This window comes from Leptospira alstonii serovar Sichuan str. 79601 (assembly GCF_000347175.1).
In the GTDB taxonomy this organism is placed as follows: domain Bacteria; phylum Spirochaetota; class Leptospiria; order Leptospirales; family Leptospiraceae; genus Leptospira; species Leptospira alstonii.
In genome coordinates this window covers 115343-173013 of record NZ_ANIK01000028.1, presented here as the reverse complement: position 1 = coordinate 173013, position 57671 = coordinate 115343, and the positions used below count along the sequence as shown (strand labels likewise).

The 57671-nt window shown below is 43.6% G+C and carries 56 protein-coding genes, 2 tRNA genes and 3 pseudogenes (2 of these 61 running past the window's edge); 29 read left to right on the top strand and 32 right to left on the bottom strand.

What is annotated here, in order from left to right:
- Positions 1-892, top strand: partial view of a hypothetical protein gene (locus LEP1GSC194_RS06600; RefSeq protein ID WP_020772778.1) — the 3' portion only. The gene continues 404 nt to the left of window position 1, outside the view; the window shows 892 of its 1296 coding nt (coding positions 405-1296); the start codon falls outside the window, past its left edge; it ends in the stop codon at positions 890-892.
- Here the strand turns inward: LEP1GSC194_RS06600 and glpK are convergent.
- Positions 886-2376, bottom strand: coding sequence for a glycerol kinase GlpK (gene glpK, locus LEP1GSC194_RS06595; protein ID WP_020772753.1), 1491 nt, complete (start codon positions 2374-2376; stop codon positions 886-888). The genes LEP1GSC194_RS06600 and glpK overlap by 7 nt on opposite strands.
- A 65-nt stretch (positions 2377-2441) precedes the next feature.
- Positions 2442-3398 carry an MBL fold metallo-hydrolase gene (locus LEP1GSC194_RS06590; protein WP_020772843.1) on the bottom strand — a complete coding sequence of 319 codons (957 nt, stop codon included), beginning with the start codon at positions 3396-3398 and terminating at the stop codon, positions 2442-2444.
- Between the two features lie 196 nt (positions 3399-3594).
- Between LEP1GSC194_RS06590 and LEP1GSC194_RS06585 the strand changes: the two genes are divergently transcribed.
- The 9 genes from LEP1GSC194_RS06585 to LEP1GSC194_RS06545 all read left to right on the top strand — a co-directional run bounded on the left by LEP1GSC194_RS06585 (position 3595) and on the right by LEP1GSC194_RS06545 (position 9103).
- A complete protein-coding gene (locus LEP1GSC194_RS06585) occupies positions 3595-3909 on the top strand; it encodes an STAS domain-containing protein (RefSeq protein WP_020772776.1) in 315 nt (104 codons plus the stop codon).
- Positions 3910-3918: 9 nt separating this feature from the next.
- On the top strand, positions 3919-4728 hold the full coding sequence (locus tag LEP1GSC194_RS21160; protein ID WP_332306699.1) for a hydroxyacylglutathione hydrolase family protein: 810 nt from the start codon (positions 3919-3921) through the stop codon (positions 4726-4728).
- 67 nt (positions 4729-4795) lie between these two features.
- Entirely contained in the window at positions 4796-6178 is a 1383-nt protein-coding gene (locus tag LEP1GSC194_RS06575) for a dihydrolipoyl dehydrogenase (RefSeq protein ID WP_020772830.1), read from the top strand.
- Positions 6179-6196: 18 nt separating this feature from the next.
- Positions 6197-7114, top strand: a complete 918-nt coding sequence (locus LEP1GSC194_RS06570; protein WP_017808979.1) for an ABC transporter ATP-binding protein — start codon at positions 6197-6199, stop codon at positions 7112-7114.
- Entirely contained in the window at positions 7111-7884 is a 774-nt protein-coding gene (locus tag LEP1GSC194_RS06565) for an ABC transporter permease (RefSeq protein WP_020772917.1), read from the top strand. Before LEP1GSC194_RS06570 ends, LEP1GSC194_RS06565 begins: the two co-directional genes overlap by 4 nt.
- 12 nt (positions 7885-7896) lie before the next feature.
- Positions 7897-8184, top strand: a complete 288-nt coding sequence (locus LEP1GSC194_RS06560; protein WP_017808977.1) for a BolA family protein — start codon at positions 7897-7899, stop codon at positions 8182-8184.
- 132 nt (positions 8185-8316) lie between these two features.
- Positions 8317-8544, top strand: coding sequence for a BolA/IbaG family iron-sulfur metabolism protein (locus tag LEP1GSC194_RS06555; RefSeq protein ID WP_017808976.1), 228 nt, complete (start codon positions 8317-8319; stop codon positions 8542-8544).
- A complete protein-coding gene (gene grxD / locus LEP1GSC194_RS06550) occupies positions 8541-8861 on the top strand; it encodes a Grx4 family monothiol glutaredoxin (protein ID WP_020772782.1) in 321 nt (106 codons plus the stop codon). The genes LEP1GSC194_RS06555 and grxD overlap by 4 nt, the downstream gene beginning before the upstream one ends.
- Positions 8861-9103 carry a glutathione S-transferase N-terminal domain-containing protein gene (locus LEP1GSC194_RS06545; RefSeq protein ID WP_036041601.1) on the top strand — a complete coding sequence of 81 codons (243 nt, stop codon included), beginning with the start codon at positions 8861-8863 and terminating at the stop codon, positions 9101-9103. Before grxD ends, LEP1GSC194_RS06545 begins: the two co-directional genes overlap by 1 nt.
- On the opposite strand, the gene gshAB is transcribed toward LEP1GSC194_RS06545, so the two are convergent.
- The 7 genes and pseudogenes from gshAB to LEP1GSC194_RS06510 form a co-directional block, all read right to left on the bottom strand.
- Positions 9100-10131 carry a bifunctional glutamate--cysteine ligase GshA/glutathione synthetase GshB gene (gshAB, locus tag LEP1GSC194_RS06540; protein WP_020772758.1) on the bottom strand — a complete coding sequence of 344 codons (1032 nt, stop codon included), beginning with the start codon at positions 10129-10131 and terminating at the stop codon, positions 9100-9102. The two genes, LEP1GSC194_RS06545 and gshAB, sit on opposite strands and share 4 nt — an antisense overlap.
- Positions 10119-11675, bottom strand: coding sequence for a glutamate--cysteine ligase (gene gshA, locus LEP1GSC194_RS06535; RefSeq protein WP_020772916.1), 1557 nt, complete (start codon positions 11673-11675; stop codon positions 10119-10121). The genes gshAB and gshA overlap by 13 nt, the downstream gene beginning before the upstream one ends.
- On the bottom strand, positions 11672-13405 hold the full coding sequence (ggt, locus tag LEP1GSC194_RS06530) for a gamma-glutamyltransferase (RefSeq protein ID WP_020772789.1): 1734 nt from the start codon (positions 13403-13405) through the stop codon (positions 11672-11674). The genes gshA and ggt overlap by 4 nt, the downstream gene beginning before the upstream one ends.
- Positions 13406-13424: 19 nt before the next feature.
- On the bottom strand, positions 13425-15662 hold the full coding sequence (clpA, locus tag LEP1GSC194_RS06525) for an ATP-dependent Clp protease ATP-binding subunit ClpA (RefSeq protein WP_020772930.1): 2238 nt from the start codon (positions 15660-15662) through the stop codon (positions 13425-13427).
- Entirely contained in the window at positions 15659-15994 is a 336-nt protein-coding gene (gene clpS, locus LEP1GSC194_RS06520; RefSeq protein ID WP_003003296.1) for an ATP-dependent Clp protease adapter ClpS, read from the bottom strand. The genes clpA and clpS overlap by 4 nt, the downstream gene beginning before the upstream one ends.
- Positions 15991-17219: pseudogene (locus LEP1GSC194_RS06515) on the bottom strand (GNAT family N-acetyltransferase). Before LEP1GSC194_RS06515 ends, clpS begins: the two are co-directional and overlap by 4 nt.
- A 33-nt stretch (positions 17220-17252) precedes the next feature.
- The gene (locus tag LEP1GSC194_RS06510) at positions 17253-17810 is read right to left on the bottom strand and encodes a sigma-70 family RNA polymerase sigma factor (RefSeq protein ID WP_020772755.1); all 558 of its coding nucleotides are present in this window, start codon (positions 17808-17810) and stop codon (positions 17253-17255) included.
- 237 nt (positions 17811-18047) lie between these two features.
- Between LEP1GSC194_RS06510 and LEP1GSC194_RS06505 the strand changes: the two genes are divergently transcribed.
- Entirely contained in the window at positions 18048-18680 is a 633-nt protein-coding gene (locus LEP1GSC194_RS06505) for an NrsF family protein (RefSeq protein ID WP_020772820.1), read from the top strand.
- A gap of 442 nt (positions 18681-19122) precedes the next feature.
- Here the strand turns inward: LEP1GSC194_RS06505 and LEP1GSC194_RS06500 are convergent, their stop codons facing one another.
- The 9 genes from LEP1GSC194_RS06500 to LEP1GSC194_RS06460 form a co-directional block, all read right to left on the bottom strand.
- Complete coding sequence (locus tag LEP1GSC194_RS06500; RefSeq protein ID WP_020772886.1) at positions 19123-21027, bottom strand: AAA domain-containing protein; 1905 nt, start codon at positions 21025-21027, stop codon at positions 19123-19125.
- Complete coding sequence (locus LEP1GSC194_RS06495) at positions 21024-22025, bottom strand: PLP-dependent cysteine synthase family protein (RefSeq protein WP_020772922.1); 1002 nt, start codon at positions 22023-22025, stop codon at positions 21024-21026. The genes LEP1GSC194_RS06500 and LEP1GSC194_RS06495 overlap by 4 nt, the downstream gene beginning before the upstream one ends.
- A gap of 15 nt (positions 22026-22040) precedes the next feature.
- Positions 22041-22661 (bottom strand): 3-isopropylmalate dehydratase small subunit, encoded by a 621-nt coding sequence (gene leuD / locus LEP1GSC194_RS06490; RefSeq protein WP_020772737.1) that lies wholly within the window; start codon positions 22659-22661, stop codon positions 22041-22043.
- A 22-nt stretch (positions 22662-22683) separates the two neighbouring features.
- Positions 22684-24081, bottom strand: coding sequence for a 3-isopropylmalate dehydratase large subunit (gene leuC, locus LEP1GSC194_RS06485; RefSeq protein ID WP_020772763.1), 1398 nt, complete (start codon positions 24079-24081; stop codon positions 22684-22686).
- 309 nt (positions 24082-24390) lie between these two features.
- Complete coding sequence (locus tag LEP1GSC194_RS06480; RefSeq protein WP_036041597.1) at positions 24391-25845, bottom strand: FHA domain-containing protein; 1455 nt, start codon at positions 25843-25845, stop codon at positions 24391-24393.
- A gap of 21 nt (positions 25846-25866) precedes the next feature.
- Positions 25867-26634: an ATP-binding cassette domain-containing protein gene (locus LEP1GSC194_RS06475; protein WP_020772814.1), complete on the bottom strand. Its 768-nt coding sequence runs from the start codon at positions 26632-26634 to the stop codon at positions 25867-25869.
- Between the two features lie 10 nt (positions 26635-26644).
- Positions 26645-27232, bottom strand: a complete 588-nt coding sequence (gene gmhA, locus LEP1GSC194_RS06470) for a D-sedoheptulose 7-phosphate isomerase (protein ID WP_020772754.1) — start codon at positions 27230-27232, stop codon at positions 26645-26647.
- A gap of 1 nt (position 27233) precedes the next feature.
- Positions 27234-28007 (bottom strand): LBBP_01157 family protein, encoded by a 774-nt coding sequence (locus LEP1GSC194_RS06465; RefSeq protein ID WP_020772907.1) that lies wholly within the window; start codon positions 28005-28007, stop codon positions 27234-27236.
- Positions 27997-28872, bottom strand: coding sequence for a glycosyltransferase family 2 protein (locus LEP1GSC194_RS06460; protein ID WP_020772735.1), 876 nt, complete (start codon positions 28870-28872; stop codon positions 27997-27999). The genes LEP1GSC194_RS06465 and LEP1GSC194_RS06460 overlap by 11 nt, the downstream gene beginning before the upstream one ends.
- 90 nt (positions 28873-28962) lie before the next feature.
- Here LEP1GSC194_RS06460 and LEP1GSC194_RS06455 point away from each other — a divergent pair, with 90 nt between their 5' ends.
- Positions 28963-31236 carry an O-antigen ligase family protein gene (locus tag LEP1GSC194_RS06455; protein WP_020772795.1) on the top strand — a complete coding sequence of 758 codons (2274 nt, stop codon included), beginning with the start codon at positions 28963-28965 and terminating at the stop codon, positions 31234-31236.
- Between the two features lie 18 nt (positions 31237-31254).
- On the opposite strand, the gene LEP1GSC194_RS06450 is transcribed toward LEP1GSC194_RS06455, so the two are convergent.
- Both LEP1GSC194_RS06450 and LEP1GSC194_RS06445 read right to left on the bottom strand, forming a co-directional pair.
- A tRNA-Leu gene (locus tag LEP1GSC194_RS06450) sits at positions 31255-31340 on the bottom strand.
- Positions 31341-31460: 120 nt separating this feature from the next.
- Positions 31461-31531 (bottom strand) — tRNA-Cys (locus LEP1GSC194_RS06445).
- A 51-nt stretch (positions 31532-31582) separates the two neighbouring features.
- On the opposite strand from LEP1GSC194_RS06445, the gene LEP1GSC194_RS06440 reads away from it, so the two are divergent.
- Both LEP1GSC194_RS06440 and LEP1GSC194_RS21155 read left to right on the top strand, forming a co-directional pair.
- Entirely contained in the window at positions 31583-32023 is a 441-nt protein-coding gene (locus LEP1GSC194_RS06440) for a DUF4505 family protein (protein ID WP_017808948.1), read from the top strand.
- Positions 32008-32301 (top strand): annotated as a pseudogene (locus tag LEP1GSC194_RS21155) (adenylate/guanylate cyclase domain-containing protein); the annotation flags it as partial. The gene LEP1GSC194_RS06440 and the pseudogene LEP1GSC194_RS21155, both read left to right, overlap by 16 nt.
- A gap of 98 nt (positions 32302-32399) precedes the next feature.
- On the opposite strand, the gene LEP1GSC194_RS06430 reads toward LEP1GSC194_RS21155, so the two are convergent.
- Entirely contained in the window at positions 32400-32723 is a 324-nt protein-coding gene (locus LEP1GSC194_RS06430; RefSeq protein WP_017808950.1) for a hypothetical protein, read from the bottom strand.
- Positions 32724-33050: 327 nt separating this feature from the next.
- Positions 33051-34862 carry a glutamine-hydrolyzing GMP synthase gene (gene guaA, locus LEP1GSC194_RS06425; protein WP_036041594.1) on the bottom strand — a complete coding sequence of 604 codons (1812 nt, stop codon included), beginning with the start codon at positions 34860-34862 and terminating at the stop codon, positions 33051-33053.
- Between guaA and queF the strand changes: the two genes are divergently transcribed.
- Positions 34851-35360, top strand: coding sequence for a preQ(1) synthase (gene queF / locus LEP1GSC194_RS06420; RefSeq protein ID WP_408605328.1), 510 nt, complete (start codon positions 34851-34853; stop codon positions 35358-35360). The genes guaA and queF overlap by 12 nt on opposite strands.
- Before the next feature lie 12 nt (positions 35361-35372).
- Positions 35373-35639, top strand: a complete 267-nt coding sequence (locus LEP1GSC194_RS06415; protein WP_036041590.1) for a SemiSWEET transporter — start codon at positions 35373-35375, stop codon at positions 35637-35639.
- A gap of 338 nt (positions 35640-35977) precedes the next feature.
- Here the strand turns inward: LEP1GSC194_RS06415 and lsa33 are convergent, their stop codons facing one another.
- On the bottom strand, positions 35978-36907 hold the full coding sequence (gene lsa33, locus LEP1GSC194_RS06410; RefSeq protein WP_020772891.1) for a surface adhesin Lsa33: 930 nt from the start codon (positions 36905-36907) through the stop codon (positions 35978-35980).
- 245 nt (positions 36908-37152) lie between these two features.
- On the opposite strand from lsa33, the gene LEP1GSC194_RS06405 reads away from it, so the two are divergent.
- Entirely contained in the window at positions 37153-37374 is a 222-nt protein-coding gene (locus tag LEP1GSC194_RS06405) for a ferredoxin (protein ID WP_020772952.1), read from the top strand.
- An 81-nt stretch (positions 37375-37455) separates the two neighbouring features.
- On the opposite strand, the gene fliM is transcribed toward LEP1GSC194_RS06405, so the two are convergent.
- Genes fliM through LEP1GSC194_RS06375 form a run of 6 tightly spaced genes read right to left on the bottom strand, consistent with a single transcriptional unit; the run spans position 37456 to position 42883 of the window.
- Positions 37456-38481, bottom strand: a complete 1026-nt coding sequence (fliM, locus tag LEP1GSC194_RS06400; protein WP_003003570.1) for a flagellar motor switch protein FliM — start codon at positions 38479-38481, stop codon at positions 37456-37458.
- Positions 38478-39452: a hypothetical protein gene (locus LEP1GSC194_RS06395; protein ID WP_020772935.1), complete on the bottom strand. Its 975-nt coding sequence runs from the start codon at positions 39450-39452 to the stop codon at positions 38478-38480. Before LEP1GSC194_RS06395 ends, fliM begins: the two co-directional genes overlap by 4 nt.
- Positions 39453-39508: 56 nt before the next feature.
- Entirely contained in the window at positions 39509-40138 is a 630-nt protein-coding gene (locus tag LEP1GSC194_RS06390; RefSeq protein WP_017807944.1) for a hypothetical protein, read from the bottom strand.
- Positions 40135-41010 (bottom strand): peptidylprolyl isomerase, encoded by an 876-nt coding sequence (locus LEP1GSC194_RS06385; protein ID WP_020772939.1) that lies wholly within the window; start codon positions 41008-41010, stop codon positions 40135-40137. The genes LEP1GSC194_RS06390 and LEP1GSC194_RS06385 overlap by 4 nt, the downstream gene beginning before the upstream one ends.
- Positions 41007-42419, bottom strand: coding sequence for an argininosuccinate lyase (gene argH, locus LEP1GSC194_RS06380; protein WP_020772769.1), 1413 nt, complete (start codon positions 42417-42419; stop codon positions 41007-41009). Before argH ends, LEP1GSC194_RS06385 begins: the two co-directional genes overlap by 4 nt.
- Before the next feature lie 23 nt (positions 42420-42442).
- The gene (locus LEP1GSC194_RS06375; protein WP_020772834.1) at positions 42443-42883 is read right to left on the bottom strand and encodes a heme-binding domain-containing protein; all 441 of its coding nucleotides are present in this window, start codon (positions 42881-42883) and stop codon (positions 42443-42445) included.
- Positions 42884-42994: 111 nt separating this feature from the next.
- On the opposite strand from LEP1GSC194_RS06375, the gene LEP1GSC194_RS06370 reads away from it, so the two are divergent.
- Genes LEP1GSC194_RS06370 through LEP1GSC194_RS06360 form a run of 3 tightly spaced genes read left to right on the top strand, consistent with a single transcriptional unit; the run spans position 42995 to position 45372 of the window.
- On the top strand, positions 42995-43459 hold the full coding sequence (locus tag LEP1GSC194_RS06370; RefSeq protein ID WP_020772887.1) for an NfeD family protein: 465 nt from the start codon (positions 42995-42997) through the stop codon (positions 43457-43459).
- 31 nt (positions 43460-43490) lie between these two features.
- Positions 43491-44438, top strand: coding sequence for an SPFH domain-containing protein (locus tag LEP1GSC194_RS06365; protein WP_020772947.1), 948 nt, complete (start codon positions 43491-43493; stop codon positions 44436-44438).
- A 1-nt stretch (position 44439) separates the two neighbouring features.
- Positions 44440-45372 (top strand): SPFH domain-containing protein, encoded by a 933-nt coding sequence (locus LEP1GSC194_RS06360; RefSeq protein ID WP_020772791.1) that lies wholly within the window; start codon positions 44440-44442, stop codon positions 45370-45372.
- 375 nt (positions 45373-45747) lie between these two features.
- Here LEP1GSC194_RS06360 and fliN read toward each other — a convergent pair whose 3' ends face one another.
- Positions 45748-46284 (bottom strand): flagellar motor switch protein FliN, encoded by a 537-nt coding sequence (fliN, locus tag LEP1GSC194_RS06355; protein WP_017808815.1) that lies wholly within the window; start codon positions 46282-46284, stop codon positions 45748-45750.
- Positions 46285-46380: 96 nt separating this feature from the next.
- On the opposite strand from fliN, the gene LEP1GSC194_RS06350 reads away from it, so the two are divergent.
- From LEP1GSC194_RS06350 to LEP1GSC194_RS06335, 4 genes and pseudogenes are all read left to right on the top strand, one after another.
- Complete coding sequence (locus LEP1GSC194_RS06350; protein WP_020772858.1) at positions 46381-47679, top strand: AAA family ATPase; 1299 nt, start codon at positions 46381-46383, stop codon at positions 47677-47679.
- Between the two features lie 137 nt (positions 47680-47816).
- A pseudogene (gene fcpB, locus LEP1GSC194_RS06345) lies at positions 47817-48648 on the top strand (flagellar-coiling protein FcpB).
- Between the two features lie 61 nt (positions 48649-48709).
- Positions 48710-49123, top strand: coding sequence for a hypothetical protein (locus LEP1GSC194_RS06340; protein WP_020772779.1), 414 nt, complete (start codon positions 48710-48712; stop codon positions 49121-49123).
- Positions 49124-49138: 15 nt separating this feature from the next.
- Positions 49139-49918, top strand: coding sequence for a 16S rRNA (uracil(1498)-N(3))-methyltransferase (locus LEP1GSC194_RS06335; protein ID WP_017808582.1), 780 nt, complete (start codon positions 49139-49141; stop codon positions 49916-49918).
- Here LEP1GSC194_RS06335 and impL63 read toward each other — a convergent pair.
- Complete coding sequence (gene impL63 / locus LEP1GSC194_RS06330; protein ID WP_036041586.1) at positions 49907-51550, bottom strand: cytoplasmic membrane protein ImpL63; 1644 nt, start codon at positions 51548-51550, stop codon at positions 49907-49909. The genes LEP1GSC194_RS06335 and impL63 overlap by 12 nt on opposite strands.
- Positions 51551-51834: 284 nt before the next feature.
- On the opposite strand from impL63, the gene LEP1GSC194_RS06325 reads away from it, so the two are divergent.
- From LEP1GSC194_RS06325 to metW, 3 genes are all read left to right on the top strand, one after another.
- Entirely contained in the window at positions 51835-53139 is a 1305-nt protein-coding gene (locus LEP1GSC194_RS06325) for an O-acetylhomoserine aminocarboxypropyltransferase/cysteine synthase family protein (RefSeq protein WP_020772915.1), read from the top strand.
- Between the two features lie 117 nt (positions 53140-53256).
- Entirely contained in the window at positions 53257-54357 is a 1101-nt protein-coding gene (metX, locus tag LEP1GSC194_RS06320) for a homoserine O-acetyltransferase MetX (protein WP_020772815.1), read from the top strand.
- 3 nt (positions 54358-54360) lie between these two features.
- Positions 54361-54978 (top strand): methionine biosynthesis protein MetW, encoded by a 618-nt coding sequence (gene metW / locus LEP1GSC194_RS06315; RefSeq protein ID WP_020772882.1) that lies wholly within the window; start codon positions 54361-54363, stop codon positions 54976-54978.
- Between the two features lie 4 nt (positions 54979-54982).
- Here the strand turns inward: metW and LEP1GSC194_RS06310 are convergent, their stop codons facing one another.
- On the bottom strand, positions 54983-56038 hold the full coding sequence (locus tag LEP1GSC194_RS06310; RefSeq protein WP_020772809.1) for a D-alanine--D-alanine ligase: 1056 nt from the start codon (positions 56036-56038) through the stop codon (positions 54983-54985).
- On the opposite strand from LEP1GSC194_RS06310, the gene LEP1GSC194_RS06305 reads away from it, so the two are divergent.
- Both LEP1GSC194_RS06305 and LEP1GSC194_RS06300 read left to right on the top strand, forming a co-directional pair.
- Positions 55994-57478, top strand: coding sequence for a hypothetical protein (locus tag LEP1GSC194_RS06305; RefSeq protein ID WP_020772861.1), 1485 nt, complete (start codon positions 55994-55996; stop codon positions 57476-57478). The genes LEP1GSC194_RS06310 and LEP1GSC194_RS06305 overlap by 45 nt on opposite strands.
- Positions 57475-57671: the 5' portion of an MlaE family ABC transporter permease gene (locus tag LEP1GSC194_RS06300; protein WP_020772852.1), read on the top strand. The gene runs 583 nt beyond the window's last position; the window shows 197 of its 780 coding nt (coding positions 1-197); its start codon is at positions 57475-57477; the stop codon falls past the right edge of the window. The genes LEP1GSC194_RS06305 and LEP1GSC194_RS06300 overlap by 4 nt, the downstream gene beginning before the upstream one ends.

Sequence of the window (57671 nt, the reverse complement as noted above, 5' to 3'; positions counted from 1 at the left end):
AAGTTTCAATTTGTATCGACAAAGAAGAAATAAGATGATTTCGACGCGTTATTTGTCCTTGAAAGACATCGTAAATCCCGAGTTGTCCGAATCGGAAGTTACAAAAAAGATAGAATCCCTCTACTTCGACGCCCGACAAAAATCTTATCTTTTTCGTTTGATCAAAATTCTTTTTGCGGGAACTCCTTCGGAGGAGCAAACAGTCGTATCCAACCTATTCAGTCACGAACCCGAGTTCGCGGTATTCTTAAGAGATCAAATTTTTCAAATCGAAATTCTACCTCTCATACACGGTCCTTTTCTGGGTAGAATTCTAATTGCGATGGATGAAAGGATCGTTCGATTCTCCTATCACCGACTTTCTCCCCCAGTAAAATCGATGATCGAAAGGAATATATCCAAGAATAAACTCAAATCCATCCTGGATTCTCCTCCCAAAAAACCGGAAACGGGAGAATCTCTTGAGGAAACGATCGAAAAGGAAATTTTCAAAAATTTTTCAAGGAATATATATTATGAAAGTGGCATATTCCCGATTTATCAAGAAGGTATGAACGATTCCAAAACCGATCCGAATCAAAAAATAGAAGCGCAATTTCAAAACCTTCCCGGAACTTCAAAATTTAATTTTCAAATTTCCGGCGTAGGAGCAATCGAACTCTACGCCGTTACTGAAAAAACGATTCTTTTTAGGATTTTAGAATGGGTGGAAATTGTCCGAATGGATACCCTCGTTTCCAAACGGGAAAGAGACGAACAATTCTTTTTAAAAATTCCGCCGGAAAGAATTCTCGAAATCCCTTTCTTTCCTGAATTCCGAATCCTTTGCGGAGCCGGAATCACCTCGGAAAGAAAGACATTCGAATTTTGTTTATTAGGATTTGATTATTGATCGGTTCGGATTCTTCGAACGGAATCCTTCCAGATCCGAATTTCCCTTTCCCTTTGCGCCGTTTTCATTTGGGGAGAAAACTCCTTGTTTGCCTTGAGTTTCTTTTTTAGATCCGCGACGGATGGAAAAAATCCCCTTTCCAGTCCGGCCAAAAACGCGGCACCCAAGACGGTCGTGTCCACGTTTGAAGGACGAATTACACGTTTTCCTAATATATCCGATTGATATTGCATCAACCAGGAGTTTTCGGTAGCCCCTCCGTCCACCTTCAAAACCTTTAACTTGGAACCGGTATCGTTCTCCATCGCTTCCACAAGCTCGTAGGATTGAAGCGCGATCGATTTCAAAGCGGCTCTTGTAATTTGTTCGGCTGTCGTATCCCTCGTCAAACCTAAGATCGCCCCCCTTGCGTTCATATCCCAATACGGAGCGCCTAACCCTGCAAATGCGGGAACAAAGACGACCTCGTCCTCTTTTTTTACGGAAGAAGCGAGTTTTTCGGAAACCTTGGATTCTTTGAAGAACTTCAGATTATCTCTTAAAAATTGAACGACCGCCCCTCCGATAAAAACGGAACCTTCCAGACAATAGACCGTTTTTCCTTCCGGTCCGCATCCAAGCGTGGTAAGCAGATTGTTCTTTGAAATCTGAAAATTATTTCCTGTGTTAAACAGAAGAAAACATCCGGTTCCATAAGTGTTCTTAGCTTCCCCCGGTTCCGTACAAAGTTGACCGAACAAAGCGCCTTGTTGATCTCCTATGAGAGAAGAAATCGGGATTCCGTCCGGCAGCCCTTTGACCTTCTCCGTTCTTCCAAAAAGGGAACTCGAGTTATGCGTTTCGGGAAGAATGGATTCCGGAATTCCCAAAATTTGAGTCAATTCCTTATCCCATTCTTTTTTTTCGATATTATAGATTAAAGTTCTGCTCGCATTCGTATGATCGGTCTTATGCGATTTTCCGTTGGTCAATCGATAGAGCAGATACGTATCGACGGTTCCAAAAAGTACCTTTCCCTTTTCGGCCCTTGTTCTCACACCTTTTACGTTTTCCAGAATCCATTGAATTTTTGTTCCGCTGAAGTAGGCGTCCAAAACAAGTCCCGTCTTTTTACGAAAAAGCGGTTCCAAACCTTTCGATTTGAGATCCATACAAATTTCGGAGGTTCTTCTACATTGCCATACGATCGCGTTGTAAACCGGTTTGCCCGTATCCTTGTCAAACAATACGGTCGTTTCTCTTTGATTTGTAATTCCGATCGCAACCGCTTTGGAAGGATGCAACTTTCCGTTACGAATCGCTTTTACGATGAGTTTTTCCGTTTTCACCCAGATCTCTTCCGCGTCGTGTTCTACCCAACCCGATTTCGGATAGTGTTGTTTGAACTCCGAGTAAGCGCTGGAAATCACGTTTCCGGATTTGTTAAAACAAAAGATTCGAATCCCGGTGGTTCCCGCGTCGATTCCGATGATATAATCACTCATGAAAGATTCTCCCAAAAGTTTAGAATGAAAGATGAAAAGATTTTTAATATTAGAAAAACTGCAAGTTATACTTCCAGTTCCAAACCTTCGTAGGCCATGACGATCTGAAGCTGATTGTGAGGATCGAACATCTCTTTGTATTTTAACGCTCTTAAGAAAACCGCGTCCAACTTTTCGTCGTCATAGGAAGGATCGTGATGAAACATCACGAGTTTTTTCACGTTTGCGCGTAAGGCGATATCCGTCGCCATAGAGGCGGAACTATGACCCCAGTCAATTTTTTGAAGGGATTCTTCGAACGTATATTGAGTGTCAAAAACGAGTATGTCCGCGCCTCGGAAGTAGTTCAGATAATCCTGAATATTTTCCATCTCATCCAGATTAAACTCCGCATCCGAAGCGAAGATGAGCGACTTCCCTTCCTCCTCGAAACGATAGGAAAAACTACCGCCGGGATGACGAACCGACTTGGAAATCGCGGAAATGGAATCGGTTACGGGAAACGCTTTTCCTTCCGGAATGAATTTAAAATTCTTGGTGGCTCTAAATCCCTCATAAGGAACCGGAAAGTGCGTGAAACTATGCTGATACTTAAGCCGTTCTTCCAAGTTGTCTACGGAACTTAAAAACTCGAATACGTTCCCCGGAGAATACAGAGGAACAAAAAAAGGAACTCCTTGAATATGATCCCAATGTGTGTGCGTGAAAATCCACTTCGCCTTTCCCTTTCCTTCCAAAAATCCTTCGTGTAAAATGGAATTTCCCAATTCTCTGATACCGGTACCACCGTCTATGATGACCAAATTGTCTTTCTTATCACGGATTTCGATACAAGTCGTATTACCTCCGTAAGTACTCCAACTGGAAAGAGAAAGTGAATCTAGAAAGGTATCGATCGCGTCCGGACTTTGTATATCCGCGGGAGTCGCGAGTCCGAGAATTTTCTGCACCTTGTTTCGAATCGATTCTCCGCGAACGGAAGAGGAAATCGAACCGCGTACACCCCAAAATTTTATGCGCATAATTTAAAAAACTGTTCCGATCAGAGGAGGATTTTTCAGGAAAATGTTGTCTAAGATTATCGATTCGATCAGGATTTCCAGCGAATTCTTTTTTATTTATGAAAAATTTCCGATAGGACACTTGGTTTAGTAAAAATTTTGTTTACCAAGTATATCGTTCGAATAGGATTCATAACGGATTCAGAGCAAAACAAACGTGGAAAACTTCAACACAGAGATTCTAACAGAGGGTACGACGTGTACGATCAGAATTCAAGGGAGCATCAGTCTTAAAAACGCATTTGCCCTCAAGGAACTCATTATCAAAAAACACGGCGAAGGTTTTACGGAGATCATCCTCGATTTTTCGGGAGACGCATACCTGGATTCTTCCGGAATCGGAGCCATTTTCAACTCCCAAAAATACGTGACGGAACGCAACGGTTCCCTCAAACTCAAGAATATCAGCCGAGACGTGATGACAATTTTGAAAATCGCAAATCTCGACAAACACCTGGATATCATCCGTTAGGTCGTTTTTCTGGAAGTCTTTCGGATCTACACGAACAGTCCTCTTCGAAACTTTACCTACATTCTCAGAAACACAGAAACCTTCGAAACTCTTTCCATCGATCCGTATGATGGAGAGCAAATCGAAAAATTCTTAGACCTTAAGGGATGGAAGCTCGATTTCGTATTAAACACACACGAACATTCGGATCACACATCGGGTAACGTTAGGCTTGTTCAAAGATACGGTTGTAGAGTTTATTCTCATCCCCGAGGAATCGGAAAAATTCCGTACGCGACCCATCCCGTCCAAAAAGGAGATCGGATTCTTTCTTCCTTCCGGGAATATTTAGAAATCCTTGATACACCCGGTCATACTTTCTGTCATGTTTGTATTCTTCTAATGGAAGATCAAAAACCGAAGGCGATCTTTACGGGTGATACCCTTTTCAACGCGGGTGTGGGAAATTGTCATCGAGGCGGTGATCCGGAAGTTCTTGCCAAAACGATTCTGGAACAATTTTATCCTCTCGAAGAAGAAATTCTTCTTTATCCCGGTCATGATTATCTCGAAACGAATTTAAAATTCACCCTTTCTCTCGATCCGTCCAATGCGGATGCGATCCGTACTTTGGAAGAATATTCCCGTTTGCCTAAGAATGTGGAATTTCTCACGACCCATCTCGGAATAGAAAAAAAAATCAATACGTTTCTTCAGTGCGATAAACCTTCTCCCGAACTTTTGAGAAACGTTTCGAAAAAGATTTCTCCCCAACCTCACTTCGATCAGGATCCGACCGGCCTTTTTATTTCTCTTCGTTCTTTACGAGATCGTTGGTAATCGTCCCGGAAATCGTTTGCCCTCTAAGACCCCGACTTAGAATCTGTAACCAAGGCGGTTCTTTTTTGTGAAAGAATATGACATCATCGTAATCGGTACGGGTGGAGGCACCAAACTCGTGACTCCTCCCTCCAAAATCGGTTATAAGGTTGCGGTGATCGAAATGGAAAATCCGGGTGGAACCTGTCTCAATCGCGGATGTATTCCTTCCAAAATGTTGATCTATCCGGCCGAGATCCTTTCCCTTGTTAAAAATTCGAAAAAGTTTCAAATTTCATTTCCCGATAAACCGACGGTGGACTTTAAAACTCTCATAGAAAGAATTTCCAACACGGTGGACGAAGAATCCGCGTCCATCCTTCCCGCCTATGAAAAAAATCCGAACGTCACCTACCTTCCAGGAACCGCCAGTTTTGTTTCCGATAAAGTGATCGTCGTAAACGGAGAACAACTGACCGCGGAAAAAATTTTTATCGCATCCGGCGCAAGACCGAAGATTCCTAATATTCCGGGACTTGTCGGAACGCCTTATATGACCAGCCGAGAAGCTCTTCGAAGAACCGATCTTCCGAAATCCTTGATCGTAATCGGCGGAGGTTTTATTGCGTTGGAATTGGGTTTCGCCTATTCCGCGTTCGGAAGCGCGGTGACCTTTCTTGTTCGAAACAGAATGCTAAAAGACGAGGACGGGGAAATCGTAGACGAATTCGAACGGGTTTTTACGAAAGAACACAAGGTTTTTCTTTGCAGCAACGTTCAAAAAGTGGAATATAAAGAAAACATGTTTTATATCGACGTTTTGACGGACGGAAAACCGATCCGGCTTACCTCCGAGGCGCTCTTGGTCGCGACCGGAATCCGACCTAACACGGATCTCTTGAATTTATCCAATACGAAAATCAAAACCGATAACCACGGATACATAATAGTAAACGAATATATGGAAACTTCCGCACCCGGCGTTTATGCGTTAGGCGACATTACCGGAAAACACTTTTACAGACACGCCGTAAACTTCGAGGGAGAATTTTTATTCCGCACTTTATACAGGGAGCGAAAAAGAACACCGATCGATTATCCGCCGGTTCCCCACGCGGTTTTTACACATCCTCAGGTAGCCAAAGTGGGAAAAACGGAGGAACAACTAATCCGAGAAGGTGTGGATTATATCGCGGCTAAAAATCCGTACAGCGCCAGTGCGACCGGAATGGCTCGGTTGTCCGATTCCGGATTTATAAAGATTCTCGTGGATAAAAAATCGAGAAAGATACTGGGAGCGCACGCGATCGGAGACGAAGCTTCCAACGTGATTCATCTTTTTATCCTTCTCATGACGATGGACGGAAACCTGGACGATCTTTTAAGAATGATTTATATACACCCTGCGTTACCCGAAATTGCGAGAAACGCGGCCAGAAAAGCGAACGAACTTTTACAAACAAATGAATAATAGGAATATTCGAAAATTATGAAATTTGCACTGCAAATTGAGAATTTAGTCAAAACGTACAGCGGCGGAGTTACGGCTCTCAAAGGGATCAGCCTGAATGTGGAGAACGGAGATTTTTTTGCGCTCTTAGGTCCGAATGGCGCAGGAAAATCCACGACGATCGGGATCTTAAGCTCGCTCGTGAACAAAACATCGGGAAAGGTTCAGATTTTAGATGCGGATATCGATACGGATCTTGCGAAAGCGAAATCCTATATCGGAGTCGTTCCTCAGGAATTCAATTTCAATATCTTTGAAAGAGTCGATCAGATCGTAGTCAATCAGGGCGGTTATTACGGAATGAATCGTAAGATCGCGACCGAAAACGCCCTCGGTTATCTGCAACAACTCGGCCTCTACGAAAAACGCAAAGAAACGGCGGGAAGACTTTCCGGTGGAATGAAACGAAGATTGATGATCGCAAGAGCCCTCGTTCACAATCCGAAAATCCTGATCTTGGACGAGCCGACCGCAGGTGTGGACATTGAGATGAGAAGATCCCTCTGGGAATTTCTTCAAAAACTGAACGCATCCGGAATCACCGTCATTCTTACGACCCACTATTTGGAAGAAGCCGAAAGTCTTTGTAGAAACATCGCGATCATTGACGAAGGAAAAATCGTGGAAAATACTTCCATGAAGGATCTTCTTCAAAAGCTGGATCACGAAACTTTTATCTTGGATTTTACGGGTCCTCTGAACTCGTATCCATCCGCTCCGGGAATCGAAATCAAACAGACCGATAACTCGACTCTCGAAGCCTCCATCTACGGAGAAGCTTCTCTCAACGATTTATTCAGGATTCTGGATCAGGGCGGGATCCAAATCAGCAGCATGAGAAACAAATCCAACCGTTTGGAAGAACTTTTTCTCAAATTGGTGGAGAAAAAACTATGAACATCATCGAAAAATACAATGCATTCAAGACCATAGTCATCAAAGAGACGATTCGGATTCTACGTATCTGGGTTCAAACGATCATTCCTCCCGGAATCACGATTACCCTTTACTTCATCATTTTCGGAAAACTCGTCGGTTCGCAGATCGGAAACATCGGAAATCACACGTATATCCAATTTATCGTTCCCGGTCTCGTGATGATGTCGGTTATCATCAATTCGTATAACAACGTTGTTTCCTCCTTTTTCGGAGCGAAGTTTCAAAAGAACATAGAAGAACTTTTGGTTTCTCCCACTCCCCCGTCTTTGATCGTGTTAGGTTACACGATCGGCGGAGTGATTCGAGGAATGTCGGTGGGAGTTCTCGTGATTGCGATTTCTCTTTTTTTCACGGAGTTGGAAGTCTATCATTTTCCGATGCTCGTCGCCACCGTGTTTTTAAGTTCACTCCTCTTTTCTCTCGGAGGATTTTTAAACGCGCTCTACGCGAGAAAGTTCGACGACGTGACGATCATCCCGACTTTTATCTTAACTCCTTTGACCTATTTAGGCGGCGTGTTTTATTCGATACAGATGCTTCCTCCGTTTTGGCAGAACGTTTCCAAACTCAATCCGATTTTGTATATGGTAAACGCGTTTCGTTACGGATTTTTAGGCGTAAGCGATATCGAACCTTGGTTTGCGCTTTCTATGATTGCAATCGCGACGTTGTCGCTCTATATACTTTCCGTATATTTATTAAAAAAAGGAATCGGAATTCGACACTGATTTTAGAATTCTATGAGTGTACAAGAAGAAATTCGTTCCTTATTAAATTCTTCCTTGAGTCCTTCCCGTTTGGAAGTGGAAGACTTTAGCGCCGAGCACTCGGGTCACTCCGGAAACCCGGAAAGTAAACCGGAAGGAACTCATATCAAAATCATATTGGTTTCTTCCAATTTTTTAGGAAAATCCAAAGTGGAACAACATAGAATGGTGTATTCGCTTCTCAAGCCATGGATCGATCGGGGATTACACGCAATTACCCTGGAAACGAGGGAAGAGGATTTCCCAAAGAGATCAAAATGAAAAGTCAGCGAGTAAAAAGAAGGTTTGGAGATGGACTTTCCAATTTGGGATTGTAACAAAAACGGGATTCAAAATTCTAAAACTAAGATCTCCTGAAGAGGACCCCCGAAATTTAAGTCTAAAGAAAAAACGATGACAATCGATGAAATTAAAAATAAGATAGAATCCGGCCTTCCCGATTCGAAAGTAACGATCTTAGATCCTTATCGGGACGGAGTGCATATCAAGGCAGTCGTGATTTATAAAGGATTCGAAGGTAAGACCGTTTTGGAACAGCATAGAATGGTCTATGAAACTCTAAAAGAAGAACTAAAACAAGAAGTGCACGCGCTTGCACTGGAAACGAGGATACAAGAATGAACGAAACAGTAAAACAAAAGATAGACGAGCTTGTGGGAGCGAACAAGGTCTTTCTTTTTATGAAAGGAACGCCGGAAGCTCCGATGTGCGGCTTTTCTGCCGGTGTGTCTAACGTGCTCCGAAGTTTAGGAATTTCCTTCGGCTCCTTTAACGTTCTTTCGGACGAAACTATGCGCCAAGGGATCAAGGACTACGCGAACTGGCCTACCATTCCGCAACTTTACATCAACGGAGAATTCATAGGAGGTCACGATATCGTCGTGGAAATGGCAAAGTCCGGAGATCTCCAGAAAAAAGCGGGGATCCTGAGCGCATGATGCAGTTGTATCACTTTCAATCCTGTCCTTACTGCGCCTATGTTCGAGATGAGTTTGAGAATATGGGTTTGATTTTAGGAAAGGACTACGAACTCGTGGAAGCCAGTCGGGGTACCGTCGGCAGGGAGGAAGTGATTCGACTCGGTCTCAAAAGCCAGGTTCCGTTTTTAGTCGACGGGGATATAAGAATGTACGAATCGAGAGACATCGTAAAATACGTGAGCCTAAAAAAGGTTTCTTAAAAACCGAGTAAGTCTAAAATTTTATTTCCGACATCCCTGTTTTTACCTTCATACGGATAATCGTGAATGTACAAAACGGGGTTGAAGTTTAACTCTAAAATTCGATAATCCCCTTTGTTTTCCAAATCCTTTAAGATAATATCCACGCCGCAAATTTTCGCTCCTACCGCCGCCGCCGCTTTCACCGCAAGCCCCTTATAATAAGGATGGGCGAGATCGGTGACGTCCATCGAATCACCGCCGGTGCTGATGTTGGAATTCTTTCTTAAAAAAACTTTTTGACCCTTGGGCGGAATCGAATCTTTCGTAAAACCGGATTGTTGTAAAACGTCGAGTTCGGTGTCGCCTAACTGAATTTTCTCCAAGGGTGTTACGTGTCCGACTCCCCTTCTTTTATCCTCGTTTTTTAAAGCGACAAGGTCTTCCACCGTATGAACCCCGTCTCCGGTCACGTTAGCCGGAATCCGATTGCAAACCGCCACCGTTTCCTCGCCGATTACGAGAAAACGATACTCGTTTCCTTCGGCAAATTCTTCCACAATCACGGATTCGGAATGATTGAAAGCGATTTTAATCGCCTTTTTTGCGTCTTCTTCGGACGCACGGGGGGCCAAAATCGTAATCCCGATTCCGAAGTTGGTCGTCACCGGTTTTACTACCATTTTTCGATCGGAATTTTTTTGCCAAAAAACAAGGGCGGACTGAGGATCTCCGAAACTGTCTCCCGCCGGAACTTCCAAGCCGGATTCGTACATTATAATTTTCGAAATCGTTTTGTTTTCCATCACGAGGAAGGACATATAGGAATCCAATGCGGTTTTGGAAGCTTCCTTTACGTATTGAACGAAACCAACGGAATTTTTAAGTCTCAGAAAATGGTTCTTACGATCCAAAACTTCCACTTCCAGTCCCCGATTGAGAGCGTCTCGGATTACGATTTGAGTGGAAATTTCCAGATCTTCAAATCCTTCCAAAGCGAACACTTCCGGGGAAAGAAATTCTCCCGGTTTTAATTTCAATGATTGCATAACTTAACGGTGGGATATTGGGTTTGAATTTCTTCCTTTTCCAGTTGTTCCTTTTCTTGGAAGGAACGAGCAGCCTCTTTTTCCATCTTCGCCAAAGTTCCGGGAGAATATTCCAGATAAGAAAGAGCGCGTCGATTTTCCCGTGCGAGTTCCATCCCCTTGTCTCTAAACTCGATATTACGTTTTAGAATTTCTGCAAGTAATTTTCCGGAAGGAGTTTTATCCGGATTCTTCCATTTTTTGATTTGAAAGTCGATCGCTTCCTGATAAGTGCGCCTTCCGGTATGAAGATCCAAAATTTTCGCGTAGTGCCTGAGCGATTCGGAATATTCAGCGCCGTTAGTCTGAAAATTTTTCGCAGATCCGTTCGTTTGAATTTTAAGTTCGGGATTTCTTCCTTCCCAAATTACCGAGTTCAAATTTTCCTTTAATATCCGATTTTCTTCCTCTGAAACGGAAGGAGAAGGACTCAGCAAAGAATCCAGAAGAATCAACTGAGTGAACGCGAGATTGAGCCTGCAAACTCCCACCGGAGAATAAGGATCGATATCCAAGGAACGAATTTCTATGTATTCGATTCCCCTTTGAAGAAGAGCGTCTAACGGTCGTTCGTCTCCCTTAGGAACCTGTTTCGGACGAATCGGGGAATAAAATTCGTTTTCGATCTGAAGATAATTCGGATTGAGTTGCGCGTCCGCATTTTGAGAAAAAGAAACATAACTAGGATACGGGGTATGCACCGCGTAACACATACGGTCGGCGTATTCTTCCAGAGAATTATAATGAATTCCTAATGTATCCTGAACCTTACTCGTATATCCGATCTCGCTCATCCTGAGCGAAGTGGCATAAGGAGAGTATAACGTAAAATCCTTATGTTTTTCGAATTTGAGATTTCCCGGATTCGGCAAAAAAGTGGAATCAAAAACGGCGGAAGATCCGGTGAGATACGTTAAATAATGAACCCTTCTCATAAAATTTCGAATCACGTGCAGATAAAGAGACGAGATTTCCTCCTTCGTGAAGTTCGAAACTTCTTTTCCTAAAAATTGACGAAGGAAAATTTTCGAGAAAGAAAAGTTATAGTGAACTCCGGAAATCGTTTGCATCCTTCTTCCGTAACGAAGCCCCAACCCGTGACGATAAATCGTTTTCCACCTGCCCGAATGAGAAGTCCCGTATTGTCCGAGAGGAATTTCGTTTTCGTTTTCGGGTAGAATCGGAGGCATACTGAAAGGCCAGATGAGTTCGTTGTCCAATTTGCGGATCGTAAATATATGCAAATCTTGTAATTCTCGAATGTTTGCCTCGATCTTGGGACGGGGATGAGTCGCGTATTCGAGTTGAGGTTCCGCAAAATCCGTCTTGATGGAATGATTGGTCAAACTCGAACCCAAATGCGCGGGATGCGGGGTTCCCGCGAGGGTCCCGTTCGGATTCACTCTCATACTTTCTTTTTCCAAACCGTGTTTGGCTTTAACGGCGTGTCTTAACAGAATTTCGAGAGAAACTTCTTGGGTCTTGGACAGTTCTTCCGTTTTCAAAGTCCGCCTGTGGCTCCTTCTCCACGTGGATCGGACGCACCGTAGAGCGTTCCGTTCTCTCTTTTGACCGAAAATAGTTTCGCAAAGTTCGGAGCAATTCGTATATCGTGTTTTCTTGCCGAAAGACCGTCGAACACGTTTCTTTCGTTCACTGACTTTTCAATAAATACCGCGTCCGGAAAAAATTGATGATGAACTCTTCCTCTTGCGACGGATTCATACAATGTAAGATTCAAATCCAAATTGTAGATGAGCGATTGCAGGACCGCGTTAACGATGTAAGAACCGCCCGGCGCACCCGTAACTAAAAAAGGTTCCTTTCCTTTGAATACGATCGTAGGAGACATACTGCTAAGCGGCGTTTTTTTGGGGAGAATGGAATTCGCTTCGGCACCGATCAAACCGTACACGTTCGGTTCTCCGGGAGCCCTGCTAAAATCATCCATCGTATCGTTTAACACGATTCCGGTTCCGGGAGCCATAACCGAAGCGCCAAATCGAAAGTTGATGGACTGAGTCGTAGACACAGAGTTTCCTTCCCGATCCATCACGGAAATATGAGTCGTTTGCGGGGATTCCACTCCGAAGTTTAACTTTTTAAGGAACGAAGAACTGCTCGATGCGATCTTCGGATCAAAATCGGAAATTTTTTCTTCCGCGTATTTTTTGGAAAGAAGACGGTTCAAAGGAATTTTTGTAAACGCGGGATCTCCGCCTAAGATCGCACGATCGGCGTAACCTCTTCTCATCACTTCCGTAATAAAATGATAATATCCGGCCGGATCTTTTTCGTAGGTTTCTCGTAGAGGTTTCGTTTCCGCCATAGACAACATCGTAAGAAGATGAACTCCGGAAGAAGGAGGTGGCATCGTATAAATCGTATAATTGCGGTATTTTGTCTGAACGGTTTTCTTTTCGATCACCTTAAAATCGTTCAGATCCTGGGAAGTGACCAGACCCCCGTTTTTTTTCATCGCGGCTACAATCGCGTTTCCGATCTTGCCTTGATAAAATTCTTTTTCACCCGTTTCGGAGATGAGTTTTAAGGAATTTGCCAAATCCTTTTGGACCAAAACACTCTCCAACTCCGGAACCTTTCCTTCCGGAAGGAAGATCGTTTTCATTTGCTCGTCCATGTCTTTGGAAGATTTTTGAATTGCGGATTGCAGATCCGGATATACGGGAAATCCTTTTTCCGCCAAAAGAATCGCGGGAGCGATTACGACTTTTAAGGGAAGTTTTCCGTAACGTTTTTGGATCTGGACCAAACCCGCCACGTTACCCGGCACACCGACCGCTCTAAATCCGAGCAGCGAATCCTCCTTCGGTTTTCTCTGATACATAGTTCGAGAGGACGCGTTAGGCGCTCTTTCTCGAAAATCGAATGCTATCGGCTCCGGAAATTCCTTGAGATAAAGGACCAGAAAACCCCCTCCACCGAGTCCGGTCGAGTGAGGTCTTGTGACTGAAATCGCAAACGAGGTTGCGACCGCGACGTCCACTACGTTTCCACCTAACAAACCCACTTCGATCCCCGCCCGAGTGGCTTCGGGAGAATCGGACGCGATCATCAAATTCTTACTTTCGCCGAAATAATCGGAGTGTTTTTTTTGATGGGAAGGGGTTACGAGTAAATCCGTGGAGACGTTTTTTCCTTCGATCGTAAGGGAACTTTCCCTACACGAGAAAAGTAAAAGTATCAGAACGATACGAATTGTAATTTGTTTCATCGGGGTTCCGGTGTGGATTTCAGGATTTTTTTCCGGGAAAGAATTCCATTTCAATTCCCTCTTTGCCGGAAATCAATTTCGCCTTACCTCCGGATTTCAACGCGCCGAAAAGAATTTCTTCGGAGATCCGTTTCGAGATGTGAGTATCGATCCATCTTTGTACGGGTCTTGCGCCGAACTCGGGAGTGTAGGCCTTGTCCGCGATGTAAACGAGTACATCTTCCTGAAACTCCAGTTCAATTTGTTTAGAATTCAATCTTTCCTGTAAGAGGGCAAGCTGTTTTGCAACCACTTTGGTTACATTTTCCGGATTCAAGGAAGAGAACTCAATAACCGCTGTTAGTCGGTTTCTGAATTCGGGAGAAAACTGTTTTTCGATCGCCTTTAGACTTCGGTCTTCTAAAAGATCGTTTCCAAATCCCACCGGATTTGTAGAACGTTCGCGGGCTCCCGTGTTCGTAGTCATCACGAGAATCACCTGGCGAAAGTCGGACTTTCTTCCGTTATTGTCCGTAAGAGTCGCATGATCCATGATCTGCAGTAGAATATTATAAATATCCTCGTGAGCCTTTTCGATCTCGTCGAGTAAAAGCACACAATGAGGATTTCTATAGATCGCATCCGTAAGTTGTCCGCCTTGTTCAAAACCCACATAACCAGGAGGAGATCCGATCAAACGAGACACGGTATGTTTTTCCATATATTCGCTCATATCAAAACGAACGAGTTCCACTCCTAGAATTTCCGCGAGTTTGCGAGTGAGTTCCGTTTTACCGACGCCGGTCGGTCCCGCAAAAAGAAAAGAGCCGACGGGTCTTCCCGGTTCGGAAAGTCCGCTTCTGGAAAGTCGAATCGACTGAACCAATTGATCGATCGCGGAATCTTGTCCGTAGATCTTGGCCTTCAATTCTTCGGCTAAGTTTTTTAGTTTTTCTCGATCGTCCGCTTTGACAGTCACCGACGGAACCTTTGCGATTTTAGAAACCAAGTCTTCGATCTCTCGGACGGTTACCGTTTTTTTGCCGCCTTCCCTGAGTCTGACTCTAGCTCCTGCCTCGTCCAAAAGATCGATCGCCTTATCGGGAAGTTTTCGATCCAGAATGTACCGGGCCGACAACTCGGCCGCTTGTTCCACCGCGGATGCGGAATACTTGACCTTGTGAAAGGATTCGTATTTTTCCAAAAGTCCTTTTAGGATTTCTATCGTTTCGGAGACGGAAGGTTCCCCCACTTCTACCTTTTGGAATCTTCTGGAAAGTGCATGATCTTTTTCGAATATAGATTTGAACTCCTTGTAAGTCGTAGTTCCGATACAACGAAGTTCCCCGCTGGAAAGCGCGGGTTTTAAAAGATTGGACGCGTCCAAAGAGCCGCCCGAAACCGCACCCGCACCGATGATCGTATGAATCTCGTCGATAAAAAGTACGTGATCGTCCTGAGCTGTGATTCGAGTGACTACGTTTTTCAATCTCTCTTCAAATTCTCCCCGAAACTTTGTGCCCGCGAGCAATAACCCCATATCCAAAGAATATACTTTCAAATTTCTTAATGGTTCCGGAACTTTTCCATCCACAACTCTTTGTGCGAGACCTTCCACGATGGAAGTTTTTCCGACTCCTGCCTCGCCTACAAAGATGGGATTGTTCTTTCTTCTTCTACAGAGAATGTGAATGGTTCGATCAAGTTCGTCTTCCCTTCCGACCATCGGATCGAGTTTTCCTTCTTTGGCTCTTGCGGTCAAATCCACGCAGAACGTCTGCAAAGGATCGGATACTTTTTCGCCGTCTTCGCCCAGGATTTCCTTGTTGGAATTTTTGGAATCTTTACGAATTCCGTGAGAGATATAACGAACGATGTCGAGTCTGGAAATATCCTGCGAACCCAAAAAATACACGGCGTTGGATTGATCTTCCCGGAAAAGCGCTGCCAGAACGTCCCCTCCGTCCATTTTTTTGTTTCTTGTAGACTGAACGTGGAACTCGGCGAGTTGCAGGACGTGTTGCACTCCGATCGTATAAATCGGATCCACGTCACCGGAAGATTCGGGAAACGATTCCAGTTCCCTTTCCAGATATCCGATCAAATCTTTTCGAAGAAGTTCAAGATCCGCTCCGCAGGCTTCCAACACTTCCTTTGCAACGGAATCGTAAGTCAGAGCAAGAAGAATGTGTTCGAGAGTGATAAATTCATTTCTTCTTTTTTTGGCTTCTTCCCAAGCCATCTTTAAAGTGCGTTCCATTTCTTCCGTGAGAATCATGATTCCTCCTCTCCTTCCTCCACTTCCATGGTACAGTGAAGCGGATATCCGTGTTGTTCCGCCAATTGTTGAACTTGTATAACCTTGGTTCTTGCTACGTCGTGCGAATAAACGCCGCATAACGCTTTCCCCGTTATGTGTGCTTTTAACATGATCTGTTGACTTTCTGCTCTGCTTCTGTGAAAGACGACTTGTAAAATCCAAACGACGAATTCCATCGGAGTAAAATCGTCGTTAAGTATGATGACTCTGTATTTGGAAGGACGTTTGAGTTTGACCCTCTCTTTGACGAGAGTTTGTTCTTCCGTATCAAATCGAAAGATATCGCTCACGATTCGTAACTCCCTAAATCCGACACCGTTCCGTTCCTATTCGTTCCGTTTTGAAAAAAGGGCGCCGATTGAACTTCTTTCAACGGAGAATGTTCGTTTGTCTCCCGGATCATTTCCCGCATGTGCAATCTTTCTTCCCGTAGAAAACGTTCAATCGCATTTCTAGCTTGCGCGTGAAAAATCAGATGAGAACTGTACGTGGGAACCGCCGGAAATCCTCTTAAGAATTTATGTTCCCCTTGAGCGCCCGCTTCGAAGACCTTGATCTTTTCCCGAATCGCATATTCGATCAATTGATAAAAACAACATTCAAAGTGAAGATGCGGATGGAACTCCTCGCAACCCCAATATCTTCCGTAGAGAAAATCGCCTTTGCGTAGATTGAAAGTTCCAGCAATCGCCTTTCCGTTCCGATACGCGAGAACGAGAACGATTCGATCCAAAAAGTTTTCAAAGGAAGAATCAAAAAATTTGCGATTCAAATACGCGGAACCCCATTTTCTGGAATGAGTATCCGAATAAAAACCCCAAATCGCGTCTATGTCCGATTGGGTGATTTGATTTCTTTCTAAAACTCGGATCTCGAGCCCGTATCCTCGGACGATTTCCCTTTCTCTTTTAATCTGCATTCTCTTTTTTGATTTCATAGCTCCGAGATAATCATCAAAGTTCGAATAACCTCCGTTGATCCAATGATACTGGTGAGAAAGCCTTGTTGCAAATCCGTATTCGGATAGGACTTCGGATTCTTCCTTTTCCAGAAATAAAAAATGAATTCCGGAAAGCCCTCCTTTTCGCAAAAAAGAAGCAGCTCCGGGATGAGATAAGCACAGACCTCTTTTAAACCGAGGTTCGTATCATAAAGAATTCTTTTTCCGTTGGCAGGAGTAAACGGAACGGCAACGAGTCCTTTGGGATAGTATTTAAGTCCGACTTGGGCAAAAAATTGAGCCCACTCAAAATCAAAGATGTATTCTCCGTAAGAATCGAATTTCAGAAAAAGAGGAATCACTGCGGAAAAACGGCCTTCTTTCCAAAAAGCGCAATATTTGGGAATCCAAGAAGTGGAAGGCCCGATACAACGGGAAACTTCCAAGGATCTAAGAAAATCGTATTCTAAAAAAGGACTTTTGGGATCGGAAATACGATTCCATTCTTCCTTGGAAATCGAAGAGATAGAATCTAAGAATTCTACTCGGATGCCGCTCGGAGAATGGGAAGTCATGTTAATCCTTGGACGATTTTGGCGATTACTTTGTCAGAGATCGAGTGAAAAATGCTTTCGAATCTTTTGAACCGCTCTATGTGTAATGACTTTGATATTGGATTCGGAAAGGCCCGTTCGTTCGGAGACTTCTCGAACGCTCATACCGTCTAGTTTGAGATGAGTGAGAATCTGCTTTTGTCGTTCGTCCAAAATGTTCAGCCATTCCTTTAAAATCTCCCTTGCCTTTTCGGGTTCTTCTTCGCGGATCGGTTCTGGTGACGCGAAAAAATCGAGATTGTCCGTGTTGAAAGTCCGATCTCCTACCTTCTTCTTTCTCAGATAATCGATCGTCTTGTATCGAGCAACGGCAAAAATCCAAGGCGCGGGATGACGATCTTGGCGGTAAGAATCCCTGGCCCTGTGAAGTCCGATTAAAATTTCCTGGATTAAATCTTCCCTGTCCTCTTGATTGCTGATCCGGGGGATGAGATACGATCTGAGAATTCCGGTAACTAATCTGAGGAATTTTTCATACGAGTTTTGATCCCCTTCCCGAGCCTTGGCGATTAAGGCCGAACATTCTTCCCAGATTTCTTTTTTAGCTGACATGTAACTAACTGCTTGGAACCTTCGAAAAGATAAGAAACCGTCCTTATGTGATGCTACTCATTGAACGCAAGCACGATACAAAAAATTTGAGTTTTGAGACGATAAGAAACGGTCCTTCGATTTGGGACGCGTTGAAAACAAGCTAAAACCGATTCCTTCCAATTTAGATTGGGAAGAAACTACTGTCCAACCATTCTTTAAAATTGGAAAATTTCCACTTAGATAATATTTAAACGGATGCCTCGTAAAGAACAAACAACCGAATCTTTGATCCGAAAAATAGCCGAAGAACCTCCGATTGGAAAAAACGATTGGAATTGGTTCGTGATTTTAGCGCTGATTTTTGCGATCGTGATCGTGTTCTATTTCCTCTCCTTATATCCGGTTACAAGTCGTTTCATTCATATCCCGACCTTATTCCCAGACTTTCTTTGGATTTCCCTCATCGGACTTTATTCGTTTTGGATTTTATATCAATTGCGATTTCCGGAGGAATCTTTTACAAAGTCCGCACGTTTCCCTCTGTTACTCGCTTTCTTTTGGATTTTATATTCCGTCGGTTTATTTGCTTGGGATTTAATAGCGGACAACGAAATTCACACGCATATCGGAAAATGTTGGATCATCCTATTTCTCACAAGTATTCCATTTGCTGGATTTGGAATTTTCATTTTGAAAAAAGGAAAACCGGGTAATCCTGTTTTGACGGCGGCAATCCTTTTTGTTTTTAGTTTGGCGCTTGCAAATTTCTGCCTCAAGTTTGTCTGCGTAGATCAATCCTCCTTTCACATTCTCGTCTCTCACGTTTCCGCAAGTCTGGGCTTATTTTTACTCGGCTTTTCCGTATTTAATAATATTCTGAAATGGTAATATATATCAAAGAGTCACAGGAGTTCCGACAATTTTCCGTGAAACTTACTTCCCACCCTTATTTTTGTGGGCGGGGGAGGAGGCGGAAAGGTTCGGGAGATTTTTCTCTATCGGAAAATCATACTTTTTGCAAGTAAAAAGCTCGATTCTTGTCGGAACACTTGCGTTTTATTGTATGTATGTAAAGTCCTAACCTCTAAAGCCTATTCACTAACCCCTTGAAAAGTGCGTTTTTGATCCTTCTTCTTCCAAAATCCCTTTCAACTTGTGGGGTTGGTTATGATCGAGATCGAGGCGCTGAGTTTCAAAGGCGGGAAAACTCGGGAAATTTTTACATATCAGAAAATTCTGATATTGGCAAGCTGAATTTGACTTCAAATCTTGTAGGAGTTTCCTACTTTTCAATGAAAACCTCAAATTTTGTGGGAACTCCCACAGATCCCTAAAACTCCCAGGCGGTGCGAAACACTTCCTTCTCTTCCGCAAAACGAATGAGCTTGGATAAAAACGGATCTTCGGAAAGAGTCGAACTGTCTCCGATACAAAGAAGTAAATCGCGAGCGCGGGTCATGCCTACGTTGATCCTTCTGGATTCTTTTAAAAATCCGGATCTGCCTTCCGCGTTGGAACGCACAAATCCAAGAAGAATACAACGGTTTTCCCTGCCTTGAAACGAATCAATCGTGGAAACGTTGATCTTTGTAAATTCGGCTTCTTTTAATTTTTCGGAAAGCAATCGAACCTGAGCCCGATACGGAGAAAGAATCGTAATCTCTTCTTCCTTCCAGCCGTTTTCTTTAAGCAAAACGCAAAGACGAATCTGAAGATCCGCTTCGAACGGATTGGTAAGGCTGTCGTCTACGCTCACCTCTTCGCTGTCCGTGCCTGCGGTATCGATCCACTGAAACGCATTCAAAAAAGGGAATGTTTCCGGAAAATCAAAAACTCTTTCTTCCGGAGGACGTCCCGATTTGAGTCGATCTTCGTAAAATTCTTTCGAAGGAAAAGCCGCAATCTCGTCCTTCATTCTATATTGGGTATCCAGAAGAAATACGCGTTCGGAGGATTCGAGTCGCTCGGCGGCTTTTTCAAAGAGAGTGACTTCGAGAGAATTTTTATCCGAAAATAACGTAGGGGGCAATTGTTTGTGATCCCCCGCGAGAATCACACGATCCGATTTCAAAATCGGAATCCAAGAAGCGGGTTCGAGAGCCTGAGAAGATTCGTCTAACACGCAAAAGTCGAACTGTCTTCCTTCTAATATGGAACGGGCCGATGCGACGGGCGTGGAAACGATCACGTTATGGGAAGAAACCAAACTGTCGATCAGTCCTTTTTCCATGGAACGAATCGTTTTTTTAAGTTCTTTTACTTCCTGAAAAAGATTCTTTCTTTCCTCCCTTTCCTTTGCACCGAAATTTCTTTTATACTTTTTAGCCTGTTGGGATATTTCAATCACGTCCCTTCTGTATTCGCTTAACAATTTTCCGTCGGGATGATGAAAGAGTTTATAATCCAAAGTCGAGTGAAGGGCGGCGTCGCTGATACGGGCCGGATGTCCGAGCCTCAAAACGGGAATTCCTTTTGCGGAAATCGATTCAACGAGTAAATCACAAGCGGAATGTGTGGGCGCGGATACCAGAATTCTTTTTTCGTCCGCTACGAGCTGGCTCACAATTTCGGTTAACGTGGTTGTTTTACCGGTGCCGGGCGGTCCGTGAATGACTACCACGTCCTCGGAAAGAACGGAATGGAGCACGGCATTCTTCTGGGATTCGTTTAAGGAAGGATTCATTCTTCCTAAAACACGAGATCGATCGGATTCTCGAATGGAAATCGAATCCGGTTTTCCGTATCCCAATAGAAGCTCACGGTTTACATACAGTCTTGTTCCCTTGGTTGCATCCACAACCGCGTATAACGCGTGAAACATTCCCTTATAGGAAGTTTCATCCGGGAGAAGATCCAGAAAACATTTTCCGTCTTCGGTCCATTCCGGAACCTCGTCGATCGCAATCCGAATTTTTTCTTTATGCAAAGAAACTAAAATCGCTCGAACACGATCTTCGTTCTTTCCGATTTGAACCGGGGCTCCGGATTGAAATTTTGCGGGATATTCTTCCTGATCCGGAAAATGAAAGGTAAGAAGCCAACTTCCTTCCCGACCCAGAGTTTGCTCTTCGTAGACAAGAGGGTATAACGTGATTCCGAGTTTGATTCTATCTTGAAGAGGACGGGAAAGCCAGTCCTTGGAAAAAAGAGAATCTTCTTCTTTTTTTTCTCTCTCGAGTTCGGTTTTTACTGACTCTAACTCTTCGAGTGAACTGGAGAATTTTTGTTCCTTCAAAACCGATCGGGGGAAAGGACTACGATTCTGTAGACCTGAGATTTTTGGTCGTCTCTTGTGGGGAGTCCTTCCGCAAATCGAATCGCACTCGCAAGAGTGGTCCCGGTTGTCTGTCCCGCAAAGATTCCTTCTTTTTGATAGAGATCGGATTGATATAAAAGCGCTTGTTCCCGATCAACTCCGACGTACTCGTCTACGATCTTCGGGTCAAAGGATTCGGGAAGATGGATCGAAGTTTCCTTTTGAATCATCTTGCGGATGAATCTGGATTTTTGACTGACTCCCATGATCACTCGAACAGAAGCCTTTTTCGATTTCAAAAATCTTCCCACTCCGGAAAGGGTTCCACCGGAACCGCCTCCCGCCACGAATGCGTCTACGTTTCCGCCAAGATCTCTCCAGATCTCGGGGCCGGTAAAAAGATAGTGCGCGTTTGTGTTCGCCATATCCTTGTATTCGTTTAAGATAACGGTGTTCTTTTCTTTTTCCTTAATTTCCTTCGCCTTCTTTAAAAGTGCGTCGTCCCAGTTTCCCTTTGCTTCCGGAATGATTTCAATATGGGCACCGAAGGTTTGAAGATCTTTGATCTTCTGTGGATCCGTATCTCCCGCAACTAAACAACGAAACTTATACTGACGGATCGTGCTGATCCACGCGAGACTCAGTGCGGTCGTGTTGTAACCGGGTTGAACGACTTGTCCGCCCGGTTTTAATTCTCCTCTTCTTTCGGAAGAAAGGAGCATCGATAAGGCGGTTCTATCTTTTACGGAACCGGTAGGATTGCAGAACTCCGCTTTGAGATAGAATTCCACATTCGGAATGTGAGAACCGATTTGATTCAGTCGAATGAGCGGAGTGTTCCCGATCATTTGTAAAATCGTTTCTTTTACGGGTTTTGCTACGCTGAGTTCCCGTCCAAAAGATTTCTGAATGTTATTCAGCGCGCCAAGGAAACTGTTTCCGAACTCGTCTATCGAACGGGATATTTCATCAAACATAGGGTTTCGACAGAATTATATAGCGTACAACCAAGGTTCAACTTCTTTCTGCTTTTTTTCAAACTCTCCGATCTTACTTTCTTGTTTCAAAGTAAGACCGATATCATCGAGTCCGTTGTAAAGGCAGTATTTACGAAAAGAATCCACCTCGAACGAATAGACTTTTCGGGTCGGTCCTGTCACGGTTTGTTTATCCAGATCGATCTGAATTTTCGCGCCCACGTTAGCGGAAACAGCTTGAAACAATTCTTCTACTTCTTCGGATTTTAGAACAACCGGAAGCATTCCGTTTTTAAAGCAGTTGTTAAAAAAGATATCCGCGTAAGAAGGCGCGATGATCGAACGAAAACCGTAGTCTTCCAAGGCCCAAGGAGCGTGTTCTCTGGAAGATCCGCACCCGAAGTTGTCTCTTGTTAAAAGTACGGTAGCGCCCTTGTATCTTTCTTGATTCAAAGAAAATTCAGGATTTGGTTTTGTTCCGGCGTCGTCCAAATATCTCCAGTCATGGAATAGATGAATTCCGAATCCGGTTCTTTCGATTTTTCTTAAAAATTGTTTCGGAATGATTTGATCCGTATCGACGTTCGGCTTGTCGAGTAAGGCAGCTACTCCGTCAAGAATTGTAAATGCTTTCATAATATTCTTCGTTGCCCCTGATTTATTTCCAGTTACGGATATCTACGAAACGACCTTCTACGGCTGCGGCTGCGGCCATTTCAGGTCCGACGAGGTGAGTTCTTCCCCCCTTTCCTTGACGACCTTCGAAGTTTCGATTGGACGTCGAAGCGCAACGATCTCCCGGTTCGAGTACGTCGTCGTTCATCGCAAGACACATAGAACAACCCGGGTTCCTCCATTCAAAACCGGCTGCTGTAAAGATTTTATCCAAACCTTCTTCTTCCGCCTGACGTTTTACTCTACCCGATCCTGGAACTACGATCGCTTGAACCTTAGAGGAAACTTTTTTTCCTTGAATGGTAGCGGCGGCGGCTCTTAGGTCTTCAATTCTTGAATTGGTGCAAGAACCGATAAAGACCTTATTGATATGAATGTCTTCGATTTTCTCTCCGGGTTTCAAATCCATATATTTGAGAGCGGATTCGATTCCGATTTTGTCGATCGGATTGATTGCGTCGTTCGGACTTGGAACGACTCCTTTTACCGATACAACTTGGCTCGGAGAAGTTCCCCAAGTGACCATAGGAGCGATTTCGTCCGCGTGAAGAATCACGGTTGTGTCGAACTTCGCGCCCTCGTCGGTCACGTAGTGTCTCCACTTCTTCACGGCGAGATCCCATTCGGCGCCTTTCGGAGCGAAGTCTTTTCCTTGGATATAGTTGAAAGTAATTTCATCCGGTGCGATGAGACCAGCTCTCGCTCCGGCTTCGATCGACATATTGCAGATCGTCATTCTCGCTTCCATGCTCAGAGCCTGAATCGCGGAACCGCGATACTCGATTACGTAACCGGTTGCTCCGGCGGTTCCGATCTTACCGATGATCGCAAGAATGATGTCTTTCGCGGTTACCTTGTCGGAGAGTTTTCCATCGACTCGGATTTCCATCGTCTTCGCTCTTTTTTGAACGAGGGTCTGAGTCGCGAGAACGTGTTCCACTTCGCTCGTTCCGATCCCGAAAGCGAGGGCGCCAAACGCGCCATGTGTAGAAGTATGAGAATCTCCGCATACGATCGTCATCCCCGGATGAGTCAGACCCATTTCCGGAGCGATTACGTGAATGATACCTTGATCCGGATTTTGAAAATCATAAAGGCGGATTCCGTTTTCATCGCAGTTCTTTTTCAGAGTATGCATCTGAATCGCGGAAATCGGATCGGCTAAACTTAAATCCCGAGTACGAGTGGAAACGTTATGATCCATAGTGGCAAAAGTTGCCTCGGGACGACGGACTTTTCTACCCGCAATTTTAAGTCCTTCGAAAGCCTGGGGGCTTGTAACTTCGTGAATGAGATGACGATCGATATAAATTAAATACGATCCCGCATCCAGTTCTCCAACCAGATGGTCTTCCCAGATTTTTTCGAACATTGTCTTCATTGGATTCTCATACTCCCGAAAGAAATTCTTTCGGACTTTGTGGATTGGATTTGTTTCTCGAAAATGAGAAAAGAGATCCGTTGTATTTCCATCGTTCGGATCTCGGGTCTTTTCGTCTACATTATTAGTGGATAGGAGTTAGTGGTTAGGACTTTACACCTTGCCTGTCAGACATTGACCCACGCTGCGACCCATACGGAGCGACGTGGCTTGAGTTCATCTTTTTCACCAGTGTTTCTCCTATTTTTAGTATGAAAGAAATCAGACTCTAATCAATTACGATTTCTCCTACTCTGTAAATCACCTTACTTATTTCGCCCGAAAAACGTAGACCGTTTTTCCAAGGCTGATCTCGTCGAAATCGTACAGAACCCTAGGTCTTAAAATCTTTTTACCGTTTAAGTAGGTTCCACCGTCCGAAATCAAATCGTATAATACGAAACGATTTTTGATCTTACGAATTCTTGCGTGAAGTTTGCTCACTGTCGGATCCGCGACCAGCACATCCGAAAATTCTCCGTTTCCCAGAGTGGTTTCCGCCTTTCGAATCGGAACCTGTTTACCGGGAGACCTACCTTCTTTTTGAATCAAAGTCGCAAGATCGTATGCTTCCGCCGCGTCAAACTCGGATTCGCTCACGGGAAGAGAACGAGAAACGTGCACTCCTTCCGGATTTGCATACGGAGAAGAATGAAACTGATCTCCGTACATTCTCTGATAGACTTCTCTTTCTTCTCCTCTGGCGTGAAACCTCTTTTGTGCTTCCCCAACGGACGAGTCGGAAGATTCCTCCGAGTCTCCTCGTTCCTTACGAAATAAAAGCAAAAGTCCGATCAAAGTAAGAATGAGTAAAAAACCAATCGTGGGAAGAAACACACCCGGACTTAAAAAAACGAGTCTGAGTTGTTTGGCGACTCCGGGTTTGTAAGTGTATGTGAACTTACCACCCTGGGAAGATTCCCAGTCTCCTCGAATGAAGTCGCCTTCCCCTTTCCAAAAATCGTTTTGAAAGGGAGAATCGTATCGAATCTCGGCCGGATGTTTGTGAAAGTATTCCAAATCGGTTAAATACTTAGAAAGAAAATCCTGAGAATCGATTTCGTAAAAATCTCCCCCGTAAATCCGAACGAGTTCGAAGTTGGAGAAGTTGCGTTTTCCGACGACCTGAATCGGAAGTCCGGAGGTAGACAAACCCTGTCTGAGTCCCGGAGGAAGTTTATAGTCCGTATCGGAGACGAGAAGAGAAAGGTAGGATTCTCCGGTTAAAATCGTATTCACTTTTTGGAATACAAGATCCAAGTTCGTGCCCGTATTGCGATTGCTGAGAGAACCCGGAACCCGCGCCTTTGCAAGAGCGGCTTGTCTGTCCAAATCCTTTTCAATGACGAGCAGATCGTCCGAAAAAAAGATAAAACTAAAACGATCTTCCTCCCCCGAGCTCTGAACGACCTTTTGTAAAAATCGAGTGTTGAAATTATTCTCTTCGAGTGTGGTTCCCGACTGAATTAAAAAAACGGAATGAACGGGTCTGCTTCCTTCTTTGCGAAGCACCTTGGGTCTGAGGACGGTTCTGGTTTCCGAACCTCTGGATTCACGGATGAGAAAATTCTCCCTTTCCAAAGGAAACTGCTTTTTATCCCGAATGAAAAGTTGAACGGAGGGAAAGGAAGAAGAGTCCGCATCTTCCATCATAAACGGAGACTTTTGTGCCAAAAGCGGAGAAGAAAATAAAATCAGTGTTAGGAGAACCGCATAGCCCATCATTCGCACTCGTACTATCTGAGATCAGCTTCCTTGTTCAAACAGTTTTTTTCCATACTCGGAATTCGGAGTCAATTCTCCCTTTCCCGGTCTTGTAAGAACTTCGGCCCAATCTCCTTGATAGAGGATACTGATAGTATCGGCCAGGGCTTTGACGATAGAGATTTCGTGCGTGATAAAAATGAGAGAAAGTCCTTTTTCCTTTCTAAATTTCACCAGAAGTTTGAGAACTTCCGCTTCGCTGATTGCATCCAACGCCGCGGTCGGTTCGTCCGCGACGACAATTTGGGCCCCGGAATAAACGGCCAAAAGGATGAGAATTCTCTGCCTTTCTCCACCGGAAAGATTTCCCGGCAAGGAATCGAACGCCTTTGCAGGATCGTGGATTTGGATCGATTCGAGCAGAGGAAGAATTTTTTTTTTCATCGCAATTTCCGGATTGGAAAGGGAAAAGGCTTCGAGGATCTGAGAACCCGTTTTTCGATACGGATGAAAACCCCAGATCGGATTTTGAGGAACGAGCGCGATCTTTTTTCCGCGTAGAATCTGCCATTCTCTTTCCGTGAGATAACGAGCGTCTTGACCTAACAGAGAAAAACGATCGGATCTCTGAAAGAGTTCCTTATCCGTCATTCCCAAAAGACAGGACGCAAAGGTGGACTTCCCGCTCCCCGATTCTCCCACGATACAATGAACTTCCCCCGCACGAAGAGTAAAATCGACTCCTTTCAGAATGGGATGGCCCGGCGTGGAAACCTTGAGATTGGAAATTTCGATTACGGGAGAATTCACAAAAGAGCGGTCATTCCATCATGAAAAGATTGTATTCTACGATGCTACAAAGGATATGTCCGATTAAAATATGAGACTCTTGGATTCTCGCGGTCACGTTACTCGGAACGATCACGTCCAGATCGGAAAGGTTTTTCATCTTTCCACCGTCCCCGCCTAACAGCGATATGGTTTTGACTCCTCTGGTTTTTGCCTTTTCAAGAGCCAATAAAACGTTTTTCGAATTTCCACTGGTAGAAAGTCCGATGAGCAAATCTCCCTTTCTACCAAAGGCTTCGATCTGTCTAGCAAACACTTCTTCGTAACCGTAGTCGTTCGAACAAGCGGTCAAAACCGCCGAGTCCGCGGAAAGAGAAAGCGCGGGAAGAGCCTTTCTTTCGTTTCCGGATTTGTAGCGAACCACGAGTTCGGCCGCGATATGAGAAGCGTCACAGGAAGAACCGCCGTTTCCGCAGAGATAAACCGTGTTTCCGGTTTGTAAAACCTTGGAAACCATTTCTCCCGCTTTGGTAATATCGTCTAAAATCGTATCGATACATTTTTGTTTGGTGGCAATGGAATCTCGGATTTGACCGAGAGCGATTTCCTTAGTATCCATTTTACGTTGTTCCTCTTTTTTTGCGTATCTGTTCTAGTACTTGAAAAAATTCTTTCTTTGCTTTTTCAAAATCTTGCAGAGAAAGATTTTCCGTATAAGGAGAATTTTCTTTTTGATTCCCGCTTACGTTTAAAAAATACAATTCGTCCGAGACGATCGCTTTCAGTCGTTTTGTGGAATTCGACTGAAAGAATTGTTCGAATTCGATTCCCATATAAACGAGAAGAATGCAGAGAATACTCGGTTTCAAACGAATGAAAATCTGTTGTTTCCAAAACGGTTCCCAGTTGTAAAAGTCCTTCCAGGTTTCCTGAGAAGAACCGGTTTCTCCGTATAAAACCTTGAGGTCCTCGTCGATTCCGTCGGGTTGAAATCGGGAAAAGACGCTTTTCAAATCGGAATGTTCGTAGGAAAGAATTCGGTTTAATTCCGCTTCCGGAATAAAAACAACTCCGGAGATTTTATCGCCTTGTTGACTGAGGAAATTGCCGGTGCTGACCACGAGAGAATATTCTCTTCCGGATTTTTCCTTTCCTTCCAGTCTGAAAAGTTTGGGACCGTTCTTTAGAATTTTATAATATTTTGTTTCGTGTACGAGTCCGCCGTTTTTTTTCCGGGTTACAAAAAAACGATCCGCCTTTTCTCTTAGATCGGCGAGTTCTCTTTTATAACCGTAACTTTCCCGAACCGGAGGAGTTTCTTCGGCTGAACCTTTCTTTCGTTTTCTTCTTTTAAAAAAAGAAAAGAATCTACCGAAGAACGACTTAATTGCCATAGTCCTCTTTCACGTTGGAAGGGCGTTCGACCATTCCGTGTTCGAGTTCGTATTGTTTTGCATCCTTTAAAAACGTGGAATACGCGGAAGACACCGCGATGACCCAACCCGGAAAGCCGTCCAAAAATCCGAACTTGAAAAAATAGGTTTCCATAAACTTAGAAAACGGTTTGTAAATTGTTCGAAGAAACGAAAATTTCTTTCCTTTTCTTTGTCTCGTTAAAGCGACAATCGAAGAAAACTGATTGATCGTATTCACCTGGTGCGTTAGATCCCGAAAACTGTAATGAATGATATCGCCGTGGATCTTGTTTCCTTTTCCTTGGATGCTGATATAATCGTGCGGATTTTCACCCACCCAAACGGCCTTTCCTTTTTTAAAAATTCGATAACGATACTGGGGATACCAACCGCTATAACGGATAAATCTTCCCATGTGAAAGGTAAGACGAGAAACTTGGAGACCGCTTACGGATTCGTCTTCTTGTTTTTCTTTGAATGTAAGAAGTGAATTTTTTAGTTCGGGTGAAATTCTTTCGTCCGCATCCAAGGAAAGAATCCAATCGTATTTGCAGAGGTTGATCGCGTCGTTTTTTTGTTCGATATGACCTTTGAATCTTTGTTTATAAAATTTTACGGAAGGAAACGATCGGGAGATCTTTTCGGTTTTGTCAGTGCTGATCGAGTCCAGAACCACGATTTCGTCCGCGACTTCCAGACAAGACCGAATGCAGTCTCCGATATTTTTTTCTTCGTTGTAAGTGATGATTGCGACGGATAACTTTTTTCCCGTCGTTTGTGGGAGAGTTCGAGTTCCCTGTTTTTTTTCTGTTTTCTTTTTCTTGCTTGGAATTGATTTTCCCATCGGTTCGATTGTTCTCAGTTCTTTTTTCTAATGGTAGAATGAATTCTTTCTCTGTCATTGGTTTTTTAAGGGAATTTTGGGGAAAACAAATTGAAAGATCGGATCACAAACGGACTCCAAACCGCATCCTTAGTTTCTATTTGTTTATTCTTACTTAGCTTTCCTCAATCCGTGAGCGTTTCTCAAATCTTTGGTTCACTTACGATCGCGACGACCTATCCGTTGTTTTTCCTGGACGCGCAATCTCGTAAAAATTGGAAACGGATCCTAAATCCGTTTTTACTTTTTTTTGGAATCTATCTCCTTCTATTTTTGTCCTCTCTTTTACACGCGGAGACGACGTATTCCGCATACACGAAAACGTATTCCGCTTTCTTTAAGAAGTTTCTCAAACAATCCGAGTCCGGAGATTTTTGGATGCTTCTCCTTTTTCCGGCGTCCTTTCTCGTAGCGTCTCAGGAAAAGAATCAAACGATCTTAAAGAGATTCTTGATCGCGTCCGCTTCGATCACGATCGTCCTCGGTTGTATCAGTCTTTTTTCGGAAGTAAGAATCGGAAAGTTCGTAGCCAACGGATTTCGCTACGCACCCGGAGATCGACTCCAACACTTTTCCGGAAATTTGGGTCCGATCAAACTCTATCTTCCGATCGGAATGATGAACACTCACCTAACGTTCGGAGGACTTTTGGGTCTCTGCCTGCCCGGACTTCTCGTGGATTGGTTTATAACCGTTAAGAAGAAAAAGAATTTCGTCTTTGTTCTCAAAACGGTTTTGGTAATTGCAGGATTTCTCATACTCTTTTTCAATCAGAGTCGATCGATTTGGCTCGGAGTTTTCACGATTCTTTTGATCCTTCTTTTCAAAGGAACGTTTGGAATTCGCAAAAGTCTTTCGAAAGTTTCCCTCAGATCCAAAATCCTCGCGGGGCTCGTCGTCTTTTTTGTCGTTTTGTCTGCGAGTTACCTTTTTAGAAACAACTGGCTGATCCAGAGATCCGTCTCTCAAATATTCGAAGTTCATAATACGGAAAATCAGAGATACTATATCTACAAAAATACGATTCCGCTCGTACAAGAACACTTTCTTACCGGAGTCGGCGGAGGAAATTATAAGGATTTTCATTGGAAAGAATCCGCCAAGATGATCGAAAAAGAAGAACAACTTTGGTATGAACTCTATATCACTCCAAGAGGACACGCGCACAACGACCTACTCCACTTTTTTACGACGGGAGGAATTTTTGCGGGGATTTTATTTTTACTCTTTTGGGGAAAACTGTTTCGATCTCTGTTTCAAAAAGATTTTAGTTCGGGAGAAGGAATTCCCGTCTTTGCGATCGGAGTTTTGAGTTTATTTCCGGCCGGTTTTTTTCAGTGTTATCTTTTGGACGACGAGGTCGTCCTTCCTTTTTTTGCATTCTGCGGAATCTTTTTGGGCGGAAGATGGAATTCTTTGCAGACATCGGAGAAGAAAGATATTTTTGATAGATTCGATCGTGCAACGGGGATTCCATTTTCTGAAAATTGGTCTTCCGTCCGCAAAAATTCCCTTCAAGCAAAAAACAATTCCGATGTAACAACGAATTCTTTCTTTTTGAAAATCATATCGAATCTAAAACGAGATTGGATTCTAACTCTACAAATCATCTCCGCGATCGGAATTCCGATCCTCCTCTACTGGCTTTTTTGGATTCCTCGGTTGAACTTGGAACCTCTGGAAGTTTACAATCGAAGAGTCAGAGCTTCCGACCTCGCGCTCGTCAAAGAAGTACAAAAGAATATTCTAAAATTCGAAATCGTTTCGGATGAAGTCCATTCTCCTGTAAACCCGAGTATGACACCTTCCGAGAAAAATCCAACTTCGTCGCCGCAATCCCCATCACAATCGAATGTCCAACAAAATTCCGAGCCTTCAGCGATGTTTCATCCTTCGGCGTTGAGTGTTGAGCAGGCCTCTCTTCCGTTTCAAGTCGAAGGTTGTCTAACGCATCGTTATCGTCATCCGCCTCTTCCACGAAAAACTCCGTTTAGTTTTACGATTTATATCCCGGAAAATTCTTCAGCGAGCGCCAAACGCGCGGAGATTACGATCGTCTCGAGGGATTCCTTTGATCAGGATCAACTCTATTGGGCGCACGGAGAAACCGATCTGAGTACGATTTCGGTTGAATTGCACAAAGGAAAAAATCCGATTCTAATTCCGGATTCGCTTGTAGATACAACTCCGGCCGCGTTTCCAGATGGAGTTTTCTTCCGTGATTATAGAATTCGTTATTCCGGTTTTGAAACAGAGGGAAAAATTGAATTTCCGAAATTGTATTTTGGGAAAATTTGCGATACAGTGATTCGTCTGACGCGGTAGATACGTCAGAGAATCGAATGGTACCTGGAGCGAGACTCGAACTCGCACGAGATTGCTCTCACAGGATTTTAAGTCCTGGGTGTCTACCATTCCACCATCCAGGCGTTTTAGATGTTAGTGGTAAGTTACATTTAGTACGAAAAGAATCAGACTCTAACAAGTACGATCTTTTCACTCTGTAAATTACCTATCCACTGATTCCTAAAATCTATCCACTAGTAATTAGGCGTCGCCCGGATTCGAACCGGGGATCAAGCTTTTGCAGAGCCATGCCTTACCACTTGGCCACGACGCCATTATAAGGTATGATTTTAAGAGAAAGATCAGTGTCAATAGAAAAGTCTATATGAGGCAAAGAAGAACTTATTTTTATCAACTGGATGGAAGAGGCAGACTCTTTCATGATTCTTCGGAATTGAAAGATCCGGATTTTCTGGATTTTTTTATCACGAGAATTCGCAAGAATGATACGGGGGAACATCCCGAATGTCCCTATCTTTCCGTTTGCAACGGAGAATGGAATTTCATACAACCCGCGACTACGATTTTCATCTTTCGAAAATTAGAGAATGGAAATTTATTCTATTCTCCCAGTCATTCGATTGTATTTCAACCCGAGAATCTAAAGGTCTTTCAAGAATCCTTGGCGCATCCCGCGCCTCTGGAAGAATGGGGTTCGTTTTCGAGCGAACTTCTTTTGGAGTTTTCCAAACGGATACACCAAAGAGACAATCAACTTATATTCGAGTATTCCGGAAAAGAATTCTTAATTTCAAAGAAAGAATAAAATCAAACGAGAAACCGATCGATATCGGCATTCATACCGGACTCGGGATCATCGGTCATGAAAATCGAATGGAAGGCACCGTGATCGGGGATAGCGTCAACTTAGCATCTCGCATCGAAGGTTTGAGTAAACAATACTCCTGCTCGATCATAGCAAGCGAGGTTACAGTCGCTTCTCTTCGAGACTCAAGCCGATTTAAACATCAATTTTTGGATGAAGTAACCGTAAAAGGAAAATCGCAATCGGTAAAGGTTTATAAAATTGAAAGTTCTGTTTGAATGATTCGCTCTCCTTTCAATGGATCAAAGGAGAGCAATGTCCTTATAAAATCGTTGCAAAAAGAAAGGAGTTCTTTCACCAAATTCTTAGATGGAAGCTATTTGAATTTAATAATAGTTCCTTTGATGTAAATTCCGTGACCGTTTACAAGTGCAACGACTGCATCTCCTCCGTTCGCACACACATAAGGCTGACACATTTTTTTGAAATCCGCAATACTGATTACCATAGATTGATTTTCAACCACGCCGATTTCTTCAAATTTCTTTTGAGGCACGGTAGTGATTATTGCAAACTCACAATCGGACTGTTTTGGCGGAAAACTAACCATTGCGGTTTTAACAAAACCCGGCTGATAAGCAACGCAACCAATGAACGCTAAGAACACGACTCCAAAAGATACGACAATAAAATTCTTCATAAAATTTTCTCGATTCAAGTATTTTAAAGAGATTCTATAAACCTGATCTTAACCGGTCAAGGAGAATTAGAACTTTTCCACGGCAGCAAGTAAATCACCTCTGATAAAACATTCTCACGGAAACCATTAAACATTTCGAATTCGATTCAATGAGTCCAAAAAATGGTAGGCAGTTTTTTTAAAACAAAATTATACCGGAGGACGTTCCGACCTTAAAACATCTCAAGGCGCAATTCAACCTAAAAGCACTTTAGAATACAAAAAAACCAGAATATTCTATATTTGGCATGTGATTCTTTTAAAATGACTGTCCGAGCAACGGGAATATCATTCCCACTCGATCGTTCCGGGAGGTTTGTTCGTAAGGTCAAAGAACACATAACGAATTCCTGGAATTTTCAATACTTCCGTTTTGATTTCTTGTAACAGAGAACGTTCCATTCGAAAGAAGTTAGCGGTCATCGCCTCCTGAGATTCTACGGGACGAAGGACAATGCTTTTCTCATTTTCTTTTTCACCGATCGGTAAAAGTACAACCGGCATCTGCCAGATCTTATCATAGAGACCCGCTTTTCGAATCACGGATTCCACTACATGATCCGCTTCTCGGAGAAGATCGGAACATTTCCGATCCAACTGCATTCCCGTAAATTGAAAGGTCAACTTTTGAACGTCCGGTTCAAACGGAAGAAGGACGACACGATTGATAAAAGAAAATTGATTGGAAAGATGAGTGGCCACACGGTCCAACGTCTTCCAATCGGTTCCAATGTCGTTTAACACCGCGCAGTTGGCGTAAGATCTTCTATCTCCCTTGACGCCCACGCTTGCAACCGGAAGAATTTTTCCGGACAATCCATTCTGTGCCGAAAGATACGAATCGATCTCCTTCTGATCTTCTTCCTTTCCTTTTTTTTCTACGGCGAGCATTCGAACCACGAGACCAGGTCCTGGGAACGGATGGCGTCCCACCCATTCCGGTTCCAAACCGAGAAGAACTCCGAGATCTCTTACTTCGTCCTTGTAAAGATCACGGATCGGTTCGATGACCTTTCCTTCTTCGATGAGTTTTTGAATCGCTTCCACACGATTGTGATGCGTCTTGATGGTATGAGAATGTTTGGTGCCGCCGGATTCGATCGTATCCGGATAAATCGTTCCTTGACCGAGTAGCCAATCCCCGTGTTCCAGATCCAAATCTTTTACAGCTCTATCTCGAGCTTCTAAAAATAAATTCCCGACGATCTTTCTTTTTTCTTCCGGATCGGATTTACCTTTGAGACTTTCATAAAATAACGCGGACTCGTCTCTCACAGTTAGGTGAATGTTTTGCAAAGTGAGTCTTTCCTGAAGAGGAAGAACTTCTCCCTTTCTCATAAAACCCGTATCGATTAAAAATCCGAGAACCCTTTCCGTTCCAAGAGCCTTACACAAAAGTAAATACGAAACCGTGGAATCGACTCCGCCCGAAACGAGCATGAAAATCTTTTGTTCCGGTTTTACCGTCTCTTGGATCTCTTTGATTTTTTCTTTTAAGAACTGATCGATTCCCCATGTTCTCGAAGCCCCGCAGATCCGAATGAAGTTGTCGAGTAGAACCGATCCCTTTTCACTGTGACTGACTTCCGCGTGAAACTGAATCCCAAAGATTTTTTTGGAAAAATTCTCCACAACCGCATAACCGCAGTCTTTAGAAGATGCGATTCTCGAAAATCCTTCCGGAAGTTTTACGACCTCGTCCGCGTGATTCATCCAAACCTGTTCCCCGCCTACAAAATTCTTCAAGAGAGAATTTCCGTTGGAAGTCTGAAGTTGCAGAGAAGCGGGACCGTATTCTCCCGTCCCGGAGCGTTCCACAACTCCACCTAAGAGTTTCATGATGAGTTGGTGGCCGTAACAAATTCCGAGAACCGGAATTCCTAACTCGAAAATTTCCGTTGTGATCGTTGGTGAATCGGGTTCGTAAACGCTTTCCGGACCTCCTGAAAGAATGATGCCTGAATATTTTTTATAGTTGGAAAGTGGTTCCTCGTTGGAGAGAATTTCCGTGTAAGCTCCGAGTCTTCTAATTCTGGATGCGATCAAGTGAGCGTATTGCCCACCGAAATCAACTACGGCAATTTTCTTCTGGATATCCATTCCACCCTTCTTGAAGACTTTGATACGAATTCGCGTTCGGGAAAAAGAATTTTCGTGGTAGAGAAATCGAAAAGTCTGGTCATCAAGGAACTATCCATGGAAACGAATCATCCAGAGACCTACGACGGAAGACAGGATCATATCCCTGCGCTGAAAACTCCCGAAATCGAATCTTTCACCAATGTTTACGAGGGAAAGGATTATACAATCGATTTTACGGTTCCAGAGTTTACGGCGGTTTGTCCTAAGACGGGGCTTCCGGATTTCGGTGTGATTTTCATTTCTTACATTCCCACAAGCCGTTGTATCGAACTCAAATCTTTCAAAGAATACATTCTCAGTTATCGCAACGTTGGAATCTTTCACGAATTTTTAGTAAATAAGATTCTGGAAGACCTCATTGCGGCAATCGACCCGAAATATTTAAAAGTGATCGGCGACTACAACGCTCGAGGCGGAATCAAAACGATCGTTACTCGAGAATACACAAAGGCATAAGCAAATTTGAATATGGACTCCATTACGTTTTTAGGTTATATCGCTTCCTTACTCACGACGGTTTCTTTTTTGCCTCAGCTCATCCGTATCGTCATGGGCGGAAGTACAAAAGACATTTCCAGAAACATGTATATCGTTTTTGTTACGGGTGTGGTTCTTTGGTTTGTCTACGGCTGTCTCAAACAAGACTTCCCGATCATTCTCGCCAACATCTTTACGTTTATTTTCACTTCTATCATTCTTTATTTTAAATTGAGAAACGACGCGAAGGGAGAGTGATTTTTTCTAAGTGAGAATCTTGTCGGAGTTCCGACAGTTCTGCCGTGAAAATTTTTGAGCCCCTCCCGATTTTGGTTGGGTAAACTCAATGAATTGCTTCCTAAGGGGCGCATTGTAGGTGATAGAAAAACTCCGACGCTTTCCTATATTAGAAAATCATTCTATTTTCAAGTATCTTTCCAGCTCAAAAATCCGTAGGAACTCCTACAAGATTTACTTCTTCGATTTCAGAAAACAAATTCTGAGTTAAACGGGAAGCGCGACAAAAACTCCGACTTCGCGTAACAAATAACGAAACCGGAGTCTTAGAAAAGAAGAACTTCTCTGGTTACCTATCTTTATTGAGGTTTCACCTGATCTTTGAGAGATTTTCTAGAATTTTCCAGAACTTCCTTATCCTTATCGATGCCCGACTTGATATTCTTTCTTTCTTCGTCGGCCGCATTTTTAATGGCTTCTTTTTCGGCCTTTCCGGATTCTTTGACCTCGTCGATCATCTTACGATTTTCTTCTTTCGTAGCGTTGATGAGTTCTTGGTTTCTTTGTTTTTGTTCTTCCAGACCTTGAAGAATTTTTTCCTTGTTCTCTTTAAAGTCTTTTAAAATCTCTTCGATCTTTTGTCTTTGCTCTTCCGTTACGGATTGAACGGTAGCCGCATCTTCTTGAAGTTCTTTCAATTCGTCTTCGGAAAGTTTTTCTTCCTTCTGGTTTTTACCGTCGGAAACGACCTTTTCACCGGCGTCAGCAACGTTTGTTTGATCCGGGTTATCGTTGTCGGTCACTTCCACGGAGCCTTCGGAAACGAGGGTTTCCGTTTTATTTCCTTCCACCTCGACTTGGAAATCGGTACCACGAACGGCGGCTGTTGAAGTAGGAGTTGTAACCTTAAATCCGGAAGACTTGTTAAGTTTTGTCCCAACCTTGGAAAAGATCTTTCCTTTGTTCAAAGTAAGGTCCGAATAAATTTCCGCATTTTTAGAATCCACATAAATCTTATTTAACGTAAGACTCGTATTCTCTTTAATGCGGATAATAACTCCGTCCATCAGTTGAATGTCCGCGTAGGAATCTTTCGTAGTTTCGATTTTATCTTCCGCAAAAATAAATTCGGAAAGCCCTACTTTTTTAATCTTTCCCGTCTTATCCGAAAGTTTGACAGCACCTTTGATAAAAGTAAAAACTCCACCCTGCAAATCCTCCTTTTTGGATTTCCCACAGTGGATTGCAAATAAGACGATCAACACGAGGTATAAACTTTTTTGAATCATTCCGATTCTCCTATCGATAAATTCTTTCCGGGCAAAGTAGCACGAAATTTATTTCAAGTCCACAGTTTTCCCTGTTTTTAACTTTACTCAAGTTCACTCTGATTTGTTCCAAATTCGTCTATGCGCGGATCTTCGTTAGAAGAACCTAAGAAAAGAACTTGCTGTCTAAACAATGATTAGAAAATTGATCTTGGAACCTGTTTTTTTAAGCGACCGGGAGAACCAACCCAGGAGAATCAAAGCCTATGGCAACCAAAATTGCGTATGTAGATAAGGACAACTGCACTTCCTGCAATCAATGTGCGGACAATCTTCCGAAATACTTTCAAATGGACGATAATGACACTTCGGAAACTCATATCGGAGGAGAAACGGTAAACAACGCGCCGATCCCCGAGGAAGACTGGAAGATCGTTCAAAAAGAAATGGACGAATGCCCAGGCGAATGTATTCAGTGGAAAAAATAATTTTCTAAAATTCAAACACGGCTTCCGATCGGACGCCGTATCAGGATTCTAAAAGGCGGCCTTGGAGCCGCTTTTTTTATATCAGTATTCCTGTTCCGAACGAGTGGAACCCAAGAGTTCATCCGGAATGTCTTCCACCCTATCCCCAATCTGAATCGCAAGTCTGCTTCCCACTCTGCCGGGAAGACATTTGAATTTTTTTCTTTCACCGACCTTTACGATCATCTCGGACCTTGTGGAAGTGTTTTCCAATTTCACAACGTCGCCTATGGAAAGATTCATAAAGTCGTTGATGGAAACGTCAACCGATCCCACTTCCGCAATCAGAGGAATCGCCACCTGATCGAGTCGTTCTTGAATCACGGCTCGGTTCTCATCCAATTCTCCCTTTCGAATGGACGAATACCAATATTGCGCGGATAACTTATTGATGATCGGTTCGATCGTGATGTAGGGAATACAAAGGTTCGTCATCCCTTCCACTTCCCCGATTTTGGTTTCGAGCGTAATCAAAACCACCATGTCGTTCGGAGGAACCACCTGGGCAAATTGAGGATTGGTTTCGATGTTTCCAAGTCTCGGTCGTAAGTCGATCACGGTGGACCAGGACTCCCGCATGTTTCCGAGAATTCTTACGATGATTCCTTCCATAACGCTCATCTCGATCTCCGAAAGTTCCCTGGAGATCTTTGCCTGTTCGCCTTTACCGCCAAACAAACGATCGATGATCGTAAAAGAGATCGAAGGATCAATTTCTAAAATGGCGGAACCTCTTAATGGATCCATGTTGATTACGGCGAGCGTGGTCGGGTTCGGAATCGAACGAATGAATTCTTCGTAAGTCAACTGATCCACGGAAGCCACGTGAACGGAAACGAGCGCACGAAGCTGAGCCGAAAGACCCGTAGTCGCAAGACGCGCAAAGGTTTCGTGCATCATCTGCAAGGTGCGAATCTGATCCTTTGAAAATTTATCAGGGCGTTTGAAGTCGTAGATTTTTACTTTTTTTTGTTCGGAGACGGAGGCGTAATCCGCTTCGTTAACCTCACCGGAACTGATGGCGCTGAGCAGCGCGTCAATTTCATCCTGCGATAAAATCTCTGTCATTTTTTTACCTTCGCCACTAAGTTAGACACTTTCCAAAAGCCTCCCTGTTCGTCGGGAACTCTTCTGAGAGTGTAAGTATATTCGTATTTGGAGCGCAGACGGTTCAACCTTCTTTCCACAAAAACGGTCACCCTCGCCAAACCGGGGGAAACGGATTCCGTGTTCAAAATTCGATAAGAATGAAGAATGCCCGCTCTGGACTCCGTAAGATATCGTTTAAAATTCTCCATTAGAAAATCCCTTTCGGACTCTTCCGCGCGATTGTATTCTTCCGAATATTGATCGTAGGCTTGAACGTATTCCGGAAAGTAGATCCATTTGAAATGATGCGCCCAATTTTTTTTCTTTTCGGAGCCTAAGAACAAGTGAATCACTTCCTCGGGTTCCAGTCCGTCCACCGTCGGATCCTTTTCGGGGATGGATGAAAGAACCGGTTCGTTGTGTTTTTCTTCGTAAAAAAAATACGGCTGGTTGCGAGAACGGATAAAAAGCGCGGGCATTTCGTGAATATTCGGATGGAAATACGCGGTCACAAAATATTTCTTTCCCGGATTCAGATCAAAACGGGAATTCAAATCGATTTCTTTGGAAAACACTTCGTCTTTATGAAGAATGATCTCCTTGATCTCTTTTCCTTCCAGGGATTCGATCGTGTTTCTTCGTTTTAATTCGATTCTTCTTTCCTCATCCCTTTCCGGAATCTGATTTCCATCCTCGTCTCGAACTACGATTCGGTACGATTCTAAATCCCGCCCAGACGGAAAGATTCTGACGACTTCGTTTCCGGTATTCATTATGGACATCTTTACGGGAATTTTGTCATTTTCGCGATAATGGATTTTTTTCAAATCCAATGTGATGATTCCCTGTTGTTTGAGATAATTTTCCGAAACGGAACCCCGCGAGTCCCGCTTTGGAAATGCAAAAAGAATCGAAGGAATCAGTAAGATTGCGAGAAGAAGCCGGATCATTCTGGTTTATTTTCGGCAAATTCTCCCAAAACCCGCGAAAAAATACGGATTTTCGGTCAACCCGGAGCTTTGGCATCCTCAATGATCATCTCCGCAATTCGGATCAATCGTTTGAGGATATTCTCAACCTTGTCGTAATCTTCATAACAGGAAACCAGTTTCTCCATCGGAGGTTGAATGAGCGAAACGGCCTTCGAGGAAAGAATCAATGCGGTAAGATTGTCTTCGTTTAACAAATTCAAGGATTCGAGCTCGTTTAAAAATCGGCTGATTTCCTTGATGAGAGCCTCGTCGCCTATGTCGTTTTTTTCGAAAAAGGATTCAATTTTTAGAATATAATCCGTAAGAATCTGTTTGATTCGCGCCTCGTCGTCGGTCGGTTTTCTTTTTGCGGTCAAAGAATTAATCGTTCCGTATTTCGACATCGCAGTTTCGTAAAACGAATAAACTTCCTGTCTTTTGGAATGAATGATCCGAAAAAGTTTTATGATTCCGACCAAACGGTCCGGAAGGTTTTTGCCTTCGTTGGTTTCCAAAATCGAGGTCCTGGATTCCTGATCATGAGCAGGAAGCACGGATAAACGTTCTAAAATGTGATTCGTAGTGGAACCGGAAGAATAGTTCGCGAGTTCCTGAATCACTGCGAGATAATTTCTCGCCTGTGTTTTATCCGATGCCAATGTCATTGTGCCGCTGTTGCCGCCGTTCTTTTGTCTACGATGAGGACTTTTTTGATCGTAGTTTTCGCGTTTCCGACCTTTACGATTTTGTCCACAACGTCGCCTCCGTTCACCAATTGACCGAAAACGGTATGAAGACCGTCCAAATGAGGAGTGTCCACTTGGTTGATGAAAAATTGGGAACCGTTCGTATTCGGTCCGGCGTTTGCCATCGCAAGAGAACCCTTGATCGCTTTATGAGACTTTAAGGTTTCGTTATATTTGTATCCGATTCTAAAAAGAATTTCAAGAACCGATAATTTTTTCGCGTCCTCAAACGTTTTTTCGATCAATTCCCTTTTTGCCTCCCATTCCTCCCTGTTTTTAATCTGAAGTTCGCCCGCAACGGCTCTTTGGAGTTGATATTGATAGTATGGAGCTTCGCCGGCTTTGATCTGATCGAGACCGAGAGATTTTCCGTTGATCTCGTCGTCAAAACGATATCCGGGACCTCCGGTTCCGTCCCCGTTCGGACACCCCCCTTGAATCATAAAGTTTTCGATCACTCTATGAAAGGTCAGACCGTCGTAAAAAGGTTTTTTGACCTTTTGACCGTTTCTGGATAAGAATTCCTTTTCGCCTTGCGCCAGATCGATAAAGTTCTGAACCGTTTTAGGAGCGTCTTGGTCGAACAACTCGACCGTCATCGTTCCTTGAGTAGTCAAAAAAATCGCATAGATCGCCGGTTTTTCCGGCAAAGGAACTACGGCCGTATCCGGTTTAGGAACTACGACGGAAGAGGCCGTATAAACTTCCGGTTGATACTTGGTTTGTGCAAACGGATTTCGATTACACGCGAAAAAACAAACGAATCCTAAAGTTACAGAAATGATTCTCATAAAAACAATGTTTCAACTTCCTTCAAAGATTCCAGCGCAATTTTTAACTGTTCTTCCTGTCTTCTTTTAGAAGTTCCTCCGTAAGAAATTTTTTTGTCTGCCGAAAGAGAAAGTGAAACGGCATCCTCGTATTCCTTTCCCGCAAAATGTTCCGAGATTGAAATTCGATCCGACTCTGGCAAATCAAACAATGTTTTCTTTTGTTCCACACAAACCCCGACGAGTGTTCCGACAAGTTCGTGAGCGGTTCTAAAAGGGATTTTCTTTTCACCGACAAGAAAATCCGCAAGATCCGTCGCCGTCGCAAATCCGTTTTTTAAGGAAGATTCCGCTTTTTCGGGAACCCAGACCCAACCTTCTATCATTTCTCGGATTCCTTCCAAACTGATTTGTACGGTTTCGATCGAATCAAAAAGGGCCAACTTGTCTTCTTGAAGATCCCGGTTGTAAGTCGAAGGCAAACCTTTCAACATCACGAGAAGATGATTCAGGTTTCCGATCACTCGTCCCGCCTTTCCTCGGATGAGTTCCGCGATATCCGGATTTTTTTTCTGGGGCATGATGGAAGAACCGGTCGTGAGCGAATCCGGCAGTTTTAAAATTCCGAATTCTTGGGAGGAATAAAGAACGATGTCCTCGCAAATCCGAGAGGCATGAATCATCAATTGAGTACAGGCGAATAAGAATTCCAGAATATGATCCCGACTCGAAACTCCGTCCATAGAGTTCGGCGATACTTTAGAAAGTCCTAATTCTTTTTTTAAAAATTCCCGATCGGTCGGATAATTGACTCCCGCCATCGCTCCGGAACCGAGAGCCAGTTCTTGGGAAGCTTTTAAGGCGAAACAAAAAAACTCCTGATCTCTTTCCAAAGCCCAAAACCAAGAAAGCAAATACTGAGAGGCACGGATCGGTTGTGCGACTTGAAGATGTGTGTATCCCGGTATGATTACGTCCACGCTTCGTTTCGCTTTTTCAACCAAGGAGGATCGGAGGCTTACGATGGATCTGAGAATTTCTTTTCCTTGATTTAAGATATAAAGTCTTACGTCTTGAGCGACCTGGTCGTTTCTGGATCTCGCGGTATGTAATTTTTTTCCGGTTTCTCCGATGAGTTCCGTTAGGCGGGACTCGATGTGCATGTGAATGTCTTCGAGCTCCGGTTTGAACTCCAACTTTCCTTCTTCCAATTCGGTTTTGATTTGCGAGAGAGAGGTTTCGATTTTCGACAATTCGTCTCCGCTTAAAATACCGATTTGTTTCAGCATTCTCGCGTGTGCGATACTTCCTTGGATATCTTCTTTGTAGAGTTTATAATCGAAGGATACGGATTCGCCGATACGTTCCAAAATCGAAGAGGCCTTTTCTTGAAATCTTCCGCCCCAGAGTTTTTTTTCTTTTCCAGTCATTACGATCTTTGCCAGATTATTTTTTATTCTTCTTTCCGATACTCTTCTTCCAAATCATGAATCCAGTTTTTCAAAACTTCCAATTCTTCTTCCGCAATTTTTGCCGACGGATGCAAAAGAATATAATCTCCGGGCGGCATTTCCGCTTCTTCCAAAGTTTCCACAATGGAATCTCCTTTGGACGACTTTTCCTTTTTACTTAAGAGACCCCACTCCGAAAAATTGAGTTCGGCTTTTCCTTCCTCCACGTGACGGTAGAGATATACGTTGACCGGAAAAATTTTGGAATACCAAGGCCATTCGGTCAGATCGGAATGACAATCGTAACAGGATCTCCTCAATATTTTTTTGACTTCCTCGGAGGTTTGAATTTCGTTTTGATTTTTTCCGTCGGGAGGTCGTAAAGGTAGAAATTGCAGAAGCAAAATCGCCGCTACAAATGAGAAGGAAAGTTTTTTTTTCATGTCTTTCTTCTGTATAGTTCGTTTTCTTTCCCTTTTTTTTAAAATAGAAAAAACGGATTGAACTTTGAAAAAAATTTACGAACCTGTTCCACTCGGGGGAATACGTCTTTCATGCCTGATTTTTTTTCCAATCTGCCCGTAACGATTTGGATCGGCGGCGGTGTTCTTTTGATTCTCGCCGAATTTTTTATTCCGGGAACCTTTGTCGCTTTTTTAGGAACATCCGGAATTATCACCGGGATTGTCGTTTATTTTTTCGATATTTCCATCGGCTGGCAACTCGGTCTCTGGGCATCACTCTCGACTCTTCTGATCTATGTCGGAAGTACGACGATCCGAAAAATCTTTCCTGCTCAGACCGAACACGCAGTTCCGGAAAACGACCAAATCGGAAGACTCGTTTCCGTAGTCAAAGACATCCTTGTAGAAAGAAAAGGTGGAAGAATTCTTTTTCAAGGAGTTGAGTGGGACGCGGTTTCCCAAAAGTCCAGGATTCCAAAAGGGAGTAAGGCGAGAATTTTAAGTCGCGACAATCTCACCTTTCTTGTTGAACCTTTGGAACTTCCGGAAGAGTGATTTTTAATTTTAAAATAAAAAAGGAGATTTTATGTCCGGAGGATTTATATTCACGTTATTCTTCATAGCGTTGATTTATCTGATTCGAAAAACATTCATCATCGTTCCGCAACAGTATTGTTTCGTCGTGGAACGTGTGGGAGTATTCAATGGCGCTTTGGAAGCCGGGTTCCATTTTTTATGGCCCGTCATCGAAGTCGTAAAATACAGACAGAATCTGAAAGAGATCGCGATCGACATCCCCCCTCAGATGTGCATCACGAAGGACAACGTTTCCATCGCGGTGGACGGAATTCTTTATCTGAAAGTCGTCGATGCGTATAAGGCGTCTTATGCGATCGAAAACTATATGCTCGCTACACAACAACTCGCTCAAACCACTCTTCGTTCCGAAATCGGTAAACTGATTCTCGACCAGACGTTTGCGGAAAGGGACGATATCAATTCCCACGTTGTGCGCGCTTTGGATGAGGCCACCGATCCCTGGGGAATCAAAGTCACAAGATACGAAATCAAAAACATTTCTCCTCCTAAGGAAATTCTACACGAGATGGAAGAGCAGGTAAAAGCGGAACGAGTCAAAAGAGCCGAAATCACGATTTCAGAAGGTGAAAAACTTTCCCGAATCAATCGTTCCGTGGGAGAAAGAGAAGAAGCGATCAATATCTCCGAAGGGGAAAAGATAAAAAAGATCAACGAAGCCGACGGTAAGGCCTTGGAAATAGAACTCATCGCCGCTGCGAAAGCGAAAGGAATTCAGATGATCGCGGAATCGATTTCCAGAGAAGGCGGCGGCGAAGCGGTCAACTTGCAGATTACGGAGGATTATCTCACCGGTCTGGGAGAAATTTTAAGCGTTTCTAAAACCACCATTCTTCCTGCGGAACTTGCAAACATCGCGGGAGTGTTTGAAGGACTTTCCAAGGTGACCGGAAAGTTACCGGAAATAAGAACTCCGAAAGATAAGGAAGGCCAGTAAGATGGAAACGTTTCAAACCACATTCGTAATGATATTCTGGACTCTGTTCGGAATTTACTTCGCATACAAACTCTATCGTTCCATCCGAATCGTTTCCGCTCAGGATTGTATCGTGGTGGAAAAGTTCGGAAAATACAGCAGAACCTTACACGCGGGTTTGCATCTTCTCTGGCCCTTTATCGAAAAGGACGCCTACTATCATACGTTGAAGGAACAAGCGACGGACGTTCCTCCCCAAACTTGTATCACGAAAGACAACGTGCAAGTGGACATGGACGGAATTCTTTACTTAAAGGTTTTGGACCCGCACAAGGCGAGTTACGGAATCAACGACTATCAGTTTGCCTCTTCTCAACTCGCGCAAACCACAATGCGCGCGATCATAGGAACGATGGATTTGGATGTTACGTTTGAAACCAGGGACGCGATCAACAGTAAGATCCTGGAAGTTTTAGACTTAGCCACCGAATCTTGGGGAATCAAGGTCAATCGATACGAGATCGTAAACATCACTCCTCCTAAGTCCATCTTAGAAGCGATGGAAAAAGAGAAAAAAGCACAGATCACAAAGAAAGCGCAAATCTCTCTTTCGGAAGGTGATAGGGACGCAAGGATCAATCGATCGCTGGGTTTTAAAGAAGAAGCGATCAACAAATCCGAGGGTGAAAAACAAAAAAGAATCAACGAAGCCGAAGGGGTCGCCAAAGAGGTGGAAGCGATCGCGGTTGCCACCGCAAAAGGGATTGAACTGCTTGCGGGTTCCATCAGCGTAAAAGGCGGAAAGGATGCGGTCAAACTTCGGATCGGTCAAAAGTTTATCAAAGAATTTGAAAAAATTTCGGGTAAAAAAACCGAGATCGTTTTACCTCTCAATCTGACGAACTTCCGTTCTATCTTAAAGTCGGTTTTAGGAAACGTAGATCAGAAAAGTTGAATGTAGTTTTTTCGGAACTACTACGGATGGACTCTTTTCAAATCGTATGAAGAGAGTTTGTTCGTCGGAACTTCGATAGGATCATTTTAGAAAGAACGGAAGTCTTCATAGAAAAACCGAAAATCGTTTTTTTGAATCGAACAAAACGATTCTTGCATATAGAAAACCCGGTGAACATCCTGGTTTTCTTTTTTTGAATATTAGGGATTCCGATTTTGCTTTACAATTCTCTCTGAACCAATCTCACTCCCTACCGGTCCGTTCGGTAATGCTGCTCGTTCGCTGAAACGCTCTCTGAACTCAATCTCACTCCCTACGGGTCGTTCGATAGATCGCGTTTCAGTTCGCGAGATAAGTTTTGAGACAAGTTCCAAATCAGAGTCTTCGACTCTGATCCACAATTTCCGTGATTTGGACCCCGTAAAAATCATCCATTGCTACAAGTTTTCCTCTACCGACCAAACGACCATTTGCAAGAATGTCCAAATCCTCTCCCACATTCTTATCCAACTCAACGACCACACCTTCGTTCAAACCGTTTACGTCTTTGATATACATGTTCGTTCTACCTAACTCCACAGTGAGCGCAAGGTTTACGTCCATCAGTAAATTTAAGTTTGTCGATTGGGTTGGTGAAGACTGACGAGACGTCGGTCTTGGAGCGGAAGGCGCAGGAGTTGGTGAAGGTCCAAGCGCGGCGGAAATATCCGCGAAAGAAGGAGAATCGGTTCCGGAACTTTCACCGCCTCCGCCCGCTTCTCCACTGCCACCGGCTCCGCCCAAAAGAGAATCGAGTTCTCCACTTAAATTGAAATCGGACCCGCTTTCGGCTCCAGCAGCAGGCGAGGTTTCGCCGCCACCGCCCGTTAAAAGGGCGTCTATGTCTTCCTGTGAGAGTGACCCTTCTCCCATTTTTCTTTCTCCTTCACAAATCCGATAGTAAAGAAATCGACAGAATCTTAGATTCCTACAAGAGTATTTTCAGATCCAAACGAGGTACTTTAAGTTTTGAGTTCCCCCATCCCATCAGAATCCGCTTCCGGAAAATCCATCCTATCCGAAGTCGATTTTACAAAAACAAAGAGTTTTCTTCACGGGGAATTGAGCGCCCTCGGTTTTTCCAATCTCGATCTTCCAGCGGTAACTTCGGAAAAAAAAGATCTCAAGATTGAATTTCCCGTTACTTCGATTTCCAAGTCTGCCCTTTTGGATTGTCTTCAGATTCTCAAAAACCATATCGAAAATTTGAGAATCCATACGTTTGAACCCGGTTATTGTTGCATCCAAGCCTTGAATGAAAATCTATTCGAGACAAAAAATCTTTTAGATACGGTCCGTTTTCGATTCTATTCCGGAAGAACCAAAAATCGAGTCGAAATTACGAAAAAGGGAGATTTCACTAGAGAAGAATTATTTGCAATCGTTGCCCTCTTTCAATTTTTGAAATCGGAAAAAGGAACTGAAACGGCAAACCCCGAAGAACTTTTAACCTCGCTGGGAGTGGAAGTTTTCCGACCGCTCGAAGCTGAGAAGAATGGAAAATCGATCACTTTTGACCAAATAGCAGGATACGAAGGCGTCAAACAGCAGATTTTAGAATCCATCATTCTCCCCTTAAAAAACCCGGACATGCTCTCCGAACTTTCCAAATTAACTCGAAAATTTCCAAACGACACTCGACCGAGAGCCGTCCTCTTTGAAGGAGATCCCGGTGTCGGAAAAACCACAATGGCTCGAGTCGTTTCCTGTATGACCGGACTCCCTCTCATCTATGTCCCGGTGGAATCCATTATGAGTAAATACTACGGAGAAAGCGCACAAAATATGGCCTATGTATTTGACGCGGCCGCGCTTTTTCCAGCCTGTTTGATCTTTTTGGACGAAATCGATTCTCTTGCGGGAAGCAGAGAAGAAGGAATGTTCGAAGCCACTCGTAAAATTCTTTCCGTTCTTTTACGTAAAATCGACGGTTTCAGTAGCCAGAGAAATTCAGTGACGATCGGAGCCACAAACCGAAAGCAGGATCTGGACCACGCGCTTCTTTCCAGATTTGATCGAACGATATACTTTCCTTTCCCCGATTTGTCTGAAAGAGCTAAGATTCTGGAGACATATGCGATGCATCTCTCGGAAACGGAAAGAACACGGATTTCAGAAGATTTAAACGGGCATTCCGGAAGAGCGATTCGTGATTTCTGTGATTTAGTGGAAAGAAAATGGGCTTCTTACCTGATCGAAAAAGGATTGAAACCGGTCCCGCCACCCTATGAGCTGTATCTGGAAAATACCTCCAAACCCGAGAAATAATCTCGGATTTTTGAATAAAAAGTGATGCGTTCATTCAATCTGGAGTCTATTATTCCGATAATACACATAGGGTTCTATAACCAAACGATGTCTGCGTTATGGGATTCAAATATCCGCTTCACTAAGGACAAGGGGAAATGAAACTTCAAAAGCTATTTTTAGCAGTTTTAGTCGCAATTTCGACCGCGGTGTTTTCTCAGCAAAATTCCGGGTCAGATCAGAAATCACAGCCTTCAGACGCTCAGTTAGGCCAGTCCATCCTGGAAACGGAGAGAAAACTCGATGAAAAAATTTTCGAGCTGAACCAAAGACTGACACGTCATACGGTTCTCATGAAAATGAAAGTTCGAGTTCTTCCTTTCAGAACGGTTCTGTTTAAAGGAAAGGCAAACAACGACGAATGTGCTCCGGCGATCAACCAGGAAGATCCCGCGAACAATTGTATCCGCGTCGAAGTTTACGACTTTATTCGCGACGAGGAAAGGGGGTTTAAACAAAACCGTACAAGGGTCGCTCGCGAAATATATGGAGATTTTCTTCGAAGGTCAGAATAGCAACGATCCCGAACCTAGGTCGGAACCTCCGAGAAACATCAATAAACTGAAATCCAAAATTTATAAAAACAATATGGTTTTGGAAGATAAAATCATATCCGAGGTGATGGACAGAGGAGCGAATACTCAGCCGTCTCACAACGATAAGGTGGAAATATTTTTCCAAAAAGACAACTATCCAGAGTATGGCCGTCCCGAAACTCCCGCCGAAAAAGGCGTGGGTAAATATATACTCGCAGGAGTTGAGAATACGAAAACCCACCCGATCCGGAATTCATTCAAAAAAGAATTCTATATCAAACACCTGGACCAATTTGACAGACTCTTTACCAAAATTTTCGATTACAACGACCAGTTAGGAAACGAAAATTATAAAGAGAACGTAGACGCACTGAAGGAATCTCTCCGCTACTAAAAAAGTGCGCTACATTCTCCCCTGTCCCCGATGCCGGACGGAGCTCAGGATTCCCATCGATTTGGGAAAACTGACCGTTCGGTGTCCGCGGTGTTACGAATCGTTTTTATTCGACCCGGAATTAACCCGTCAATACGATGGCGGTTACTTGGAAGAAAATTCTAAAGAAGACAACCCTTATCGTACAAGTTCCTTCCGTACATTTTGGGAAAACTTCAAACAAAATATTTCGAATCTCGGATCCCGATTTCAAGGTTTGGGCCAAGCTCCCGGGAAAAGACTTGCAAGAAATCTTTTATTGATTCTCTTGGCGATCGGAATCGTTCGTACTTGTTTTTTTTCTCCATTTCAAGATTTGCAGAATTCAAATCAGTTCCCCGACTCGATTTCTCCTCCGGAAACACCGCAGGAAATCATACCCAAAGAACCTTCCCAACCGCCCGGGGAACAACCCGAACCTAAGTTTGAAATCTAAGACGTTCCTTTCATCTTGAATCTGCTGATTTGTAAAGAAGAATGGAGAATCGCAAAATCGAATCGATTTTCCATCGATGATCCTAAAAAGATCCAACATATATGCAATATTTTGAATAAACGAGAAGGAACTCGTTTAAAAGCGGGGCTCATAAACAAAAGTCTTGGAAAATTGGTTTTAGAAGAAATCGATGCGGAAAAAATCATCGGCAGGTATAAACCGATCCTAACTCCCAAATTTCGTTTTCCGGAAGTTCATATCCTACTCGCAATCAACCGACCTCCGACGGTCCGAAAAATTCTTCAGTTGGCGGGAACTTGGGGAATCGCTTCCATCCATTTTTTTATTAGCAAGAATTCTAGAAAAGAATACCTGACCTCCCCCGTTTGGCAACCCGACGAAATTGAATCGGAACTCATAGAGGGTATGGAACAGGGAAAGAATATCTTTCTTCCGAAAGTCCGTTTCGATTTTAAGAATCGAATCGAAATGATTCTTGATGAGAAACTGAAGGATTTTGAGTTTACGTTTCGTTTTGTCTTGGATCGAAAGGGTTTCACTCTTCCCGAAATCATAGAAAATAAAAAATCAGATTCAAATTTTGGAATGTCTTCTCCGACTCGGATCTTAGTCGCCATCGGTCCGGAAAGCGGCTTTGTTCGAAGTGAAATCGACTTTTGGAAACGTTTCGATTTCAAAGAACTGAACCTTTCCACTCGGGTTTTACGCACCGAAACCGCAGTTGCATTTCTTCTTGCAAGACTCGAAGAAAAAAATCTATTTTTAAAAAGTTAAATTACTGGAGAACAATACCTTCTGTTCGTCCTGAGCTTCATACTGGCCGGAAGCAGTATCATAAACCCATTTACGAACGTTTTGAAGTCTTATTGCGGCAAATCCAAGATTGATCGCCAATTCGATAGCTCCCTGAGAACGATCATCCAATTTGAAAGCTTCCTTATTTTGATCAAAACCCTTCTTCATATAATACCCGTTTACGAGGAACAAACTTCCGATCGGAACGTAAATCCCTAAAAACACCCTGGAATTATCGGGTCCGGAATAATTTTCGTAATTCGACTCGATTGCAAATCTGTAAAAATTGAATAAGACCGTGGTAAAATGTCCTTTGATCTTAGCGCCGTCGGGATCCGCCAACTTAGCCGCCTCGAGTTTTGTCTGCGGAATATGACTCTGCAGATTGCTCTGATATCTTTCCAGTTCGTAAAAACTGTCGAAATACATCGGAATGTACGTAGCGGACATATTTCTATATTCCGGTTTTATCTGGACATAGATGTCCTTTCCGCCCAACCGAAGGATCGCCCCGTAATGTGTTCCTTTGGCATTCTGAAGCTGATTGATTTTATTCACGTCGTAGTAAGGAGTCAGTTCTATGTATTTCGCACTGAGCAGTTTGTATTCGAAGTCAAAACCGCTGATCGTTAGTTTTTCCGTGGATCTGACGAGCGGGTTATTATTATCGTCCACCTTTAGTTTTCCCGCAGTATCGAACTTAAGTTCCAGTGGAGCCTTGTTATCGAAGGCGGTCGTATAACCGATCGCAAATCGATTTGCGAAATTATCCTGATTGAAGAGTTCTTTCAAATTTTGCGGCTTTTCCGGTTTTTTATCCGCAGGAATCATTTCTTCTTTTTTTTCCTTTGTCTTCTGGTCCTCGATCAAAGCTCGATAAGATTCTTTTTCTTCCGCCCCCACCTCCTCGTAGACCTTTGTCCTTCCGGCTTCGTCGGCTACGTTTCCTTGCCCAACCGTTAACATCGTTAAGAATTTGGCGCGGCCCGTGATGATATCGAAAAGTTTGAATCCGATCGCAAAAGGTCGGATATAAACTCGCGCGGAACTGACTTCTCTCGTATAAACCGAGTTCGTAAATACCTGCACTCCCCCATAATCGCTGTTCATGTCCGCATGGAGACCTACGTTATACACATCCAAACGTTGATTGTTTACGTATCGATTCACGATGGTTCCGTGACCAATATAACCGTCGAACAACTTTCCAAAATATGCGGAATACGTAATTTCTCCGGGAGTATATTTTCCGAACTGACCGAACCAAATATTATTGATCAATCTTAGATAATCGCTCTTTTCATTGTAATCAAAAGCCCGCAACTTTCCGACTTTGGAATTTTCCTGCTTAGGGTCCGTGTCGTACATCAAAAAGTTCAAAGGTAACGTAAGCGACGCCCCAAAATCTCCTCCGAAGTTTAAATTGACGGTCGGAGCTACATAAAGGTAGTAATCTTTCTGATATTTATTGATTCCCAGATCGTAGGTAAACGGATCGGTGGGATGCATATACTGTCTTCCGGGAGGAATCCAGAGCTGAGCCTGAACTCCCGTTTGAATCACAAAGTAGAAAAAAAGAAATAGGAAAAGGTATTTCGAACGTTTGGTCATGTCGAATTTGATATACACAGAAGATTCCTTAGAAATCCCGCTACACTCTCCTTATCGTAAGTTTTACTCAATTATCGGCACGAATATCCGTTTTCAAAGCACGTCCGCAACCGGGTATGAACCAATTTACGGTTTTGGGGTTAAATGGAATCAGAAAGATCAATAAATTGCAAAGGAAATTTTTTGCAATTCCATCCGTATAAACAGATCGAATTTCAATATAACGGATTTTTGTTTGACTTCTGTGCGAAAATTCTCAGGATACGAAAAGGAGAAAAAATCGAATGCCAAGAAATTATAAACCCGAGACAATCGCTCTTCATGGAGGTCAATCTCCGGACCCCACGACTGCCTCCAGAGCGGTACCGATTTACCAAACCACATCCTATGTTTTCAAAGACACGGACCACGCGGCCAGACTTTTCGGCCTGCAAGAATTCGGAAATATTTATACAAGAATCATGAATCCGACCACGGACGTTCTCGAAAAGAGAGTGGCGGCTTTGGAAGGTGGAGTCGCCGCACTCGCCACCGCATCGGGTCAGGCCGCGGAAACCCTCGCACTTCTGAACATCGTAGAAACCGGTCAAGAAATCGTCGCTTCCTCTTCTCTCTACGGCGGAACTTATAACCTTCTTCACTATACGTTTCCGAAATTTGGAATTAAGGTCCACTTTGTGGATCCTTCCGATCCGGAGAATTTTCGTAAGGCGGTGAACGATAAGACCAGAGCCTTTTATGCGGAAACATTAGGAAATCCTAAATTAGATACCTTGGATCTGGAAGCGATCGCAAAGGTCGCTCACGAATCCGACGTTCCTTTTGTAGTCGACAACACATTACCTTCTCCGTATTTAGTCAACCCGATCGAACACGGCGCGGATATCGTGGTCCACTCCTTGACTAAGTTCTTAGGTGGACACGGAACTTCCGTCGGTGGAATTATCGTCGACTCCGGTAAATTCAATTGGGGCAACGGAAAGTTTAAGAATTTTACGGAACCCGATCCGAGTTATCACGGTTTGAAGTTCTGGGACGTTTTCGGAAAATTCGAACCGTTCGGCGGAGTGAACATCGCTTACATCATCAAAGCAAAAGTGCAAGGCCTTCGTGATACGGGAGCCTCTCTTTCTCCTTTTAACGCTTGGCAAATTCTTCAAGGTGTGGAAACCCTTCCTCTGAGAATCAGCAAACATTCCGAAAACGCTCTGGCAGTCGCAGAGCATCTGAGCAAACACAAAAAAGTTTCTTGGGTAAATTACCCGGGTTTAAAAACGGACAAGAACTATTCCCTTGCAAAAAAGTATCACAAAAGAGATCTTTACGGCGCGATCATAGGTTTCGGAATCAAGGGCGGAGCGACGGAAGCGAAAAAATTCATCGACGGGCTTGAATTATTTTCTCTTCTTGCTAACGTAGGAGACGCAAAATCTTTGGCGATCCATCCCGCATCCACGACCCACCAACAATTGACTCCGGAAGAACAAGTTTCCGCCGGGGTTACTCCGGACTTCGTTCGTCTTTCCGTAGGTTTGGAAAACATCGAAGACATTTTATTCGATCTGGATGAAGCTCTGAAGAAAATTTAAAGGTTCGGCCGATTTGACTTTTTTGATATTTCAGGGAAGCTACTTTTCTTTTCATTTCTCGTCCAAGAAAGATACTAAAAAGTTATACGATGAGAATTACAGTGGTAACCAAATCTTATGAATGAATCTGGATCCATCGGAATCATTGAAACCAAATATGCCGAGTTCAAGGAACTTCCTTTGGACAACGGCTCCGTTTTATCTCCCGTTGTCATCGCCTATGAGACCTACGGCACTCTTTCTCCTTCTAAAAATAACGCCATCTTAATCTGTCACGCTTTGTCGGGAGACGCACACGCCGCCGGTTATCACTCCGAGTCGGATAAAAAACCGGGTTGGTGGGACGATTACATCGGTCCCGGAAAATCCTTCGACACGAATCAGTATTTCATCATCTGTTCGAACGTTATCGGAGGTTGTAAGGGTTCCTCGGGGCCTCTTTCGATTCATCCCGAAACGGGAACCTCCTACGGTTCCCGTTTTCCTTTTGTTTCGATCCAAGACATGGTAAGAGCCCAAAAACTTTTGGTGCAGTTTTTCGGCATCGAAAAACTTTTCTGCGTCGCGGGCGGTTCTATGGGAGGAATGCAAGCCTTGGAATGGAGCATCGCCTATCCCGATTCCCTTTCAAACTGTATCGTGATGGCTTCCACATCGGAACATTCCGCGATGCAAATCGCCTTCAACGAAGTGGGAAGACAAGCGATCCTCTCCGATCCGAATTGGAACAACGGCCTTTATGATGAAAATTCCCCGCGCAAAGGATTGGCTCTCGCGAGAATGGTCGGTCATATCACTTATCTTTCGGACGACAAAATGAGAGAGAAGTTCGGCAGAAATCCTCCTCGCGGTAATATCTTAACCACGGAATTTGCGGTGGGAAGTTATCTCATCTATCAAGGCGAAAGTTTTGTGGATCGTTTTGACGCAAACTCTTATATCTACGTTACGAAAGCGTTGGATCATTACAGCCTTGGAAAAGGGAAAGAATTAACCGCCGCTCTTTCACCGGCGACTTGCAGATTTTTAGTCGTGTCCTACAGTTCGGATTGGTTATATCCTCCGTTTCAGTCTCGAGAAATCGTCAAGTCCCTCGAGGCAGCAGACAAACGGGTGTTCTACTTGGAACTTCAATCCGGAGAAGGTCACGATTCTTTTCTCCTGAAAAATTCGAAACAAATCGAAATTCTAAAGGGATTTTTGGAAAATCCGAATTAATTCATGACTCCTCTTGAAAAAAAAACGTCCATCGATCTGGTTTTGAAAGAAAGACCCGACTTCGCTTATATCCTCAATTTGATTCCTGTCGGTTCCAGGGTGCTGGATCTCGGTTGTGGAAACGGAACGTTACTCTATCTTTTAAAAGAAAAAGGGATCCGAGGCCAGGGAATCGAAAAGGACGAAGATTGTATCGTGGAATGTATTCAACGAGGGATTTACGTTCATCACGGAGATATCGACGAAGGCCTTGAACATCACCAGGACAAACGTTTTGATTTTGTGGTTCTCAATCAGACGATTCAGGAAACGAGAAACCCCGGAGAAATTTTAAAAGAATCTCTGCGCATCGGCAAGAAGGTCATCGTCGCGTTTCCGAACTTCGGCCATTGGAACGTTCGTTGGACGATCTTAACCACGGGCAAAACTCCGGTTACGGATCTACTTCCCTATCGTTGGTTCAACACTCCGAACCTTCACTTTCTTTCGGTTTTGGACTTTATCGAATTCTGCGAGATTCAAAAATTCAAAATCGAAAACAGGGCGTATTTTCGGGATCTTTCCCAGGTTCGATTTCGTCCCAACTTTTTTTCCAAACTTGCGCTTTTTGTAATATCCTAATTTTCTAATGGAGAGAATGTTTGAGCCCGATTTCGATCAGATCGGCCAACACTTCTTCCATGGGAATTCCCGCGGCTTTTGCCTGTTGTGGAATCAAACTCGTCTCCGTCATTCCGGGTAACGTGTTGGTTTCCAAGATATGAGGTTCCCCGTTTACGAGGATAAAATCGGTTCTGGAATATCCTCGGCAACCGAGGGATTCGTGCGCCGCTATCGAAAGTTCTTGGACTTTTTTCATCTCTTGTTCGGAAATTCTTGCGGGTGTGATTTCGCGAGAACCGCCTTCTTTGTATTTGGATTCGAAGTCGAAAAATTCTCCGCCGGGAACGATCTCGGTTGCGGGTAACGCGACTCTTGTCAATTTGCCGTTTCTATATCTTTCCAAAACCCCGCAGGAAACTTCGGTTCCCGCAAGAAAGGACTGACTCATCACCTTAAAGTCGGATTGAAACATAAGAGCGAGTTGTTTGGAAAGTTGTTCCTTGTTTGTAATCTTATGTGTGGAAACGCTGGATCCTCCTTCCACCGGTTTTAAAAACTGAGGAAATCCCAGGGTTTCCAATTTGGAAACCGCGGCCTCCGGGGAAGTCGTATATTCCAACTTACCGATTTCAAAGAAAGGAGCCACCTTCTGACCGGATTGCAAAAAAATCCAATTGGCTCTGGTCTTATCCATCGCGATCGCGGACGCAGCAACTCCCGAACCCGTGTAAGGAATTCCCAAAACCCTTAAGAAACCTTGGATGGTTCCGTCTTCTCCCTTACCTCCGTGAAGACCTAGAAAAACGATGTCCGCGTCCAAACCGGGAATCGAATCCGTTTTCGAAACGCCGTTCCTTTTTTGAAATTCTTCCCGAAACAAATCCGGAGAATTCGCTGACTCAAACGGGATCGACATCCGATATTCTAAAGGAACCACCCAACCTCCGTCCTGAGTTAAGAGAATGGGTTTGACCGAATGCCCCATCTTATGCAGAGTCTTACAAATAAAACATCCGGTCCGAATCGAAATACTGTGTTCCGTAGAACTACCGCCAAAAAAGACTGCGATCTTAGACAAAAGAAATTCTCCAAAAAGAATGGTTTCGCTTCCGACTTCCAAAAGAAGTTTAGAATCTTTTGCATCGTAATTCTTCTCTTCTCCTCTGAAAACATATTTTCGGAATACCCTTCCAAACCCGTGGGAGAATTCAAATCCTCGTACGATCAGTTCTGGTTTCTGTATCAAAAAGAATTGAGAGCGGGAGAATCGGAAGTCATCTTTCGTCCGTTCTACTCGAGTTATAGGGAAGAAAAATCGGCGTATCGATTTCAGACGGTTTTGTATCCGATCTATTACAGCGAAGAAACCAAATACTGGAAGGTCTGGACTTTCCTTTTCTTTTTTTCGGGAACGTCCACCTTACACGAAGATGCGGGCGAGGATTCGGACGTTTTGACCCCTCTTTTATTCTGGGGCTGGGGAGATACCGAGCGAGAGAAGTACTTCGGTTTTTTTCCAATCGCGGGAAAGTTAAGAAACAAGATCGGTTATTCCGAATTGAGTTTTATTCTTTTTCCTCTTTATACCAACTGGAAGTATAAGGACTACGATGCGACGGCGGTTCTCTGGCCTTTGTTCTTGTCCGCGTCGTCCGAAACCAGGGAAGAATTTAGAATCTTTCCTTTGTTTTCCAAAAAGGTGCATCGAGGTAAGTATGAAAGATATTCCCTCTTGTGGCCTATCTTTCAGTGGGGAACTACGTTTCAGGATAAAAGAGAACCCGTTCATTACAAACTTTTCTTTCCCTTGTTCGGATTTAAGGACTCGGAAGCGGGGAACATGAAGTCCAGGGGTTTTTTGATCATTCCCTTGCTCGGTTCGTTTATAGGTTACGGATACGATAAACGAACGGGTGAAAAAGATTTCAACGCGTTATTCTTTTTGTTTCAATACGGAACCAACCAGGATGAAGATTACGGAAAACTAATCTTCTTCCCTTTTTTCGGACATTATGGATTCGCTTCCAAACAGACCACTTTCATCACTCCGTTATACTTTCATCTGCAGTCGGACACGTATCATATCAAGTCGGACGATACTTTTTTGATTCCGTTCTTCTTCCATTCCAAAAGAAAATACGTTCAATGGGATCGGGACGAAAGTTATCTGAAACTCTGGCCTATTTTTAAATACCAAAAGGACAGAGAAGGAAACGTAGTTTGGAACGTGTTGTCCCTTTTTCCGATCAAATCGGAAGTTGTGGATCGAATCTGGGACCCTCTTTGGTCGATCTTTGAATATCAGAAACTTTCGAACGGAGAAAAAAGAGTTTCCGTGTTGATGAGAGTTTATACGCAGAGATGGACGGAGACCGAGTTTCACGCGAGTATTCCTTTCGTTTTGGAACTTTCATTGACTCCCGAAAAAACCTCCTGGAAATTCCTTTACGGTCTCGTCGGCTACGAAAGAGTCGAAACGAACCGGAGTCTACAACTCCTCTGGTTTATCAAAATATGACCCTATCCATTAAAGAAAGACTTACCGAATTTTTCTACGCGAGCGGTTTTACGATCCTTTTAGTATATGAGAGTATTCTAAATATCCCTTACTGTTTTTTTAAAAGAAAAGAGATCCTGGATCAGATGTACATCACGGGAGTCGGGAGTATATCGGTGGTTTCGATCGTCGCGGTTTTTACGGGAATGATCAT

Bases quoted from the DNA above. Each gene is read 5' to 3' on its own strand.
- LEP1GSC194_RS06440 (WP_017808948.1), top strand. From the start codon at position 31,583: ATGAGGCAAAGAAGAACTTATTTTTATCAACTGGATGGAAGAGGCAGA.
- LEP1GSC194_RS06570 (WP_017808979.1), top strand. From the start codon at position 6,197: ATGAAATTTGCACTGCAAATTGAGAATTTAGTCAAAACGTACAGCGGC.
- LEP1GSC194_RS06460 (WP_020772735.1), bottom strand. From the start codon at position 28,872: ATGGGAAAATCAATTCCAAGCAAGAAAAAGAAAACAGAAAAAAAACAG.
- grxD (WP_020772782.1), top strand. From the start codon at position 8,541: ATGAACGAAACAGTAAAACAAAAGATAGACGAGCTTGTGGGAGCGAAC.
- LEP1GSC194_RS06505 (WP_020772820.1), top strand. From the start codon at position 18,048: ATGCCTCGTAAAGAACAAACAACCGAATCTTTGATCCGAAAAATAGCC.
- LEP1GSC194_RS06465 (WP_020772907.1), bottom strand. From the start codon at position 28,007: ATGGCAATTAAGTCGTTCTTCGGTAGATTCTTTTCTTTTTTTAAAAGA.
- LEP1GSC194_RS06360 (WP_020772791.1), top strand. From the start codon at position 44,440: ATGGAAACGTTTCAAACCACATTCGTAATGATATTCTGGACTCTGTTC.
- LEP1GSC194_RS06495 (WP_020772922.1), bottom strand. From the start codon at position 22,025: ATGTTTGATGAAATATCCCGTTCGATAGACGAGTTCGGAAACAGTTTC.
- gmhA (WP_020772754.1), bottom strand. From the start codon at position 27,232: ATGGATACTAAGGAAATCGCTCTCGGTCAAATCCGAGATTCCATTGCC.
- guaA (WP_036041594.1), bottom strand. From the start codon at position 34,862: ATGGATATCCAGAAGAAAATTGCCGTAGTTGATTTCGGTGGGCAATAC.
- LEP1GSC194_RS06545 (WP_036041601.1), top strand. From the start codon at position 8,861: ATGCAGTTGTATCACTTTCAATCCTGTCCTTACTGCGCCTATGTTCGA.
- LEP1GSC194_RS06370 (WP_020772887.1), top strand. From the start codon at position 42,995: ATGCCTGATTTTTTTTCCAATCTGCCCGTAACGATTTGGATCGGCGGC.
- impL63 (WP_036041586.1), bottom strand. From the start codon at position 51,550: ATGACCAAACGTTCGAAATACCTTTTCCTATTTCTTTTTTTCTACTTT.
- leuD (WP_020772737.1), bottom strand. From the start codon at position 22,661: ATGAAAGCATTTACAATTCTTGACGGAGTAGCTGCCTTACTCGACAAG.
- gshAB (WP_020772758.1), bottom strand. From the start codon at position 10,131: ATGCAATCATTGAAATTAAAACCGGGAGAATTTCTTTCCCCGGAAGTG.
- LEP1GSC194_RS06430 (WP_017808950.1), bottom strand. From the start codon at position 32,723: ATGAAGAATTTTATTGTCGTATCTTTTGGAGTCGTGTTCTTAGCGTTC.
- LEP1GSC194_RS06480 (WP_036041597.1), bottom strand. From the start codon at position 25,845: ATGATGGGCTATGCGGTTCTCCTAACACTGATTTTATTTTCTTCTCCG.
- LEP1GSC194_RS06560 (WP_017808977.1), top strand. From the start codon at position 7,897: ATGAGTGTACAAGAAGAAATTCGTTCCTTATTAAATTCTTCCTTGAGT.
- fliM (WP_003003570.1), bottom strand. From the start codon at position 38,481: ATGACAGAGATTTTATCGCAGGATGAAATTGACGCGCTGCTCAGCGCC.
- leuC (WP_020772763.1), bottom strand. From the start codon at position 24,081: ATGAAGACAATGTTCGAAAAAATCTGGGAAGACCATCTGGTTGGAGAA.
- argH (WP_020772769.1), bottom strand. From the start codon at position 42,419: ATGACTGGAAAAGAAAAAAAACTCTGGGGCGGAAGATTTCAAGAAAAG.
- LEP1GSC194_RS06590 (WP_020772843.1), bottom strand. From the start codon at position 3,398: ATGCGCATAAAATTTTGGGGTGTACGCGGTTCGATTTCCTCTTCCGTT.
- LEP1GSC194_RS06510 (WP_020772755.1), bottom strand. From the start codon at position 17,810: ATGTCAGCTAAAAAAGAAATCTGGGAAGAATGTTCGGCCTTAATCGCC.
- LEP1GSC194_RS06555 (WP_017808976.1), top strand. From the start codon at position 8,317: ATGACAATCGATGAAATTAAAAATAAGATAGAATCCGGCCTTCCCGAT.
- LEP1GSC194_RS06405 (WP_020772952.1), top strand. From the start codon at position 37,153: ATGGCAACCAAAATTGCGTATGTAGATAAGGACAACTGCACTTCCTGC.
- LEP1GSC194_RS06375 (WP_020772834.1), bottom strand. From the start codon at position 42,883: ATGAAAAAAAAACTTTCCTTCTCATTTGTAGCGGCGATTTTGCTTCTG.
- lsa33 (WP_020772891.1), bottom strand. From the start codon at position 36,907: ATGATTCAAAAAAGTTTATACCTCGTGTTGATCGTCTTATTTGCAATC.
- metX (WP_020772815.1), top strand. From the start codon at position 53,257: ATGAATGAATCTGGATCCATCGGAATCATTGAAACCAAATATGCCGAG.
- ggt (WP_020772789.1), bottom strand. From the start codon at position 13,405: ATGAAACAAATTACAATTCGTATCGTTCTGATACTTTTACTTTTCTCG.
- clpA (WP_020772930.1), bottom strand. From the start codon at position 15,662: ATGATTCTCACGGAAGAAATGGAACGCACTTTAAAGATGGCTTGGGAA.
- metW (WP_020772882.1), top strand. From the start codon at position 54,361: ATGACTCCTCTTGAAAAAAAAACGTCCATCGATCTGGTTTTGAAAGAA.
- LEP1GSC194_RS06395 (WP_020772935.1), bottom strand. From the start codon at position 39,452: ATGATCCGGCTTCTTCTCGCAATCTTACTGATTCCTTCGATTCTTTTT.
- LEP1GSC194_RS06325 (WP_020772915.1), top strand. From the start codon at position 51,835: ATGCCAAGAAATTATAAACCCGAGACAATCGCTCTTCATGGAGGTCAA.
- LEP1GSC194_RS06390 (WP_017807944.1), bottom strand. From the start codon at position 40,138: ATGACATTGGCATCGGATAAAACACAGGCGAGAAATTATCTCGCAGTG.
- fliN (WP_017808815.1), bottom strand. From the start codon at position 46,284: ATGGGAGAAGGGTCACTCTCACAGGAAGACATAGACGCCCTTTTAACG.
- LEP1GSC194_RS06565 (WP_020772917.1), top strand. From the start codon at position 7,111: ATGAACATCATCGAAAAATACAATGCATTCAAGACCATAGTCATCAAA.
- LEP1GSC194_RS06365 (WP_020772947.1), top strand. From the start codon at position 43,491: ATGTCCGGAGGATTTATATTCACGTTATTCTTCATAGCGTTGATTTAT.
- LEP1GSC194_RS06415 (WP_036041590.1), top strand. From the start codon at position 35,373: ATGGACTCCATTACGTTTTTAGGTTATATCGCTTCCTTACTCACGACG.
- LEP1GSC194_RS06385 (WP_020772939.1), bottom strand. From the start codon at position 41,010: ATGAGAATCATTTCTGTAACTTTAGGATTCGTTTGTTTTTTCGCGTGT.
- glpK (WP_020772753.1), bottom strand. From the start codon at position 2,376: ATGAGTGATTATATCATCGGAATCGACGCGGGAACCACCGGGATTCGA.